Below are 57,446 nucleotides of genomic sequence, written 5' to 3' on the forward strand. Positions count from 1 at the left end.
GGCATGATCGCCACGAGCAGGTTCTTACCCAGCGCCATCTCACCGTTCTCGGTGCACGGACCATCGGCGAGCACATGCCCGGCCTCCACCCGCATCCCCTCGTCCACGATCGGACGCTGGTTGGCGCAGGTGCCCTGGTTCGAACGCTCGAACTTACGCAGCCGGTAGCTGCGGCGAGTGCCATCGTCGTGCATCACGGTGATGAAGTCGGCCGAAACCTCTTCCACCACACCGGGTTTCTCGTTCAGCACGACATCGCCGGAATCGATCGCCGCGCGCATTTCCATACCGGTGCCCACCAGTGGCGCCTCCGAGCGAATCAGCGGCACCGACTGCTTCTGCATGTTCGCGCCCATGAGGGCACGGTTGGCGTCGTCGTGCTCGAGGAACGGAATCATGGCGGTGGCCACCGACACCATCTGGCGAGGTGACACGTCCATGTAGTCGACAGCGGCCGCATGGACCAGCTCGACTTCGGAGTTCTTGCGCCGCACCGCGATTCGATCGGACACGAAGTGCCCCGCCGCATCCAGCGGTTCGTTGGCCTGCGCCACCACGTGCAGGTCTTCCTCGTCGGCGGACAGGTAGTCGATCTCGTCGGTCACCCGGCCGTCGGTCACCCGCCGGTACGGAGTCTCGATGAACCCGAACGGATTGACCCGCGCATACACCGACAGATACCCCATCAGGCCGATATTCGGCCCCTCCGGCGTCTCGATCGGGCACATCCGGCCGTAGTGGCTGTAGTGCACATCGCGCACCTCGAGGCTGGCGCGTTCCCGGTTGAGCCCGCCGGGCCCGAGCGCCGATAACCGCCGCTTGTGGGTGAGGCTCGACAGCGGATTGCGGTGATCCATGAACTGCGAGAACTGCGAGGTGCCGAAGAACTCCCGCAGCGCCGCCACGACCGGCCGGATGTTCAGCAGCGACTGCGGGGTCACGGCCTCGATGTCCTGGGTCGTCATGCGTTCGCGCACCACGCGTTCCATGCGTGACAGGCCCAGCCGTAGCTGGTTCTGGATGAGCTCGCCGACGGTGCGGACCCGGCGATTGCCGAAGTGGTCGATATCGTCGACCTCGACCGGGACCTCGATGCCGCCGGGCGCGGTCATCACCTTCTCGCCCGCGTGCAGCCGCACCAGGTAGTCGATGATGGTGACGAGGTCCTCCTCGGTGAGCACCGGCGAGCCGACCGCCTCGGCCGTGTGGATGCCGAGTTTCTTGTTCACCTTGTAGCGGCCGACGCGGGCCAGGTCGTAGCGCTTCTCCTTGAAGAAGAGGTTCTCCAGCAGCGTTTGCGCGGACTCCTTGGTCGGCGGCTCGCCGGGGCGCAGCTTGCGGTGGATGTCCAGCAGCGCCTCGTCGGTGCCGGGTGTGTTGTCCTTCTCCAGCGAGGTCAGCATGATGCCGGAATGGCCGAAGCGCTCGGCGATCTGCTCGCTGGTCCAGCCGAGCGCCTTGAGCAGGACCGTCACCGGCTGCCTGCGCTTGCGGTCGATCCGGACGCCGACGGTGTCGCGCTTGTCCACGTCGAACTCGAGCCACGCACCGCGGGAGGGGATGACGCGCGCGGAATGCAGTGTCTTCTCGGTGGATTTGTCGATGCTCTCGTCGAAATAGACGCCGGGGGAGCGGATCAGCTGCGAGATGACCACGCGTTCGGTGCCATTGATGACGAAGGTGCCCGTGCCGGTCATCATCGGGAAGTCGCCCAGGAATACCGTCTGGGATTTGATCTCCCCGGTGTTGTGGTTGATGAACTCCGCGGTCACGAAAAGCGGTGCCGCGTAGGTCAGATCCCGGTCCTTGCACTCCTCGATCGAGGTCTTGACGTCCTCGAAGCGGGGTTCGGACAGGGTCAGCGACATGGTTCCCGCGAAGTCCTCGATGGGGCTGATCTCGTCGAGTACCTCCGCCAGCCCGCTGGCGCGCGTGGCGCCGTGCGCGGTCGTCCGGGCGTGCCAATCGGGCGCGCCGATCAGCCAGCCGAACGAATCGGTCTGCACCTGCAGGAGATCCGGAACTGTCAGGGGCTCGGTCACCGTGGCGAACGAAACCCGCTCGGTCTGATTCGAGACTGCCAAAATGCGTCCTTCCAGCACCTCGCGCCGCCCGCGCAGGCGGTCGGTCGCGGTATCTGCTTGTCCTGTGGCCGTAATTCACGCGCACCGGCGCCGGCCGTCCGAAACATGACTCGACAACAACGGGTGGATGAAGCCGCACGCAGACAGCGCGACCTTCCACGGTCATTTCACATTTCGAGAGTCGGACAGCACCCGCCCAAGCGCGAAATCTCAAATTACACCCGAAGTCAACAGATGTCGAGAGGCGCGAAGAAATCGACACCGATATTCCGGCGTCTTCCCATTTCAATAATGACACCGCGGAACGCAATTCGTCAAATCGTTTATCGCCTCCCGTACGCAGCCTCCTGGCCTGCGCGAAAGCGACTGGGCGGCAGCATGTTCGGCTCTGCGCGCCGGGGTGTGGCCGTGCAGGAATTCGTATCCCGCGAGGACCAAGACCGGGTGCGGACCCGAACTCACCGACGTTCTCGTTGCACCGGCCCAGTGGACTGTTCCCGATCGAACTGTGGGTCATGATCCGTGGCCGTGCAGATCCCGGCGACCTTCGATCCTTCGCGGAAGCGATTGTGACAGAGGCCGATTCGGGCCGTGACTTTCGAGAATCCCTTCGACACGCTCCCGTATCGCGGCGACCGGATGTGGGACCACTGCACTGCCTACCGGGGGGACGATGGTCCCCTGCCTCCTCGCCCAGATCCTCGATGGCAGCTGCGGCAGAGTCGAATTGGAAGGCGCCTACCCGGATCCCTGGGCCGGTCGCCGCGCCCGAAACCCCGCCCGACGCCCTCGACCTCGCCGGTCGGTGATTCAGGCCGAACCGGGTAGGTGCATCGCAGCAAGGCGGTGGGGGTCGGCGAGCAGGGTGATGGCGGTGATGCGGTGGCCGGCGACGGCGAGGGACATGACGGATAGCGGGGTGCCGTCCTCGCGCCAGGAGATGTAGCCGGGCAGATTGTCGACGAGGACGGGCTGGTGGCGGGCGACCGCGCCGGAGAAACTGCGTGCGCGCGTGGCTACTTCGGTGGCGCCGAGGGTGACGAACACGCCGCCGGGAGTGTGGACGGTGAGCCGCACCTCGGGGTCGAGGACGCGGAGGAGCGCCTCGAAGTCGCCGCCCACCGCGGCCCGGCGGAACGCTTCGGCCACCGCCCGCTGTTCGCGCCCAGGGGTGGCCGGATGCTCGCCGGCGCCCTGGACCTTCCGGCGAGCGCGGCTGGCGATCATCTTGGTGGCGTCGGCGGATTTGCCGAGGATCCGGCCGATATCGGCGAACGGCACCGCGAACATGTCGTGCAGCACGAACGCCAGGCGCTCGCTGGGGCCGAGCGAGTCCAGGACGACCAGCAGCGCCAGGCCCACCGAATCGGCCAGGGCGACATACTCTTCCGGTTCGGCGGTCCAGTCGTCGGCGGTGACGACGAACTCCGGCACGCCGTCGTAGGACGACTCCTGCCGGGCCTGGCGCGAGCGCAACAGATCCAGGCTGATCCGGCCGACGACCGTGGTGAGCCAGCCCGCGAGGTTGTCGATGGCGGCGGCGTCCTGGCGGGCCAGCCGCATCCAGGCCTCCTGCACCACGTCCTCCGCATCGGCGTGCGAGCCCAGGACGCGGTACGCGACCGCCCGCAGCCGATCGCGCTGTGCCTCGAAGGCCGCGGCCACCGGGTCCGTCGAGCCGGATCCGGCCATGGCTACCGTCCCCGCCGCTGTTGCCGCAGTGAGATCCGGTTCCCGTCCGGGTCCACTGCCTCGATGCGCACCCCGAACGGATACTCCACCGGTTCCGGATCGCTGAACGTCACGCCCCGCTCCCGCATCACCTCGAAGTCCTTCCACAGATTGTCCGATTCGAGAATGAGCGGCCCGGGCGCGACCAGCTCCGGCCCACCGGACGGCTGTCCGGCAGCCTCCGGAAGCTGCCACAGAATGATCTCCACGGGACTCCTGGATGCCTTGACTGTCAGGAACCGCCCATCGGGCCCGGCATAGTCCACCTGCTTCTCCAGACCGAGCGCTTCGGTGTAGAACTGCAGCGCACGGTCCTGATCGGCCACGTAGACGGTCACATACAAGATGTTCGACAGCACCCTGTCCTCCATTCGTCGGCTCGGCGACCCGGTCGTTGTCGGTCGCCAACCCTTATGACGCGGGCCGCCGCGGGAAGGTAACCGCGGTTTGGATAACAAAACGGGCGAATCGCGGCAAAGTTGCAGCAAATGTGCGATCGGGGCGAATAGCGTCGGAGACCTGGTCTGCCGCTTCGCCCGCGGCGCCCACTAGGAGGAGGACCCGGTGACCGAGCCATCCAAACCCTCACTGCTGTCGAAGATCTCGATGAAGCAGTGGATCGCCATCGTCCTCACCGTGCTGGCGGTGATCTTCATCGCGGAGAACCGGCACCGGGTGGACATCGAATTCCTGCTGATGACCATCCGTTCGTCGATGTGGCTGGTGCTGCTGGCGACCTTCGCCATCGGCTGGGTCGTGGGCGTCCTGACCATGCGATCCCGTCGCTGAGACGGCCCATTCTCGTGCTTCTTCTTCGGTCCGTGGCGGAAAATACCTTGCGCGGACCGCGATTCGGTCTGCTAGCCTGCTGCCTACCGTGACATCAGGCGAGGAGGTGAGACCCATGAACACAGTACCGATGTGGGGGCTCCCTCTCGTCGTCACGGATTGGCGAACGCTGTAGTTGTCGCCGGGAGCGCCTGCCCGACAAGGCAATCCCGAAAGGTGACGACGATGAATACTTCGGATATCTCTTCGCGTGCGGGCGATTCCGCCGCGATCACCCGGGTCGCGCTGACCCGATGGCAAGCCGTGGAGAACGACCTGGTGGTCGGGTGCGGCGATATTTCGACACGACCCGATGGACGGCTGTTCGTCAGCATCGACGCCTGGCACGACGCGGTGTTCGAGCAACTCGCGGCCGCGATGCTCCCCACCCTGCGCAGGCCACTGCATACCGTGGTCGACGAGAACGACGCCGACCTGCTGTCCCGGTGGACGCGAGCCGGTTTCACGACTCGGCGCCGGGAATGGGAGTACCTGATCCCCACCGATCCCGCCGGCACCGGGCTGCATGCCGTCCTCCCGCCACCGGACATCACGATCGTGCCGGCCGGGCGCGCGGTGGAGGAACCGTTGCGCGCCGTGGACCGGGTGATCCGCGACGAGGTGGCGGCGGCGGTCGGCTGGCAGGAGATGCCGGCCGAGATCCTGGGTGGGTACGACGGTGACACCATCGTGGACCGGTCGAAATACGTGGCGGCGGCCCAGGCCGACCGCTACGTGGGCCTGCTCCGCGTGGTGCAGGTGACCCGGCTACCGCGGATCGGACTGCTCGCGGTCCGGGCCGGCCAGCAGCGCCGCGGCATCGCCCGCGCAATGCTGGCCCACACCCTGTCCACGCTGCACCACCGCGGCATCGCCACCGCCTCGGCCGAGGTGAACGAATCCAACGTGGCGGCTACCGCACTGTTCGACGGCATCGGCGCCCGGCGCGTGAACAGCAACCTGGAACTGGTGCTGCGATGACCAAGACCGGGAAGGGAATAGAAATCGAGGGCACCGTCGTCGAATGCCTGCGCAATGCCACCTTCACGGTGGAACTGCCCAATGGGCATCAGGTCCTCGCGCACATCAGCGGCAAGATCCGGAAGAACTACATCAAGATCCTCCCGGCCGACCGCGTCCTCGTGGAACTGAGCCCCTACGACCTCACCCGCGGCCGAATTCTGTTCCGGTACAGGACGTAACGGGCACGGGCGGCGGCTCCCGGTAAAGAGCTGTCGAAACCGAAGTCGGAGGGCCCAGCCGCCGGATGGGTGGCTGGGCCCTCCGACCGTGGGTTCAGGCGTCGGGACGCCGAGGGCGCAGCGATATTCGCCGCGGGCCGCCGCTTCGACCTGGTGGCGACCAGCGCCAATGGCCAGCCCGCGTTCGGAGCCTATCTGCGCGGACCCGACGGCATCGCCCACGGCATCGGCCTCTCCGTCCTGACCCTCGCCGGTGACCGGATCAGCGGGCTGACCAGGTTCGACACCGCCGTACTCCCGCGCTTCGGGCCGCCCCGATCACTGCCGAACCGCTAGCGGGGCCGCCTATTTCAGGCGGTAGGTGTCGAGCGCGTTGGCCCGGTAGAAGAACTCCGCCTCCTGATCGGTGGCGTCGGTGGTGACGATGTGGTCGATCGCCGAGACCAGCTCGGTGTAGGTCCCGGCCAGCGAATCCACCGGCATGTTGGACGCGAACATCAGCCGCCGCCACCCCCACAGCGCCACACTCGATTCCAGCCAGTACTCGAGCGACGGCCACGCCAGATCGCGGCAGATGAGCCCGAACCCCGAGAGCTTACACAGCCACTGAGTCTCCTTGGCCGCCAAGGAGATCGCATTGTGCCAGGCGGAGCGGGCCTCGGCGGAATGTCCCTGTGGGAACCCCAGGTGCTCGAGCACCACCCGCAGGTCTGGATACCCGGCCAGGAAGTCGATCCAGTCGAGAATCTCGCCGGGCTCGGTCACCAGGTCGAAGACCGCGTCGTGCTCCTGCAGCCAGCTCGCGAGGGCATCCGCCGCAGGCGTATTCGGCGACAGCCCTTCGAAAACCCGTACCCCGCGGAACCGCTCGGTGCGGGCCTGCTCGTCGAGATGCGCGATCAGCTCGGTCGTCGGCAGGGTGGGATCGACCGCCCCGACGATCGCGAACGGCCGCGAGCCGGCCGCGGCAATGCTGTCCACCCAACGGGTTTCGTCCAGATAGGCCTGCGGCGCGGTGGTGGCCGACACATGCACCAGCCCGGCCACCTCGATCGAGCCCAGCCCCCGATCGAAGTCGGCCGGAAGAAAGTTCTGCGCGATGTCGGGTCGTCCGGCGGCGGCGAATCTCGCCAGGCCCGGATACCAGGCATGCGCACCGGTGTCCCACAGGTGCATATGGGCGTCGACGAGGGGGAGAGAGGGCATGTGGGCAACTCCTACTGCATGGTGATGCCGCCGCTGACGCTGATCAGCTGGCCGGTGACGTAGCTGGCTTCCGGGCTTGCCAGCCATGCGATGAGGGAGGCTACTTCGTCCGGTCGGCCCAGGCGTTTGAGGGGGATGGATTTTTCGAGGGCGGTGAGGGTTTCGGGGTGACCGGCCATGGTGCGGGCGACCATGCGGCCCTCCAGCGGTCCGGGGCAGACCACGTTGACGGTGACGCCGTCGCGGGCCACCTCCCGGGCGAGGGACTTGGCGAAACCGAACAGGCCGGATTTGGATGCGGCGTAGACGGTTTCACCGAAGGCGCCGGCTCGCGCGCCGTCGGAGGCGACGAACACGATCCGGGCGGCCTCGGCGTCGAGCATGCCGGGCAGCAGCAGCTGGGTCAGGCGCATGGGCCCGCGCAGATTCACCTGGAACATGAGGTCCCAGGCGAGGGTTCCGCTGTCCAGGAACTGTTCCACGACGGCGACTCCGGCACAGTGCACCACCGCCGAGACCCGCCCGCCGACCGCCCGGGCGGCCGCTTCGATGCTCTCCGCGCTCGTCAGATCCAGTTCCAGCGCAGTGGCTTCCGCCCCCAGCTCCGCCGCACACGCACGCGCACCCTCGGCATCGACATCCGCGACCCACACGGGCCGTCCGGCGTCCACCAGTCGCCGCGCCACCGCGCGCCCGACATCCCCTGCCCCACCGGTCACCAGCGCGCCGGATGCCGCTCCGACACCACCCACTGCCTCACCCTGTTCCGCTCTTCTCGAATCCGTTCGGATTCAATGAATAGTCGGTCAGCGGGAATTGCGCGACACTATGTCCGCGATTCGGCCGCGGAAGGCCTCGGGGGAGAAGGTGACGGCGTGCTTGCGGATGGTTTCGGGGTGATAGCCGGCCGGGTCGAAATCGCGCATCACCCGTGCGAATCCGGCCACCACCGAATCATCGGAACCGGTCGGAATGTGTTCGCCGGAGATCCCGGGCACGACGGTGTCGAGGGCCCCGCCCGCACCGACGGCGAGCACCGGTGCGCCACAGGCCATGGCCTCCACCGGGACGATGCCGAAATCCTCCACGCCGGGCATGAGCAGCGCCCGGCAGCGGCGGTACATGTCCCGCAGCACCTCGTCGGAGGCCGCGCCCAGGAAGGTGGACTCCGGGCCCGCCAGCGCCTCCAGCTGACGGCGATAGCGGCCGTCGCCGAGGATCACCAGGCGCACCCCGGCCGCGCGGGCGGCACGAATGGCGAGATCGGGGCGCTTGTAGGGCACCAGCCGGCCCGCGAACAGGAAGAAGTCCTCCCGGTCGATGTGCGGATCGGGGGAGAAACGGTCCACGCGCACAGGCGGATTCACCACCGACGCGGGCAATCCCCACCAGTCCCGCACCCGATCGGCCACCGCCTGCGAGTTCGCCACCACGTGCGCGAGCCGCGGCGCGGCCCGCAGTTCGTTGCGCCGGGCCAGCGCGCCCAGCGCCATCAGAATGGCCTGCCCCGCCCGTCCTCCGGCCTCCCGCGCCCGGAACGCGCTGTCCCAGGCCCACCGGGCCGGGCTGTGCACATAGGCGATCACCGGTGCGGTGGTGGCGAAGACCGCCTGGGTCGCGAAGGCGTGATGGCTCACCACCACCGCGTCGTACTCGCCGTCGAGTGGAAGACTGCGCAGCGTCCCCGGCACGAAGGGCAGCAGCGGCGCGTGCGACCGCCGCCCGCTCGCCGAGTAGGCGCGCGACAGCCAGGTGTCGTACACGAGTCCGGCTGCCGCCGAGCCCTTTTCGATCGAGGGCCCTACCGCCGCCAAGAGTGCGCGCGTGCACTCCGCGTCGGCGATGGGCGCGAAAACCGGTGCGCCGGGCCAGGTTTTCATGAACTCGGCGACCACGGCCTCGGAGCCGCCGTATTCGGTGAATCGCTCGTGGACGAGGGCGATCCGGGGTGCGGACATCACAGCTCCTGGGTACTGCACGAGACTGGGTTACGGTGCGAGACTGGGTTACCGCGCGAGACGACGCGGTGCCGCCGTGCGCCGCAGCGCCGGAGCCACCGGCCGTCCGGCGAGCAGGCCGTCCACCGTGCCCTGTTCGAGGGCCTCCTGGTAGGTCTTGGCCGCCGACTGGCAGGCTTCGATGGTCTGGTCGATATCGGCGTCGGTGTGCGCGGCCGAGTTCACGAACGACTGCCCCAGCACACCCCGGTCCAGCAGCTCCTGCAGGAACAGCGTCCGATAGGGCTGGGAGGGAACGCCTTCCGGGTCCCGGGTGAGGAACACCAGGCAGGACGGCCGGCCCGCCACCTCGAGATGATCACCGATACCGAGGTCCGCGGCAATGGCATTGACCCCGGCGGCCAGGCGGCGGCCGGATTCCTCCATATGCGCCACCGGATCGGTGTCGCGGTAGGTCTGCACGACGGCCCGGAAGGCGGCCAGGGACGCGGTTTCCGGTCCGTGGGTGGTCGACAGCAGGAAGACCCGGTCCGTGTCGGTGCGCAGCCCGCCCAGCTCCATGTACTCGCGTTTGCCGGCCAGCGCCGAGAGCGGGAACCCGTTGGCCATGGCCTTGCCCCAGCACGACAGGTCGGGCGTCACACCGTAGATCCGCTGCGCCCCGCCGGCGGACCAGCGGAACCCGGTGATCATCTCGTCGAAGACCAGCAGCGCGCCGTACCGGTCGCACAGCGCGCGTACGCCTTCCAGGAAGCCCGGCGCGGGTTCGGCCAGGGCCGTGGCCTGTTCGAGGATCACGCACGCGATCGCGGTGCGGCGCAGTGCCGTTTCCAGCGATGCCAGGTCGTTGTAACGGAATCGCACCGTCGGGACCGCCGGTATCCCCGCGTTCATCTCGGTGGTGCCGATGAACCAGTCGTCGACCGAGAAGAACGGCTGCTCGCAGATCGCCACCGCCTCCCGCCCGGTCACCGCGCGCGCCAGCCGCACGGCGGCCGTCGTGGTGTCGGAGCCGTTCTTGGCGAACTTCACCATGTCCGCGCCCGGCACCAGGCTCAGGAAATCCTGGGCCGCCAACAGTTCCAGCTCGGTCGGCCGGGAGAAGTTGACTCCGTCGGCGATGGTCCGGGCCACCGCCTCGACCACCGGCGCGAATCCGTGGCCGAGGGTCACCGAGCGCAGCCCCATACCGTACTCGACATACTCGTTGCCGTCCGCGTCCCACACCCGGGCGCCCTTGCCGCGCACCAGGATCGGGGCCATGGCCTCCGGATACTGGTCCGCGCCGCGCGCGTAGGTGTGCGCACCACCCGGGACCAGATCGTGCAGGCGCGCCTGCAGGGCGGCGCTGCGCCGGTAGTCACGCATGATCGGCACCCCCGGCGGTGACGGCCCACAGTTCGTGGTCGCCGCGGTGCCCGTCGAGTCCGGTGTAGCTGCGCATGGTTCCCTCCTTGTGCAGTCCCGCCGAGGCGGCGACCACGGCCGATGCGGTATCCCCGGCCGCGACGGCCGTGTATACGCGGAATAGTCCGAGCCGGTCGAAGGCGTATGCCAGCAGGGCCCGGGTTGCCGCCAGGCGGACTCCGTCGTCGGCGTGGGCGGGATCGGCCCAGATGTGCATCCGGGCATTGCGATCGAACATGTCGAGGTCGAACAGCCGAGCCTCCCCGGCGTAGGCGCCCGCGGCGTCGAGGACGAGCAGCAGACCGGCGGGGGAGCGCACTCCCGCTGTGCTGCGAGCGAATTCGCGCCACCAGCACGGACCGGTGCTATCGGTTCCGTCGGTCGCTTGGGGCGCCCCGTTACGCCGGGCGGTCGCGCGGGCCGGGCCGTCGGAGGGCCGCGGGCTGCGCAGCGCCACCCGGTCGTACCCGGTCAGCCGGAGCGTGACGGGCCGGGTGGGCAGCGCCTGCCGCGCAGCCCGCCACAGCTGGCCCCCGCGATACCGGGCCAGGACCCCGAAAATTGTTGCTGTACCGGGTATTCCGTTCGCCTCCGGTGCTCCGGTGGGTTCGTCCGGGGGCGGGGTTCGATGCTCGAGCGTGCGCTCGGTCCACATCTCGGTGAATCCCTTGGGCGGAATCTCGGCCCGCGTCATCGACCACAGATCGTGATCGGTCCGCGCCCCGCCCACATCGAAGTGCAGCCGCATGCGCCCCTCGCGCACGAACCCGATCTGCACCGCACCACTGGTAGCGGCCGCGTTCCCCGGCGAGATGGGCGCATTGATGCGCTCCAGCCCCAGCACCTCGAAGCTGAAGTCGAGGATCAGTCCCGCCGCGATCCCGCCGAATCCGTGCCGCCCCATCCGGGCGTCGATCCAGATTCCCATCTCGCCCTGCCGGGCCTGCTGATCGATATTGCCGATCTCCACCTGCCCGGCGAAGCGCCCGTCGATCTCGATCACAGTGGCGACCCGACGCCCGGAGCGGGCATTGGTCGCCGCCTCCAGACATTCACGCACCCAGGCCTTCTCGCTGTGCCGGGTGTCCCAGTCCAGCGGCGAGGTGTGCCAGAACGGTTCCAGGAGTTCACGATTGCGCAGCCGCAGCCGCCGCCACTCCTGGTAGTCGGCGAAGCGCGGCAGCCGCAGCAGCAGGGTGCTGCCGTGCAGCCGCGCCGGGCCCAGTCGCGGTCGTGCCCCCGCGCCGCTCACGAGTGCGGTCGCTGCTTGCCCAGCGACGAGGTCTTGATCGCACCGTCCGTGCCCACCGACAGCCGCCAATAGGCGCCCGCCGAATCCTTCAACACGATTCCCCCTTCGCTGTGATCGGAAATATAAGCCCCACTGTTCAATACGGCCGACAGTACGGTTCCGTCCCGGTCCTGGACCTGGAAGATGTCGGCATCGGGCTGACTCGCCTGCGCCACCGTGGTCCCGGCGAAGCGCGCGCCGTGGATGGCCCCGCGCCCGATCACGTGCCAGCCGTCCGGGAACGACCTGGGATCCACGTCCTGGTAGGACCCGGAGATGAGGTTGACGGCCGTGCCCTCCGCTACGCCCTTGGGATCCACCCGCACCTCGATGGGCGGCGCGTCCAGATCCGGATCGAACTGCACATTGGCCAGATACGGCTGGCGGCAGTGGATCAGGTCCAGGCACACCTTGCGCGCGGCCACCTTGCAGTTGACCAGACCGAACTGGGCGGGCCCGCCGGCCGGTCCGCCGATGGACAGCGCGGTATCGGCCCCTTCGAACCACACGTTGGTCAGCCACCAGTCGTTCGCGGGGCCGTCCACCACCAGGTGCTTGTCGGTGGTCCTGGGATCGTTGTCGGACACGAATTCGACATTGGCCAAGGCCAATCCGGCATTGTGGTCGCCGCCGGTGCCGAGCACCCCGATGTGATTGTTGGTGAGTTTCGAGGACGTCAGGTAGTTCTGGATGCACGAGGTGACGATCCCGAACCCGAAATTATTGATATCGGAATTGATGACGGTCGTGCCCCCGGTGTTCTGATCCAGCACCAGCCCCCGCTGGTCCAGGAATCGGGGCGCGTTGTCGCTGAGATGATTGCCGCGCAGCACCACCGAATCGAAGGTGCAGCGGAAGCACTCCGATAGCCGCATCGCGGTGGCCCTGGGCCCGGAGAAGTAGAAACCGAGCCGCGAGAAGCGAACCCGCTGCTTGCGCTGCAGTGCGATGAAGGTGTCATCGCCCTCGTAGTTGATGGTGGTGACATCGGCCCCGTCGCCCAGCACCGTCGCGTAGTCGGCGAGCGCCGGAAACTTCTTCAGCGTGTACTGCCCGGCCGGGATGTAGAGCACCAGCGGCTTGTCGCTGACCGCGGCGGCCTTGGCGAAGGCGTCGGTGTCGTCGGCCTTCCCGTCCCCGACCGCGCCGAAGTCCTTCACATTCCGGGCCGACGGCTGATCGGTCACCTGCGGCGAACGGAATTCCGTTGCGCCGGAATCGGTTTTCGCGCACGCCGCCGCGACCGGCAGGATGGCCGCCGCCCCGAGTCCGGCGGCCAGCAGCCGCCGGCGGCGCACGGCGGCGTCCGATCGGTTGTCCGTTGTCCCCCCGTCCTCCTCGATCACCGTTTCACCAGATCGAGCGGATGTTTGACGAGTTCGCCGACGCTGCGATGCGTCCGCGAGAAGACGACCGTGCCGATCATTCGCTTGTTGTCGTGGCCGAAGGTGGCCAGCGCCCCGCGCACCTGGTTGGAGGTGGTCTGCCCGAGCTCGATCACGCCGATCGTGGCGTCCACGCGCCGTGCCAGCGCGATGGCGTCGGCGGCCGCGGTGACGGGTGCGGCCTCCACCACGATGTGGTCGAATTCGCTGCGCAGCTTGGACATGATGTCGCTGAACCGCTCGGAGTCCAGCAGGTCGGGGGTGCGGAAATCCATGCCGCCCAGCGGCAGCACAGTGATCCCCACCTCCGGCCAGGCCATCACGAACCCTGCGGGAGTCGCGTTGTTGCGCAACAGTTCCGACAGTCCCGCCGCCGCGGCCGCCGGACTGCGCCGGGACGAGCCGTGCCCGGTGGTATCGGCGTCCACCAGCACCACCCGCGCGCCGGTATCGGCGAAGGTGCGGGCCAGCCCGATCGCCACATCCGGTTCGGAATGCGGCGACAGCGAGGTCAGCAGCAGGCTGACCAGCCCGGGATCCTCGGTGAGCCGGGTGCGCAGCCGGCGCAGCTCGCCCGCCGCTCCGGGCCGCCCGTCGTCGACGACGCCCAGAATCGGCACGGGCAGAAAGGCTTCCAGCTCGGTGGAGGTACGGACTCGCCTGTCGAGTTTGTCGCGCAGGACCGCCGCGCCCAGGCCGACCATCAGTCCGGCCAGCACGCCGAGCATGTAGTAGCGCTTCTTCTGCGGTCCGCTGGGCTGGCTGGGCGTCTGGGCCTTGTCGATGACCTCCGCGCGGGCGGCGGGCGCGGCGTCGCTCTGGGTGACCTCGAGCCGGGCGACCAGCGCCCGGAACTGGGAGACCACCTCGTCGGCCAGGGTGCGCGCCCCGGCGGCGGTGGAGTCCTTCACCGTGATGATGATGATCGTGGTGGCCGGCGGCGAGACCGCGGTGATGCGGCCGCGCAGGTCGTTCACCGAACTCTTCAGGCCCAGCTGATCGTGCACGTAGGTGGCGACGGTGACGCTGGTGGCCAGATCCACGTACGAGCGCACGCGCTGCTGCGCGGCCAGTCCGCCCTGATAGGAGTCGTTGACCGAGGTCCCGGTGGCCATGGACACGTACACCGAACTGGACGCGGTGTATTCGGTTGGCAGGGTGCTCGCGTATCCGTACGCCGCCCCCGTACAGATCACCACCGCGACCACGATTATGGGCCAGCGCCGCCGCAGCAGCCGCCAGTAGTCGATCAAACCCATTGCGCTGTCCTCGTTTTCCCGGATGGAATCGGTGCCCCCTGCAGCTGCTCCATCCGTCTTCGGAATTCACCAACAAACAGATACGCCAGCCATGCCAGCACCACGGCCTGCAGATACTTGCCGAGCATCTCGACGGTGCCGAGGATGCCGCGCTCGAACAGGACCGGGACCTCGATCACCGACAGGCCCAGGATCGCCATGGCCAGGTACCTGCTGTAGAGAGCCCGGATCCAGATCAGCAGCAGTACGAACGTGATCGTGACCCCCACCGCGACACCGATGTAGCCGCCCAGCACATAGCCCTCGTTGATATTGCCCTCCGCCAGGGACACTTCCACCGTCGACATGTCCACCGAGCGTCCGCGCACCTGCTCGGCCCAGGCGGCGCCGGACCGGAACTTCTCCGCGCCCAGCAGCTGCGTGGGAATCAGGCTCTGCACGGCGTGCTGCGCCACCTGACTCGGCGTCAGCCAGGAACTCGGCCCGGCGAACCAGGAGTCGGTGGCGGCCTCGAGCAGGTCGAAACGGCGCAGCATGCTCAGGAAGGGGTGCACCACCGTCGGATACTGCGCATCCACCTGCGCCGCTTCGGCTTTGGCGGCGGCATCGGTCTTGAGCGACTGCAGCCGGCCGAAGCCGCCGATGGCCAGGCCGGTGATGCTCAGCACGCCGACCACCTTCACGCGCGTCCAGCCGGTCATGGCGAAGCGCACGGCGATGGCCAGCGCCGCGCCCATGATCGGGGTCTTGGACTGCACGGTGGCGGTCCACACCAGTTCGCCGCAGGTGAGCGCGCCGACGACCAGTGCGGTGGTGCGGCCGGACTCGTTGCGGTAGAACACGATCAGGCCGACCGCGCCCAGCGTGGCGAGAATGGTGACCAGGTTGATGAGCGGGTTCGGGCTCTCCAGTTCGCCCGCCTTGTCGGTGGTGCCGGTGGCGTAGGCCGCCAGCCGGCCCAGGGTGCCGACGCCGTAGAGCAGGAACAGGGTCTGGGTGAAGATGGGCTCGCCCGCGAAAGGAGCTACGCGCGGCATGGTTTCGCGTGGGCGCAGCCGCACGCAGAGCACGTAGCCGATGATCAGCGCGGCGTAGACCCAGAGTCCGAAGATGACCGGTTGCAGCACCGCGGCGATGCCGCCGTCGTAGCCGTATTCGTAGAGCCGCGGATCGGGCACGTTGTCGCCGTAACTGGGGATGGGCTGCACCCACAGCAGCACCACCGGCCGCGCGATATACGACAGCGACCAGTGCGCGGTCTGTGCGATCAGGAACACCCGGGCCACACCGGGCAGGAACATCGCGGCCACGACGATCGTCACCAGCGCGGCGGCGACGAGGAATACAGCGAATTGTGCGGAGGCCATCACTCTCCCATCACCCGTATGTCCGCGCCGCGGGCCGGGGCGTTACCCGTTGGCGCGGCCGTTCTTTTCGCTGTCGGCGCGGCAGATCCGTTGCGCCGTCCGGGCATGGGCGGCGCTGCGCGCGGCTGGACTGTGCGGCCTGGTGCGCGCGGCCGCTCATGCCAGTGCGTCGATGATCTCGCGGGCGCGGTCCACGTACCGGTGGTTGCCGTTCACGATGCGGCGATAACCGGCCTCGGCGACCTTGGCGACCTCATTGGGATACTTGGCGCAGCGGCGCAGGATTTCGCGCAGCTCGGTCGGGCCGGAGAACAGATAGCACTCGGCCTCGTCCTGGAGCAGTTCGGCGTGTTCGTCGGTGCGTTCGCCGACGAAAAGGCCGCCGGCGGCCGGGACTTCGAAGGTGCGGCAGGTGTGGGTGTCGCGATTGTCGGAATTGAGCAGCACCAGGTTCGCGGTGACCGCGGCGACCGCCGTGGAGAAGTTCTCGCCGTAGACCGCGCCGCCGACATCGGCGCCGGTCTGCCACAGCGCGCGCACGCGGCGCCAGCCGGGACCGCGTAACAGCATGTCCCCGTGGTGTTCCCGGGCCAGTGAAATCAAGAGGTCTCGACGGTCGGGGCGCACCGCGCCGATGAAACCGACCAGGTAGTTGCGGACGGTGCGGCGGGCGGTGAGGTGGTGCAGGGCCGGATCGTATGCGCTGCGAACGAACTTCACGTGCCGCGCGCCGCGGGCGGCCAGCTCGGGAACGTTGTGCCACTTGGTGGTGACGATGAGATCCCATTCGGCTTCGTGTGCCAAGTATTCCGGGCTGGTGTTGTACGGATTGGACACGTCATCCGGGCTGTAGTGCACATGCAGACCAGCCGGGGCGCTCAGTAGCCGCTGCTGGTCCAGGTGTACCGATTTGAAGGCGAACAGCACATCGGGCGCGAATGCGGCGGCAGCGCTGTCGATCTCGCGATGCAGTGCCTCGACGTCCCAGGGCGCGCGCCGATGGGCGACCTTCGAATACACCCACGGTGGCGACAGCCGCGCGGGCAGCGTGACCGGGGTCGTGTCGATCACCACCACCTCGTGCCCCGCCTGCTGGAATCCGTCGGCGAGTGAGCGCGCGTTGCTGCCCGCCCAGTCATCCCCGACGAAAAGTACTTTCACGCCAAATCCCCCTTGGTCGGCAGCGCGGTGGCAGGTTCGACCGGCCCGCCGCGGCCGGCCCGTTCCCGGACCATGAGCCACCGCACCCGGATGATGTACCACAGCGCGACGCTGATTTCCGCGGAAACTGTGCCATAGACCAGGGTCCAGACCGATCCGGTCCGGGCGGCGACCACCAGCGCCACCGCGGCGACGCAGGTGCCGATGATCGCGCCGATCAGCACGCCGATGGTGTCCTGCTTGACCGGCAGCACGGCGGTGGTGACGTACGAGGTGATGGTGGTGGCGGGCAGGATGAGGATCTCGACGCGCAGCAGGGGTATCGCGCCGTCGAAATCGTGGGTGTAGATGAGGTGGATGAGGAGGGGGGCCAGCACCCAGACGCTCACCACGGCCAGGCAGGCGAGGGCCACGCAGCCGATCAGCATCTGGATCTGATTGCGCCAGAACTGATCATGGGCGCTGCGGCGGGCCATGCGGGGGAGCAGGGCGAAGCCGATCGGGTCCAGGGTGGACTGGATCGCGCGGACCAGCCGGTCGCCCGCGGAGTAGAGGCCCAGCGAGGCGGCCTCCAGCACCGCGCCGTACACCGCCGCCGAGCCCTGGCCATAGCCGGTCACCAGCAGCCGGGAGGTGAAAATCGGTGCGGCCATGCGCAGGACGGCCCGCACGCCGTAGGGCCGGGCGGGCGGTCCGAACTTGCGGAAGGAGTCCCACCAGGTCAGCGCGACCGTGGCGATGGAGGAGACCAGCAGGCACAGCACGGCCATGGCGGCGCTGGGGAATCGGGGTAGTAGTCCGACGAGCAGGCCGAGATATCCGATGCGGCCCACGCCCTGATACATGGTGGAGCTGCCGAATCTGCCCTGGCCGATGAGCAGCCAATCCTCCGAGATCGACCAGAAGCCGCCGGCGAACAGGCCCAGCAGCACCATGTGCAGTTTGGGGGACACCCCGATCGCGAGGCTGGCCAGCAGCGCCACGCCGATGAGGGTCAGGGTGGTGGCGCGAATGGCGAGGTAGGTGCCGCGCAGGCGGTTCACCTCGAGGTGGCCCGGATCGTCCTCGGGCACTTTGGCGGCCAGGAACGAGGTGACGCCCAGATCCACGACCAGCGAGCCGATGAAGTAGGACGACATGCCGATGGCCAGCAGGCCGGTGCCGTGCGGGCCCAGCATGCGGGCCAGCAGCGGGACGGTGACCAGGGTGATGACGTACTGGCCGTATTTGCCGAAGGTCACCAGTCCGATATCGCGGATGATGCTGCCGATACTGCCCGGGCCGGAGGACGAATCCCTGTGGTGCTTACGGTTGGTGTCGGACTGATCTGTGGCGATGGGGGATTCGCTGTCCGATGCGGCCTGTCGGTAGGCGCCGGTGACATCGCGCACCGGGCGGGTGACCGGAAGCCGGACGGTGGGTGGGTCGATCGGATCGCCGTAGAAGGTGGGGAGCACCGGACCGCGGGAGGGCGCGGCATAGCGGGCGGCCCGGGTCTCGTCGAACGACACCGTGCCACGGCCGGTGCCGTTCTCGTGGCCGTTCGGTCCGGCGCGGCCGTGGTGCGGGCCGGCCGGACCGGAATCACCGCGGGCGTCGTGCTCGAAGGCGGAGGCTTGCTGGTCGACCTCCGGAATCCCGTGCCGCATATGGCGGCGCTGTCGCAACCGGCCCAGCGTGCCGAGGGCCTCCATCCGCACGGTGGGTGGATCGTAGGCCGGCAGTGGTTCGGTCGGATCATCCACGCCGCCACCGCTTTCCGGGCAGACCGGTCAGGAGGTCGGTCACGATCCGGCCCGATTCGGCGACGTCGAAATCGCGGGATCGCACCCGTGCGGCATCGGCGAGCTTGACGCGCAGTTCCTGATCGGCGATGAGAGTATCCAGGGCGCGGGTGAGCTCGGCGCGATCGCCGGCCGTCACCAGCAGGCCGTTCACCCCCGGCTCCACGATCTCCTCCGGTCCGCCGGGGCGGGTCGCGATGACCGCGCAGCCCGCCCGCATGCCCTCCACCACCACCTGGCCGAACGGCTCGGGCAGCACCGAGCAGTGCACGAGGATATCGGCGTGGCGCAGATAGGATTCCGGGTCGTCCACGTGGCCGGTGAAGGTGACCGGGAGGTCGAGAGCGGTGGCGTGCACCTCGAGCTCGGCGCGGTAGGGCTCCTCGTCGAAGAAGGTGCCGCCGACCAGGAAGACCTCGCGCGGGAGGGTTTTCACATCGGCCAGGGCGCGCAGGAACAGGTCCTGGCCCTTCCACGGGGCGAGGCGGCCGACGACGGCGATGATGGTCTCGCCGGCGGGGCGTTGTTCCTGGGGTCGTTGTTCGCGGGGGAGCGCGGATTCGTCTGCCGCGGTGTCGTTGTCGGGTGGGAACTCGACACCCGGATAGGCGACGACGGCCGCTCGGCGCCAGGTGTACAGCGAGGCCAGGGTGCCGCCGCTGTTGGCGATCACGGCGCGGGCCACCACCCAGCCCAGCACTCGGATGACGAGGGCGAGCACCCGGCCGAAGTAGTCGCGCGAAACCCGGTCGTGCACATGCCAGACCAGCGGGACCCGGGCCCGGCGGGCGGCGACCGCGCCCATGAGCACGGCTTTGGTGCTGCCCGCGACCAGGACCGTGGCCTCCAGGTCGCGGACGGTCGCGCCCAGTGTCCAGCCCAGACGTAGCAGGCCCGTCGCGCCCACGAGCAGGCTGCGGATCCCGGCCTTGTCGATGGTCATGGCGCGGGAGTCGAAACTAGTGGTGACGACGCGGGTTTCGATCCCCCGCGCGGCCATCAGACGCAGCATCGGGCCGTCCTCGGTGTAGAGCACGGCGGTTTGCCCGGCGGGCATGGCCGAGACCAGGCGCAGCGTTGCCAGTTCGGCTCCGGAGGGGGCCGCGGTGTGCGCCAGGAATACGGCCTTCAGCGGTGCCATCAGTCGACTAGCTCCGCGTAGAGATCCCGGTGCCGATGCGCCGCGACGGCCCAGGAGAATGACTCCGCGTGGGCGCGGCATTGTTTCGCGGCGGGGCGGGAGCCGTCGAGGGCCGTGGCGATGCGGGCGGCGAGTGCCTCGGCATTGCCCGGCGGGACGAGGAGGGTGGCGTCCAAATCCCGGACAGAATCGGGCAATCCGCCACAATTGGACACGATCGGGGGGCGTCCGGCGGCGAGGGACTCCAGGGCGATGAGTCCGAATCCCTCCAGTGCGAGGGAGGGGACGACGGTCAGATCGGATCTGGTGTACAGGTCGGTGAGTTCCGCGTCGGACACCGATCCGGTGAATCGGATCGACGGCTGGTCAGCGGCGAGCGCCCGCAACTCGGCCTCGGCAGTCCCGGTTCCGACGATGATCAACCGGGCGTCGGGATGCTTGGCCGACACGTCGGACCAGGCGCGAATGAGCACGTCGATACCCATCCGCTTCTCCAATCGCCGTACGCACAACACGATTCCGGTGTCGGCCTCGGGCTCCGAAGTCGTGAAACGCTCCAGATCCACACCCGGCGGAATCACCCGAACCCGATCGGGCCGCACGCCGTAGTCGCCGACCAGCAACCTTTCGAAATATTGCGACAGCACGACGAACCGGTCCGCGCTCGCATACCGCAGCCGCTCGACCACATACTTGGCACGCACCGCCCGCGCGCCCTCTCCGGCCATTCGGCTCTCGGCCGCCCACGGCCCGTGAAAGTGCACTACCAGCGGATTTCGTACCGCCGCAGGCCCGTACAAGCAGAAATGCCGATCGATCACGGTGTCGCGGGTGAGCCCATCCCGGTCCAGAAACGCGGTCCGTGCGCGCTGGAGCGTCGATCCGCCAGTGGGTCCCCATGACCCCGCACCGACCGGCCCGTCTCCGAAAGCCCTTGCGCCGACACTGATTCGAGCATCGCGCGCCAGTGCACCGTATAGATCTGTGAAGTACCGGTTGAGACCCCCATGAGCGGCCGTGAACCACTCCGACCCTGTCATCAACACCCGAATGGGCCGTGTCAAAACCCTCACCCCCGGGTCCGTCACCCACATTCGGACCGAGATAACGATCCGAACGCCCTTGCAGCGCAAGTGTATGCCAATCCGCGCTGCTGGGCGGGCTATCGGCCCGCAATCAAACCACCGACCAGTATTTTCCGAGCCGCCGATTTCCAGACACCGAATCGGCCGCCGGACCATCGAGGCGCGAAACGGACGGAATCCCCGCGCGGAATCGGCCGGATCATCCATGCGCGGAATCGGCCGGACGTTGTGTCAGCGCAGGTGTCAGGCCGGTATCAGCTCGACGTCAGCCGCCCCCGCGAAGGTAATTCCCGTCAACAACACCGCAACTCGAACCGAGGAGCCCACCGTGACCACCACCCTGACCGCCCAGGACAAGCAGACCCTCCGCACCGCCGCCTACGGCGCCGTCTCCCTGATCTCGGCCGCCGACGCCGCCGGCGGCTCGCCCCACAAGGCCGCCACCGCCGGCAGCATCGCCCTCGGCTCCGCAACCGGCCTGGTCGGCCACATCCTCGCCGAAAAGTCCACCGGCGTCCGCCTCGAGTCCAAATCCGTTGCCGCCCTGGCCGACCAGGTCCTCCCCGCCCTCACCGCAGCAATGACCCTGCTGACCAACCACTCCCCGTCCGAGGCCGCCAATTTCCGCACCACCGTCCTCGTCGCCATCGAAGCCGCCACCCACAAAACCGGATCCACCCCCACCGTCGCCGACATGACCCGCAAGATCACCGCAGCCCTCGACGCCGCCTGACCACATGCCCCCGGGGCCACCCGATACCGGCACCGACCCGCAAACCCAGCGAGGGACCCGAAGCCCGGACAGAACGAATGCTCTGTCCGGGCTTCTTCGCTGCGTCCCACCCTGTTCGAAAAGCCCGTCGAAACCTGACAACGCACCACACCCGAAGCCTGTGCTGAATTCCCGTCCCCTGGGGCCACCGGCCTGGACTGCTGGATCCTGCGTAGCCGCACAATATTTCGTACACCCACGTCACGTGCGCGGCAATGCATACACACGTCCCATCGTGGACCGACCGCTACGGTGGGTTCGATAGCGTTCCTTTCGAATTCGCGCATGTAGGGGGTTGTTCATGCATGGTCGAGATAGCGGCGCGTCAGGTATATCGGCGCGGTGGGCGGCGGGTGCTTTGCTCGCCGGTGTTGCAGCGCTGGTCGTCCAGGCGCTGCTGATTCCGCTGCGAGCGGCGCCGCAGTTCGGGCTGCTGGCCAACCAGAGTGATCTGGAGATCTATCGCAGTGGCGCATTGCAGGTGCTGCACCACGCACCGCTCTATGCTGCGCCGGTGCCGCCGGGAGGCTGGTTCACGTATCCGCCCTTTGCCGCGATTGTCTTCGTGCCGTTGGCGCTGATCCCGGTGGACGTGGCGAAGCTTGGAGTGTTCATCGTGTCCGGCGTGGCGTTGTGGGCGACTCTGTGGCGAAGCTGCCGCGCACTGGGTTACCGCGGTGATTTCAACTTGGCGGTTGCGTCCATCGGGTCCGCTTTGGTGGCTGCGGATTTGGAATCGGTACGAGGGACGTTGTGGCAGGACCAGATCAACCTGATCCTCATGGCGATCATCGTCTGGGACCTGACCCGTCCACCCACCGCACGGTTGCGCGGATGGGCGATTGGTTTGGCAGCTGGGGTGAAACTCACCGCCGTCGTCTTCCTTCCCTACCTGGTCCTGACCCGTCAGTGGCGAGCAGCAGGGTCGGCCACGGTCACCACGGCCGCAACGGTGATCGCAGCGTCGGTGATAACCCCTGCCGACTCTCGTGAATACTGGCTGCACGCGGTGCGCGATGTCGATCGGATCGGACCGCTCACTCATCCGTTCAACCAATCCATCAACGGAGTCCTCGCGAATCTGTGGGCCCCGTCGGCACCGCCCACCGCGGTGTGGCTGCTGTTGGTCGCAGCGGCCGCCGCACTCGGATACGCCGCTGCCTGGAAAGCGCATCGCGCCGGCCAAAGCCTGCTCGACATCGTCATCGTGGGCCTGATCGCCTGCGTGGTCCCCCCACTCGCATGGGGGCATCACTGGGTGTGGATCGCCCCGCTACTGATCGTCCTTCTGCACAACACGATTCAGGCACACGAACATCGTGCGTCCTGGGCTGTAGCGACCGCGGCAGTGTTCGTGGCCGGATCGATGTGGTGCATCTCGTGGATCTATGCCGAGATCAAGCACCTGGGACTGACAACCGCGCCGGGTTACATCCCTGCGATGACATCTGCCGTCGACCAGATGCCGAACTGGGTCCGAGCCATCGTGTGCGGGATACCGCCGACGATCTACCTCGCGGTGGTCAGCACAATCCTGCTGCACAAGAAGCGAGATGGACAGAACTCACCGTTATCGCTTCGGACAGCCAATTCCGATGTCAAGAATCCCTTGCCGTAGCAGGAAGGGCATGAAAGGTCTTCACCTCGCCGATGAGCGGATGTGTTCCTGTCGCAGGTCATGCATGACGTCAGCCGAAGAATTCGGACAATGCCGCGGTCACCGCTGCGTGGGTCATCGGGTGGTGTCCCTGTACCCGGGAGTAGGTCTCTTCGGGATGCACGGTGATCACGTCGAGTTGCCGCACCAGTGATCCGGGCAGCTCCTCCCCATCGAAATGAGCCAGCGACGGCACGAATACCGCCTCGGCATCCAGCCGGGTGGCCTGCGCCTTCAGGCGAGCCAAGCCGTACTTGTTCCGGGCCAGGGGGCGCCAGCACACCGCGTTGTATCTGCGGAGGTTGTCTCCGCACGGCATATTCGAGTCGTTTGCAGACCAGTTCGTGGAGTTGGAGGGCCTGCCGGTGCACCTGACTGGGCGTCTGAGGCTTCAGCATTACCGGGAGCAGCGGCAGGCTCCGTGGTTGGGCTAGACGCCGCATCGCGGGTATGAAGATGGGTGTCTCCCCCGGCGACGCTTTTATCAACGAAACCGACTGCACGGAACGAACAGTCGGCGACCTGGCGAGCGCACCGAGCCGCTGGAGTCAGGTGCTGGGTGATGAGTCGAAGTAGTTGCGTAGCCGATCGGCGTAGATCCATCGTTGCTCGCCGGTCGCGTACCCCGGCAGTGGGTGTGACCCATAGAGGTTGTCGGCGTCATATCGGGGGAAGACGTGGACGTGGTAGTGCCATACGTCCTGGCCGCCGCCGGGTTCATTGTGCTGGCGGGTGGATACGCCGTCGCAACCGTAGGTGGCTCGCATCGCGATGGCGATCTCGCGGACAACGTCATGCACGGCGTGCCCGTATGCCGGTGGCAGGTCGTACAGATTTTCGTGATGAGCGTTCGGTATGACCAGGACGTGTCCGCGGTTGTTCGGCCACCATCGGGATGCGGTGAAAGCGGTGGCACGGTCGGTGCGCAGCACGATGTCTCGCGGGCTGTCGAGTGGGGTCTCGCCGCCGGTGAGTAGGAAACAGAATGGGCAGTCGTAGCCGGAAGGTTCGTGATTGTGCACGGTCATTCGACCCTACCGCATGATTCACACCAGATACATTGCCGCCCAATCCATCCGCTTCCGGCATCCGCTTCGACCGGCGGTCGGATGATGCTGTCGTTTTTCCGCCAGCTTGCCGCGATGCGCGGCTATATGGTGCGGTTCATGACAGTCGACAGCAGGAACGTCGTTCAGGCCGCCTGGCGAGCATTCGCCAGCCATGATGCCGAGCAGATCGCGGCATTCTTCACCGCCGACGCGGAGTGGCTGGCGCCGTCCGGCAACGCTACCGCGGTCGCGCTGAACGCCCCCAGTCATATGGTCGGACGCGAGGCCATCACGCAGTTCATCGCGAACGATTTCCCTCGATTGTTCGTCGGCGATGTCGTGGTGGAATTCCATGGCTTCCATTCCGATGGTGACCGCGTGATCGTGGAGGAGACGATGAGTGCCACGCTGGCGAACGGGAATCGATACAGCAACGACTACTGTTTCGTGTTCGAGTTGCGCGACGGTCTGATCCACCGGGTTCGGGAGTACATGGATACCGCACGCGGTCATCGGGATGTCTTCGGTGATTCGGGGGCTGCTGCCAACGGCACAACTCCGTCGGCACTCGCCAGCTGATATCCACTTGAGTTGAGGTGAGTCAGTGGCCCCGGCGTCGGTAGCGCGACAGGCGGTGCCTGGTGCTGGCGGCGCCGTCGCCAGGACTACACGGAACGCGGCATCGGCCGTGGCGCCGGGCCGAGATCGAGACATCGATCTGGTTGTGTGACGCGGTATTCCATGCCCTGCACCAGGAGGAACAGTCCATCTCAGACACCGTGACGTGCGGTGGGTCGCGTTTGACGACTGGGCAAGGTCTGTCGTGGCGGACTCTTTCGCGGATTGTGGGCGGCGAAAGTCGGGTCAGGGGATCGGCGCGCGGCGGTAGGGTCGGGTTCATGGAGTGGAGTTTTCGTGCGGCGGAAGAGCTTTCGGCGGCGATGCGCGCTGGTGAGGTGACCTCGGTGGAGCTGACCGAGGAGGCGATTGCGCGGATCGAGCGAGACGACAAGGCGATCAATGCGATTTGTGTGCCGGACTTCGAGCGGGCGCGGGCTGCGGCGCGCCGGGCGGATGAGGCGCGCGGGCGGGGTGAGGACAAGCCGCTGCTCGGGATTCCGGTGACGGTCAAAGAGTCCTACAACATGGCTGGGCTGCCCACGACCTGGGGCATGCCGGCATTCCGGGATTATGTGCCGGCCGAGGACGCGGTGCAGGTGTCGCGGCTCGAGGCTGCCGGTGCGGTGACGCTGGGTAAGACCAATGTGCCGTTCATGCTGCAGGATCTGCAGAGCTTCAACGAGATCTATGGCACCACCAACAATCCGTGGGATCACGGGCGTTCGCCGGGCGGCTCTTCCGGTGGATCGGCGGCGGCTCTGGCGGCCGGGTTCGGCGCGCTGTCCATCGGGTCCGATATCGGTGGTTCACTGCGCACTCCGGCGCATTTCTGCGGCGTGTACGCGCACAAGCCGACCCTCGGGTTGGCGGCGACGCGCGGTATGGTGCCGCCGCCCGCACCGGCACTGCCGGCCGAGATCGATCTCGCCGTCGTCGGTCCGATGGCGCGTACCGCCCGCGACCTGTCGCTCCTGCTCGACGTCATGGCCGGACCGGACCCGCTGACCCTCGGTGTCGCATACGAAGTGGCTCTGCCGCCCGCCCGCCACGAGCAACTGTCGGATTTCCGCGTCCTGATCATCGACGAGCACCCGCTGATCCCGACCGGCTCGGCCGTGCGGGCCGGGCTGAACCGAGTCGCCGACGCGCTCACCGCCGAGGGTGCACGCGTCGAACGGCACAGTCCGCTGCTGCCCGATCTCACCGAAGCCGCGACCCTCTATACGCAGCTGCTGGTTTCGAACCTCGCGGCACGTATGCCGGCGGAGCAGTACGAGCAGGCGCGGGCGGTCGCCGCCGGACTGCCCGAGGACGCTGAGGGTTCCGAGGTGGCCTGGGTGCGCGGCGCGGTGTTCAGCCACCGCGAGTGGATCGAGGCGAACACCCGACGCGAATTCCACCGCCAGACCTGGCGGCAGCTGTTCGGCGAGTTCGATGTCGTCGTGTGCCCGATCACGCCGACTCCCGCGTTCCCGCACGACCACAAACCCGACATGCGGGACCGGCGGATCGATATCGACGGCGTCGCACACCCATTCGGCGACCAGCTCGTCTGGGCCGGCGTGGCAACCATGCCCGGCCTGCCCGCCACCGCCATCCCGACGGGACTCTCACCCGAGGGGCTGCCGGTGGGCGTTCAGCTCATCGGGCCGATGTTCGAGGACCGCACCCCACTGCGGCTGGCCGAACTGCTCGAAGAGAAGATCGGCGGCTTCCAGCAACCGCGCTAGGAGTGCGTCAGGTGCGGCGCACAACCGAACGTTGTGGGCGGCAGGTGGATTGGTTGTTTGATGTCCGGTGTCTCGCCTGATTGCATGCTCATGACCGATGCGAGGGTGTTCGATTGCGGCGATGCGCCGCTGACGTCCACGCGGTACCGGGCTGTGAACAGGAGAAACGTGGAGATCGGACTCACGCGGCTGATCGATGAGGAACTCGGCATTCATGTCGCGGAATGCCGGCAGCTCAACGCGGCCTCGAAACCTGTTGCCGGCCCGGCCACCTTCGAGGAGCTCCTCGAGGTGCGGGACAGACATGCCACGTCCCTCCCTCGCGCGAGCACCAGGGCCACCGAGCACATCGCCGAGACGGGCGGCCGTCGAGTCCCGGTGCGGATCACGCTCCCCCGGGACACCGAGATCCGAGCCGCCTATCTCGACATCCACGCCGGAGGCTTCTATCTCGGCTCGGCGGCCGGCGAGGATGCCCGCAGTGCTCGCCTTGCCGACGCCCTCGGTGTAGCCGTGGTGAGCGTCGACTACCGCCTGGCGCCGGAGCATCCCTGGCCCGCCGCCCCCGACGACTGTGAAACCGCCGCGCTCTGGCTCCTGGAACAGGCGGAATCATTGTTCGGGACAACGGATCTGGCGATCGGCGGAGCATCCGCGGGATCCACTCTGGTCATGACCACCCTGCTACGACTGCGCGACCGAGACCTGACCGATCGGTTCGCCGGTGCCGTCCTGCAGTTCGGCGCCTACGACCTCAGCGGGCAATCTCCCGGCGGCAAGCTCTACGCCGACGAGTACTTCATCCAGGCCTACGCCGGCCACATCTCCGACCACACCAACCCCGACATATCACCCCTCTACGGCAACCTCGCCGACCTGCCCCCGACGCTACTGATGGTCGGCTCCCTGGATCTCCTCCTCGAAGACAACCTGGCCATGGCAGCCCGCCTTTCCGCAGCGGGAAACGACGTGGACATCCGCGTCTACCCCGAGTCCACCCACGCCTTCACCTCCCGCCCGACCGGCATGGCCGCCGCCGCCCTCCGCGACGCCGAGTCATGGCTTGACCGACGCCTCACGAGGAAATAACAGGTCGTCGCCCTACGCCGGACCCGGTGGCGAGTCGGAGGCGGCGGATGGTCGCGATCGACAGCATGATGGTGGGATGGCTGAGCGGGTGAGTGTATGCGTGCGTTGTTGATGTTGGTGGTTGTGCTGGCGATTGCGCTGGTCGTGGGCGACCGAGTCGGGGTTGTGGTGGCACAGAACGAGATCGGGCGCCAGATTGCTACCGAGTACAACCTTCCGCAGCAGCCGCGCGTAGAGATCGGCGGCTTCCCGTTTCTGACGCAGGCTGTCCGCGGCAATTTCCATGACATCGATATCAAGGTCGGCGACTGGAGTGGACAGCAGCTTTCAGTTCACAATCTCGATGTCAGACTGACCGATGTATCTGCGCCGCTGAGCGATGTGGCGCACGGCCGCACCTCGAATCTGGTTGCCGCGACGGCGACCGCGACGGCTCTGGTTCCGTACGACACTGTGCAGACCTTTGCCCCGGAGGGAGTGCAGTCGATCTCCTATGCTCCGGACGGACTGCGCGTGAAGGGAACGTTTTCGGTGGAGGGTCTGTCGGTGCCCGCGACGGTGGTCGTCACCGTCGCGCCGACCGAGGACGGCATCGTGGTCACCCCGGTCTCGGTCCAGGCCGCGGCCGGCGGCCCGACGATTCCGCTGTCCCTGCTGCAACAAAATCTCACCTTCACCGTGCCTTTGCAGCGGCTGCCGCTGGGCGCGCAGCTCACGTCCATCCAACCGAGCGTCGGTGGCTTGCAGGTAACCGCCATCGCCCACACCGTGCGCTTCTCCGACCTGTCGTAAGAACACTCCCGCCCGGGTGCTGTCACATTTCCCGCGTGCCGATGGTCGAGGAGATGACACCGAAGAGTGCATCCCGACAGGAGAAGACCATGGCCACCATCACGCAGCAGATCCCGACCCGGACCACTCCGGCCGCGCGGGGCCGGATTCGGACGTACGCCTACTGGGCGTGCACGGTGAGTCTGGCGTTCATGATGGTCAGCGGCGCCTACGGCGAGTACACCCAGCAGTACGGGACCCAGGAAACCCACACGATTCTGGGGTATCCCACCTACTTCCTCACGCTCATCGCAACGTGGAAACTGCTGGGCAGCGCCGCGATTCTGGTTCCCGGCTTTCCGCGATTGAAGGAATGGGCCTACGCCGGAATGTTCTTCAACATGACCGGAGCCTTCATCTCGCACCTGGTCGAACGCGATTACGGCGTCGCCGGTATGCATCTGACCGTCACCGCCGGCATCGTGGCGCTGGTCCTCGCGTCCTGGGCGCTGCGGCCCGCTGACCGCATGCTCCCGCGTCGATAGGACCGCCCGCCGCCGATGAGTTTGCGCCTCCCGACCCGTCTCCCCTCGTATGACGCAAGTTCTGTGGCACATCACGATGTCGGTGGACGGGTTCATCGCACCGGAGGACGACTCCACCGGGTGGATGTTCGGGCACGGCGCGGCGGGCCCGCTCGGGGTGGAGGCGATGCGCCGGACCGGGGCCGTCCTGTCCGGGCGACGCGGATACGACCTGGGCAACAAGCCCGGGACCGGCGATCGGAAACTGTACGGCGGCATGTGGTCCGGGCCGATATTCGTGCTCACCCATCGGCCCGGGGACGCGCCGCAGGATCCCGATGTCACCTTCCTGTCCGGCGGTATCGCGGAGGCGGTCGCCACGGCGAAAGCCGCGGCGGGGCAAGGCGACCTCGGAATTTTCGGCGCGAATCTGGCCCGGCAATGCCTCGAGGCCGGGCTCGTGGACGAGATCGTCATGCACATCGTGCCGATCCTGCTCGGTAGCGGAGTGCGACTGTTCGAAGGAACCGCGCCGGTTCGGCTGCGCAAGCTGACCTGCGACGACTCCGGTCAGATCACCGATCTCCGATTCCAGGTCGAGCCCGCCGATTAACGCCGACGCCGCGCTGCCGGATCTGAGTTACGGTGATCGGCGGGCACGACGTGGTCGGAGGTAGGCAGGCTGTGGGGCGGACACTCGCGCAGGGGCAGGTTTTCGCGGGGTACACCGTTGAACGGCAGAGACGCTGCTGCCGACCATCCGTGTGCTGCTGGAGTCGGATTCCGAGCACACCCGCGCCGCCGACGCAGCCTGCACGGTGACCTCGGGTAGAAACACTCATTACGATCTGGCCGTCGACGTCACCCAGATCAACTCCACCCAGGGCAAGGCGGACAACACCACCGATCACCAGAGGATCACCCTGTCCATGGAGTACGTGGACGGCAAGTGGCTGTGCAGCAATCTGGTGAGCCCCCTGTTCCCCAGCTGACCGGTCGGTGCTGCCGCGCCGATGATCCTGGCACTGAAACGATTTCGCATTCCGGGACCCCCGCACCGTATGGCGCGGAGCACTGGACGTGCGATAGATTCGCTGCGGATTCGTGCTCGGACCGGGCGTCGGAAGGAATCGAGCGTGGGGAACTCTGGCGCGGGGGATGGTGCCGGGAAAATAAGGGTGCTCGTCGACAATGGCGAGTACTGGTTACGCAATCGCGGCGACATCGCCATGATGGTGATGACCGTCGAACGCCTACGGGAACACTGGCCGCACGCCCGCATCGGCATGCTCACCGACGAACCCCACATTCTGCGCGGCGTGCTGCCGCAGGCCGAACCCGTGCCGGCCCACACCGGCGGGCACTGGGGCCGGGGCGGTCTCGCGGGCCGGCTGGAGGAGGCCGCCGGGGTCCACCTGCTCGGCCCCGCCGCCATGCGCTGGCGCTCCGCCACCGAGGTGCCCAAACACTATCTGCGCGGCGCCAAGAACTGGGCGCGCAAGGAGGTCCACGTCCTCACCAGGGGCGACCGGGAACCCGAACCGGCCGGCATGCCCGACCTGCCGCCGGTGCCCGCCGCCCTCGCTGACGCCGACCTGGTCATCGCACAGGGCGGCGGCTACATGACCGATGTCGACCTCTACCAGGCCCATCGCACCCTCAACCTGCTGGAAGCCGCACAGCGCCAAGGCATTCCGAATGTCATGATCGGCCAGGGCCTGGGCCCCATGTGCGATGCGCGCCTGCTGCGCCGCGCGGCCGAGGTGCTGCCGGGCGCCGACCTCATCGCTCTGCGCGAGGGGCGCCGCGGCCCCAAGCTGCTGGCCGAACTCGGCGTCGCCGCCGAGAAGATCATGGTCACCGGCGACGACGCGGTGGAGTTCTCCTACCGTCTGCGGCGGCCCTGTATCGGCACCGATCTGGGTCTGTGCCTGCGCATTTCGGATTATTCCAAGGTGAGCGACTCGGCCCGCGACACCCTCGGCGTGGTGGTGCGCCGCGAGGCCGCCGAGCTGAACACCGCGCTGGCCCCGCTCATCATCTCCGAATACGACGACGAGGACCGCCGTCACACACTGCCGCTGCTCACGGGCGCGGTGAGCACCCGGCCCGTCATCGGGCGCGCGGGCACCGCGCAGGACGTGGCGCGTCAGGTCTCGCGCTGCCGGGTGCTGGTGACCAGCGCATACCACCTCGCGGTTTTCGCGCTCTCCCAGGGCATTCCGGCCGTGGCTGTAACGGCGTCGCAGTACTACGACGACAAATTCTATGGGTTGGCCGATATGTTCGGCGCGGGCGCGGGCGCGGGCGGTCTGCGTATCGTGCACCTGGACGTGGACAACCTCGACGCCGAACTGTCACGTGCGATTCGCCAGCTGTGGGAATCCGCGCCGGAACTGCGGGATACGCTGCAGCAGAGGGCAGTCGAACAGATCGACGCCAGCCGCGCGGGTCTGGATCGGGTGTACGGGCTCGTGGCAGGAGGTGAGGGCGCACCCGGCGAACCAGCCGAACCAGTTCAGGGGGATTGATGAAGAACCTCTCGGTATGCGTCCCGGCCTACAATTCCGGCCGCACCCTGGACACGACGCTGCGCTCGATTCTGGACCAGGACACCGATATCGAGGTGCTCGTCCTGGACAATGCCAGTTCCGACGACACCGGCGCCATCGCGAAATCCTTCGACGACCCGCGGCTGCACGTGCACCGCAACGAGGACACCCTGCCCATCGGCGAGAACTGGAACAAGGCTGTCTCGCTGACCTCGGGCCGCTTCGTGAAGGTCGTCTGCGCCGACGACATCCTGCTGCCCGGCTCTCTCGACAAGCAGCTGGAGATTATGGGCGACAACGGCATCGCCATCTGCTCGTCCAAATTCCAGGTCATCGACGAGCACGGCGCGGTCGAGGAGACCGACCTGGGTCTGCCGAACCTGCTGGGCCGCCGCAACGCCCGCGCCCTCATGCGCACCATCGTGCACCGCGGCCCTGCCGATTTTGGCCCCACCGCGGCGGCGCTCTTCCGCCGCCAGGACTTCGACCGGGTGGGCGGCTTCCGCGGCGATCTGGTCTTCCCGATGGACGTGGATCTCTTCGCCCGCGTGTGCGCCTTCGGCGACTTCTACGGCATGCCGGAAATCCTGGCCGCCTGGCGCAATTCGAGCTTCAACCTGTGCAGCCAGACCTCGACGGTCAGCAAGCTGATCGAGATGCTGCGCTTCCATCACCGCCTGGGCGCGGAGTACCCGCAGTACGTCGGTCGCGGTGCGGTCCTCGGCGGCGACTGGCGGCTGGCGCGCGCTGCCGCCGAACGGGTGCGGGTCCGGACGGTCGCGACCGCACTGCGCCGCCCGGACCTGCTGCACTGACCGCTGCTAGATGCTCGACAGCGGCCCGTAGGCGACAACGGTGTCGCCGCTGCTGCTCACCAGCCGCACGAACGGCCGGATGGTGGTGGTGCCCAGCACCCCGGACGCGGTGCCGTGGAAGCCCGACATGCTGATGCAGCCCTCGGTGCCGGACACATCGCCGCCGGCGGCGTCCACCGACTGGATGCCCGGGCCGAAGCCGACGTCGAGGGTCACGCCCAGCGTCGGAATCAGGTTGAAGACATCGGCTTTGGGATCATTGCCGATCTCCAGCTCGAGGCCGGGAGTCTGGTACTGGAATTCCAGCTTGCCCGACAGCGTGGCCGGATAGCCGACCTGGTAGCCGAGGGTGATGTGGCCGGTCCACGGATCGCCGGCCGGGAGGTCGACCTTGAAGCAGGCCTTGCCGCTGTGGAACCACTCCCGGGTGAGCGGGTTGCCGTCCAGCGGCGGCACGAAATCGATCTTGGTATCGGCGGAGATGGCGTGGACCGTCCGACCATGCTGGTCGACGATCGAATTGGCGGCGTCGACAGCGGCCGACGAGGTGCCGCCGCTCAGAACCAGGCCGATGGTGGCCGCGACCGCGACGGTCGCGGTGCGAGAGAGCGCAGTCGTGTTGTTGCGCATGATGTTCCCATTCCCTCATCAGGTATTGCTGCGTATTGCCTACGCGTGTTTGATGATTCCCCAGTGTTATGGGACGCGAGACGCCGTCCCCCGTCCCCTCGGCCGATGATCGACCCCCACGCTGAGATCAACCCACTCGATTACTCTGCGTGTGGCCGCGATCCCATGATTGCCATCACGGCCGACGTGGTGCATGCCCGGCGGATTCATACGCATGCCAGGCGAGATTTGCTGGCTTTCATAGCGATTCGGTCACATCGATCACCCACTTCCCGTGAAGTTCGGGCCACCGGGACGAGACCTCCGGCAACAGATCGGGCAAAGTCAGCAGGACCCGATCCGGCTGCGCGGCAACGAGTTCCGCCGGAGACAGGATCGGGATGTCGGTACCGGGCATGCGGCGGCCCTGCTTGCCCGGGGAGGCATCGGCCACCCCGGCCAGCAGGCCGCGATGCGCGCCCGCCAGATGCAGCAGCGCGACCGCGCGCGACGCCGCCCCGTATGCGTAAACGATTCTGCCGGAGGCGATTTCGGACTCCAGCCAGGCGCGCAGCGACCGCGCCTGCTGGTCGGCGGCGTGCTGGAGCCCGCGCACCGCCACCGGGTCCGCCACCGCCGCCTCCGCGGCGAGGATCCGCGCAATGGCGGGGTCGGGGGCGGCGGGCGCGTGCACCGCCGCCACCAGCACCGTGCCGCCGTAGAGCGGGAACTCCCATGCGGTCACCGCCACCAGCCCGGCCGGGCGCAGCAGGCCCTGTAGCGAAGCCATCGTGTAGTAGGCGAAATGCCCGTGCCGCAACGCATTCCACTGTCCCTGGCGCACGATGGCGTGCAAGGAGTGGAACTGCAGCAGCAGCACCCCGCCCGGCGCGGTGGCCGCCGCGCGCTGCGCGAAGGCGACCCGCTGATCGGGCTCGTGCATGATGCCGAAGCAGTCGATCACCACATCGGCGGGCCGATCGGTGACCCGGTGCCCGCGCTCGGTCAGCAGCGGCAGCCAGCTGCCGCCGTGCGGGCTGCCGAACTCCCGCACCGTCCCGCCGCCGGGCAGCAGGCCCGCCGCGGCCACCCGGGCCACCGCGTCCGCTGCCTGATCCCGCAGCGCCTGCGGCTCCACGCCGCGCGGTTCGGCGGTGACGGTGTCGTCCTCGGCCAGTTGCGCCAGCCTGCACGCGGCGCACAGGTCCATGGCCAGCGGATGCGCCGCCTCGGCCGCCAGGCTACTTGCTTCGCGATGCGGGCTCGCCGAGGTGAGACTCGGAAAGTCGTCTGCCGCAGGCATTTTCCCGAGATCCAACACCCGGGCCAGCGGGCCCAGCCCACAGCCGCGACACCCGTACCGGGGTTCGCCGCTCATGGCACGATGACCTGGTGCGTATCGAATCGACCGACCTCGCCGACGTCCTGATCCTGATCCCGCAGCCGTTCCGCGACGATCGCGGCCTGTTCACCAGAACCTTCGACGCCGAGGAATTCGACGCCCACCTGGGCACGCCCGGGGTGTCGGCGACGTTCGTGCAGGATTCGCAGTCGCGCTCGCACCGGGGTGTGGTGCGCGGTATGCACGGCCGCTCCGGGCGCGGCGAGGCCAAGCTGGTGCGCTGCGCGCACGGCGCGGTGCACGACGTGCTCGTCGACATCCGCCCGGATTCGCCGACCTTCGGCCGCCGGCAGGCATTCCTGCTGGACGACACCGACTTCCGGCATCTCTACGTCCCGCCCGGCTTCCTGCACGGCTTCCAGGCGCTCACCGAGGTGGCCGATGTCTGCTACCGCATCGACCGCCCGCACGACCCGGCCGAGGACCTGGGTGTCGCCTATGACGATCCGGACCTGGCCATCGCCTGGCCGCAGCCGGTGACCGTGGTGTCGGTGCGGGACGCGGGCGCGGGCTCGTGGCGCGAGCTGCTCGCCGCCCTTCATCTCACACCTCGGTCCTGATCCGGCGCAGCTCGTCGTCCAGCATGCCGGTCTCCTTCAGCGACTTCAGCCACGCCAGGCGGGTGAAACGCTGGAAGAAGGCCCCGGCGGTGAGCTCGCGCGCGCGGTACTCCCGGTACAGCTCGGCCGCGCCGTCGGGAATGCTCCACTCCGCTTCGAAGCCCAGTTCCTTTCGGGCATAACCGAAGTCGACCCGGTACGAGCGCGGGTCCGCGCCGCTCTCGCCGGTGATGACCAGCGTGGATTCCGGGACCACGTCGACCACCGCCTGCGCGATCTGCGCGACCGTGAGATTGTTGGCCTCGGTGCCGACGTTGTAGGCGCGGCAGTGCACGGCCTCGTCGGGCGCCGCCAGGCACGCGGCGAAGGCGCGCGCGATGTCCTGCGCGTGCACCAGCGGCCGCCACGGCGTGCCGTCCGAGAGCACTTTCACCTCACCGGTCAGCACCGCGTACCCGACCAGATTGTTGAGCACGATATCGGCGCGCAGCCGCGGCGAGAACCCGAATGCCGTGGCATTGCGCAGGAATACGGGGGAGAAGCCGGAGTCGGCGATGGCGGCCACATCGTCCTCGACCCGGACCTTGGACTCGGCGTAGGGGGTGAGCGGACGCAGCGGCGCGTCCTCGGTCACCAGGCCGTCCCCGGCCGCTCCGTACACCGAACACGTGGACGCGTAGAGGAATCGGCGCACCCCGGCGTCCTTGGCCAGCCGCGCCAGCCGGACCGACGCGTGATGGTTGATGTCGTAGGTGATCCGGGGCGCCAGCGCGCCCAGCGGATCGTTCGACAGTGCCGCCAGATGCACCACGGCGTCGAAACCGGCGAGCTGATCGGCGGTCACATCGCGCAGATCCACGGCGAGGGCGGACGGCGCGGGCGGTGCCTCGCCCAGCACGCACTCCGCGAAAAGCCCGCTGTCCAGCCCTGTCACCTCATGGCCGGCCTGCTGTAGCAACGGCACCATGACGGTACCCAGATACCCCTGATGCCCGGTGACGAGCACGCGCATGACTATGCACCTCCGAAAGTGATGGTGGCCTTCTCGAGCAGAAACGCCTCGGCGTGCTGGGCGCGGCACTGCACCCCGCGCAGCCGGGACAGGGCCAGGAAGGACTGCTCATCGAACCAGTCCCGATTGCGCTGTGAGGGATAGTGTTTCATCAACAGCGCGGCTTTGCGCTCCGCGCAGCCCGCGGGCAGTGGATGGAACACCGCCGGCTGCGGGGTGTCGTTCTCCCACTTGAGGATCTCGTAGCCCAGGATCAGGTGGTCGCGGAACTCGGTGGGCGCCAGCTCGGCCAGCAGCCGGTGGTCCTGATGGGCGTCCCCCCGCTGCGGCGCGAACACCACCGGGGCCGCGCTGTCGCGGCGCAGCGCGCCCACCGCGTCCTTGACCCGCGCCCAGTGCGCGGGTGCGTAACCGTCCGGCACGTCCAGGATTCGCAGCTCCAGATCCGCGCCGGGACAGAAGGATTCGAGCGCGGCCCGCTCCTCCTCGGCGCGCTCGGTGCCGGCACCGGTGAGCACCAGCGCCCGGACCCGCAGGCCCGGCCCGGCCTCGGCCAGTGTCAGCAGCGTCCCGCCCAGCCCGATGGCGAGATCGTCGCAATGCGCCGCCAGCAGCGCGATCTCAGTGATCGCGCCGGCGTCGAGTCGGATCATGCGCTGCGCTGCTCCCACACCATCCACGGGCGGTCACCCCGCAGATAGCCGGTGTCCAGCTCGGCGCGCTCCTTGAAGGTGTCGGCGGGCTTCCAGAACCCGTGATGCTGATAGCCGAACATCCGGCCCTGCGCGGCCAGTGCGCCGCAAGCGTCCTCCACCAGATCCCCGCCGGGCAGCAGATGCTCGAAGATCTCCTGCGTCAGCACGAAATAGCCGCCGTTCTCCCAGATCGGCAGCTGCGAAACCTGGGTGATGTTCTTGACTTCCCCGGCCGAGTTCACGTCCACGCAGTGGAAGGAGGACTGCGGCGGCACGATCATCATGGAGGCCGCGGCCCCGGAATGCTGGAACTGGGTGATCATCTCGTTCAGTGGCGCGTCGGTGAGCACGTCGGCGTAGTTGGCCAGGAAGTAGCGCTCGCCCGCGAGATGATCGCGCACCCGGCGCAGCCGCTCACCGATGGGCGACTCGACCCCGGTGTCGACGAAGGTGATGGTCCAGTCGCTGATATCGGACTGCAGCAGCTCCACTTTGCCGCCGCGGATGACGAAGTCGTTGGACACCGACTCCTGGTAGGTGAGGAAGAAGTTCTTGATGTGCGCGGCGCCGTAGCCCAGGCACAGGATGAAGTCCTTGTGCCCGAAGTGCGCGTAGTAGCGCATGACATGCCAGATCAGCGGGCGCGGGCCCACCATCTGCATCGGTTTGGGGATCATGTCCTCGGTGCCGTTGCGCATCCGCATGCCGTAACCGCCGCAGAACAGTACGACCTTCACTTCGCTTGCCTTTCTGCATGAGTGGATGCGGCGGCGTCGTCGAGCGTCGCATGATGAAGGTGGGGGAGCGGGTAGACGATCTCGCCACCCCAGTCGGTGACGTGCCGCAGCTGCGCGGTGATCTCCCGTTCCAGGTTCCAGGGCAGCACCAGCACTACATCGGGGCGGTCGGCGTCGATCCGCTCCGGTTCGCATATCGGGATGCGGGCGCCGGGTGTGAACCGTCCGTGTTTGTAGGGGTTGCGGTCGACGGTGTACTCGAGCAGGTCGGTGCGGATACCGCAGTAGTTGAGCAGGGTGTTGCCCTTGCCGGGAGCGCCGTAGCCCACCACGCGCTTGCCGGATGCCTTGGCGTCGAGCAGGAATCGCAGGAGATCCTGGCGCACCCGCTCGGTGTCTGGTCGCAGTTCGAGGTAGCCGGCGACCGCGTGCAGACCGGCATCGGCTTCCAGTCGCAGTACCTCGGCAACCCGTGCGGTGGGGGTGTCGACGCCCTCGGGACGGGCCCACACGCGCAGCGAACCGCCATGTGTGCCAATCAGTTCGCAGTCGACCACGGCCAGGCCGGCGGTGGCCAGGGCCCGCTGGGCCGACAGTAGCGTGTAGTACTGGAAGTGCTCGTGATAGATGGTGTCGAACTGGGCCAGCGCCACCAGGTTGAGCGCGTGGTGCACCTCGATGGACAGCCAGCCGTCGTCGGCCATGAGCGCACGCAGTGACCTGGTGAAACCCAGCAGGTCGGGGATGTGGGCGTAGACATTGTTGGCCACCACCAGATTCGCCGGTCCGCGTTCGGCGCGGACCCGGACGGCCATCTCCTCGTCGAGGAAGGCGGTCTCGGTGGGTACGCCCTTGTCGCGGGCTGCCGCACCGACATTCACCGACGGCTCGATTCCCAGGCACGGGATGCCGGCGGCCACGGCGTGCTGCAGGAGATAACCGTCGTTACTCGCCACCTCAATGATGAAACTATTATCAGTCAGATTTAGCTGTGTGATTGCCTGATCGACGAAGATCTTGGCATGCCTGACCCAGCTGTCCGAAAATGACGAATAATAGGCATATTCCGTGAATGTTTCCTCCGGAGTGATGAGCGCCGGAATCTGCAGCAGCAGGCAGTTTTCACACAGCCTCAGGTGCAGCGGATATGTCGGTTCGCACAGGTCCAGTTCGCCGGCGGTGAGGAATTTTTCACACGGCGGTGTGGCGCCCAGATCAAGAACGCTGCGCAGTCGATCGGAATGGCACAGACGGCATTGCACGAAGTTCCCCGCCTTTCACCGAGTTCGGGCTGCCCGCGCAGCGCCGGATGACCTGTGGTCGGCTCGATCCGGCCTTACGTTACAGCAGGATTGCGTGGTGTTCGGGCGCCCGGCGAGTGACCGATGGCGCCGAAGCAACTGGATTTCTGCGACCCGCAGAACCAGGCGTCCGGTCGGCAAACGCTCGAGCCTTGCGGTGCAAGGGTTTCGACCAGCTCGCACGGTAGATCTTGCGTAGTTCAACCTGCGATTCTGCGAATAGGGGAAATAGGGGGAGGCGTGCGGGAAACCGGTCGTCACGAATCCCGTTACTTTTCGGAAACGTTGGGGCACTATGGGTTACATTCTGCGCGCTACCGTGGTTGTGTAACATTCGGCATCTGGCCACCGAAAGACTCGGCGGCCACATCGATTGTCATGGTCCTGAAAGCCCCTGGGAAACCGGCGTCGGCCGGTCGTTGGAACTGATCAGCGGGGATCGGAACCGAGTTCTCCCGTGGGGGAGGTGCGTTCGTTTCATGAGTTACGAAATTTCTGCCGGTCGCGCCGTGCGCGCGCCCCGGCCTCCACGGCCCGAGCCGCGCTCGGATCGTGAACGCTGGCAAGCGGATTACGCGCGTCGGCTGTTTATTAGCGACTTGATCGTTTTAGTGTTATCCATCGGATTTGCCCAATGGATTCGCTTCGGCGGCGTGGGGGCCGAGCCGCCGCTGGCCTCCCAGCTACCGCTGGAAGTTCGCTACACCATGGTGTCGGCCATGCTGGCACTGGCGTGGTCGATCACGCTGACGCTCAGCGGCACCCGGTCGCCGCGCGTAATCGGCAGTGGCACAGAGGAATACCGGCGCGTGGTGGCCGCTTCCCTGAAGCTGTTCGGTGGGATAGCGATTGTATCGCTGCTACTTCGGGTCGACATCGCTCGCGGCTATCTCGCCATCGCCCTGCCGCTCGGCATGATCGGGCTCATGGTGGAGCGCCGGATCTGGCGGCGCTGGGTGGCCGGGCGCCGCGCCCGCGGCCACTACCGCACCGCCATGCTGGTGGTCGGCAGCCCGCAGGCGGCGCGGGCCATGCTCGCGGCCTTCTCCCGCGACCGTGAATCCGGATACCAGGTGATCGGGGTGTGCACCCGGGACGAGGGGGCGCTCGCGGACGCCGTGCTGGAGGTGGGCGGACGGGAGATCCCGGTTGTCGCAAGCGATCACGCCGTGATCGAGGCGGTCCGGCGGACGGGGGCCGACACCGTCGCGGTCACCGCCACCGACAACCTCGGCCCGGCCGACTTCCGCCGGATGGCCTGGGAGCTGGACGAATTGGGCGCCGAACTGATCGTGACACCGGGCCTGGTGGACATCGCCGGCACCCGGCTCACTCACCGGGTGGTCGCCTCCATGCCCATGCTGCACGTGGAGAAGCCGCAGTACGACCGCGCGAAGTCGATTCGCAAGGGCGTCTTCGACTTCTGCTTCGCCTGCGCCGCCCTGCTGGCCATCGCTCCGGCCTTGGCCGTCATCGCGCTCGCGGTGAAGGTCACCAGTCGCGGTCCGGTCTTCTATCTCTCCGAGCGGATCGGCCGGGACGGGCGGCCCTTCCGGATGATCAAGTTCCGCAGCATGTACGCCGACGCCGAGGCGCACATCAACGCGCTCATCGACAGCAGCGGCGGCAACCCGCTGTTCTTCAAGGTTCGCGACGATCCGCGGGTGACCGCGGTCGGCAAGGTCATCCGCAAATACTCGCTCGACGAGCTCCCGCAGTTCTTCAATGTGCTGCGCGGCGAGATGAGCATCGTCGGCCCGCGTCCGCAGGTTCAGCGCGAGGTCGACTCCTACGACGGCGTCATGCGCCGCCGCCTGCTGGTGAAACCCGGCGTCACCGGTCTCTGGCAGGTCAGCGGCCGCTCGGATCTGACCCCGGAGGATGCCATGCGCCTCGATCTGTCCTACGTGGAGAACTGGTCCATGGTCCTGGATCTGCTCCTGATCGCCAAGACCATCGGCGCGGTGACCAGGGGTGAAGGCGCATACTGACCGTCGATTCCGAAACCGTCGCGCCCGCTGCGTTCCTCGCGGCGGGCGCGTCCTGTTTCCAGAGGCGGCGGAATCTAGTGAACGGGTTTTAGTAAAAGGTGTTCACAAACCCTGCTGTGGTGTGGTTCACTCGGTGGCGAACGTGTTCCAAAGGAGGTTCCGTGTCCGCGCCGTCCATCCCCACCGGTTTCGACTTCACCGACCCCGACCTGCTCGCGCAGCGTCTGCCGGTCGAAGAGTTCGCCGCACTCCGCAAGCAGGCCAAGCCCTTCTGGGTGCCGCAGGCCAATGGCCTCACCGGCTTCGACGATGGCGGCTACTGGGCCATCTCCCAGATGGATGACATCAAGGAGATCTCCAAGAGCCCGGAGACCTTCTCCAACGAGGAGAACACCGCGGTCATCCGCTTCTACGGCGACATCGCCCGCGAAGAGATCGAGGTGCAGCGCTACCTGCTGCTGAACATGGACCCGCCGCGCCACACCAAGCTGCGCCGGATCATCTCCAAGGGCTTCACCCCGCGCGCCATCGAGTCGCTGCGCAACGCGCTGCGCGAGCGCGCCGAGCGAATCGTGCACGAGGCCAAGAAGAACGGCTCCGGCAACTTCGTCGAGCAGGTCGCGTGCGAGCTGCCGCTGCAGGCCATCGCCGAGCTCATCGGCATCCCGCAGGAAGACCGCGGCAAGATCTTCGACTGGTCCAACCAGATGATCGGCTACGACGACCCGGAGTTCAACGGTGACCACAAGGTCGCCACCGCCGAGGTCATGGGCTACTCCTGGAACCTGGCCGAGCAGCGCCGCGCCTGCCCGATGGACGACATCGCCTCCACCCTGCTGCAGGCCGACATCGACGGCGAGTCGCTGGCGTCGGACGAGTTCGCCTGGTTCGTGATCCTGCTGTCGGTCGCCGGCAACGAGACCACCCGCAACGCCACCACGCACGGTATGAAGGCGTTCGTGGACAACCCGGACCAGTGGGAGCTCTACAAGGAGCAGCGTCCGCGCACCGCTCCGGACGAGATCGTCCGCTGGGCCACCCCGGTCATCGCCTTCCAGCGCACCGCCATCGAGGACGTCGAGCTCAGCGGCCAGCTGATCCAGAAGGGCCAGCGCGTCGGCATGTTCTACAGCGCGGCCAACTTCGACGAGAACTACTTCGAAGACCCGTACAAGTTCAACGTGCTGCGCAACCCCAACCCGCACGTCGGCTTCGGCGGCACCGGCACCCACTACTGCGTGGGCGCGAATCTGGCTCGCCTGCAGCTGGATCTGATCTTCAACGCGATCGCCGACGTGATGCCGAACCTGCACCAGATCTCCGAGCCGGTGCGCCTGCGCTCGGGCTGGCTCAACGGCATCAAGAGCTGGGAAGTCGCGTACGAATGAGCGTCCGGGCCCCGAGGAGGTAGTGTGCGTAATCCGGTAGGGGCCCCGTTCTTTCGACCTATGGAGTCAGCATGAGTGAACCTCGCCGACGCGGCCGGATGCCGGCGGTCAGCGACGCCGACATCCGGCGCGTCGCGCGGTCACTGCTGGTCGACCAAGGGCCCGACGCGATCACGCTGCGGGCCATCGCGCGGGAGCTGGGCATCACCGCTCCCGCGCTCTACCGGTACTACGAATCCCGCGACGACCTCGTCGCCGCCGTGCGTACCGACGTATGTGCCGATCTGGCAAAGGATCTGGAGGCCGCCATCGAGGGCCTCCCCGACGACGCGGGCGTCCGCTTCTTCGCCATCTGCCGCGGTTTCCGCCGCTGGGGCCTCACCCACTCCCGCGAATTCACCCTGGTCTTCGCCTCCCCGGTCGGTGCCGGAATCACCAGCGCCATGCAGCAATTCGGCGAACCGGTCGGCCGCATCTTCCTCGGCGCCGCCGGCCGCCTCCTCACCGACTACGACGTCGTCACCCCGCCCACGGCCCTCATCCCGCCCGAACTCCGCGACGACCTCATCAAATTCCAGACCGACCTGCTCCGCGTACTCGCCGACTCCGGTCAGAAGTTCCCCGCCGAAAAGCTCGACCTCGGCGTCAGTTACGTCATGATCCAGTTCTGGGCCCGCCTCTACGGCCATGTCACCCTCGAGGTCTTCGGCAACTACCCCATCCCGGTCAGCCACCCCGACGTTCTCTTCGACTCGACCCTCGCCGACATCGGCCGCGGCATCGGTCTCGTCGCCGACTGATCAGCCCACCTTCCGCTGGACGCGGCGCATGAAGCGTTCGGAGTCGTCATCGGGTGATGGTCCGGCGTCGACGAATCCGTGGCGGAGATACAACGCGATCGCACTGTCGTTGCCGGACTTGACCGAGAGCACGACGTCGCGCCGACCCGCCCAGTCCACGACCGCGCGCACGGCCGCGTCGCCCACGCCGCGGCCGCGGGCCGGCTCGGCGACCCACAGCGAGATCAGTTCCGCCGCTTCGTCGTCTCGGATGTAGGCGCCGGCCATCCCCACGGGCATGCCGTCCAAGCGCACGATGACGTTGAGGGGGACATCGGTCAGCCGGGCGCGCCAGCGCTGTTCGGTGTCGCCGGGTCCGCTCCACTCCGCGAGGGTCGAACCGAAGGCCGACGCCGATTCGGTCAGGGCTCGCAGTCGGAGTTCGCGCCACAGGGACCAATCGTCGGGTCGGAGGACCTGGATTTCGATCATGGCGTCGGTTCCTGGGACGAATCAGCTTCGGGCGTCGGCCAATTCGGTGCGGCGCAGGTGGGCGGGTTCGTCGCGCAGGACGGGTTCGCTCAGGCCGATGCGTTGCTGGATGCGCTTCATCCAGGCCGGCGCCCACCAGACGCGGTCGCCCAGCAGCTTCATGGTGGCAGGGACCAGGAGCATGCGCAGGACGGTGGCGTCGATGATCAGGGCGGCGATCATGCCGTAGGCGATGTACTGCATGAGAACCAGGTCGGAGAAGGCGAAGGCGCCGGTGACCACCAGCAGGATCAGGGCGGCGGCGGTGATGATGCGGCCGGTCTGGGCGGTGCCGGAGCGGATGGCCTCCTCGGTGGTCGCGCCGCGCGCCCGGGCTTCGACCATGCGGGACACCAGGAAAACCTCATAGTCGGTGGAGAGGCCGTAGATGATGGCGATGATCAGGAACAGGATGTTCGCCTGAATCGGCTGGGGGGTGAAGTTCAGCAGGGTCGCGCCGTGGCCCTCGGTGAAGATCCAGGTCAGGATGCCGAGCGTGGATCCCAGGCCGAGCACGCTCATGAAGGCGGCCTTCAGCGGCAGGACCAGGGATCCGAAGGTGAGGAACATCAGTAGCGTGGTCATGGCCAGCACCAGCAGGATCATCAGGGGCAGCCGTTTCAGCAGCGCGGCGATGGCGTCGTGCTGAACCGTCGGCACGCCGCCGACCAGCACGGTCATATTGTCGGGGACCGGCAGTGCCCGCAGATAGTCGATGGTCTTGTCGTACTTGGTGGAATCGATCAGATAGGCCTGGGTGCGATAGACATTCGGCTGCGTCTGGGAGCGGGTCGGAATCTCGAAACCGGTCGAGAGCCCGGTGGTGATCAGTCCGGGAGCGTGGCTCGCCTGTTCGATGAAGGGGCCCACCTCGGTGCTGTCACTGGCGGTGATGAGCAACTCGATCGGGTCGGGCTTGCGGAGCGGGAAATAGGTATCGATCTGCTGCTGGGCGACACGAGTCGTATTGTCCGGCGGCAGATATTTCTCACTGAAACCGCCGAAGGCGATATTGCGGACCGGGACGATCAGCACCAGTAATCCGAGGATCAGGACCGCGGTGATCTCGCGGGGATGCCGCATCACCCAGCTGGTGGACCGGCCCCAGAAGCCCTCCTCCACCTCTTGCGCCGAATCGGTACGGCGGAATCGCTTGATGCCCAGGGCATTCACCCATGGCCCGAGGATCGCCAGCATGGCGGGCAGAATTGTGACGGCCGTCAGCGCCGCCAGGGTGACGGTGGCGATCGCGCCGTACGCGATGGACTTGAGGAAACCCTGCGGGAACAACAGCATGCCGCCCAGGCTGGCGACGATCATGGTGGCCGAGAACAACACCGTGCGGCCCGCGGTCATCACGGCGCGCCGGACTGCGGCGGGCGTGTCGTATCCGGCGGCCACCTCCTCGCGGAACCGGCTCACGATGAACAATGCGTAGTCGATGGCCAGGCCCAGGCCGATCATCGAAACGACCGGCGCCACGAAGGAATTCACCTCGGTCACATTGGTGATCGCCCGGACGATGCCGTTCGCGCCCAGAATCGTCAGTACGCCCATCAGGAGCGGCAGCGCCGCGGCGACCACGCCGCCGAAGATGAAGAACAACAGCACCGCGACCGCGGGAATGGCCAGCAGTTCCATGCGATGGGTATCGGCCGAAATGGTGTCGGTCAGGGCGGTCGAGACCGGTTGCAGGCCACCGACGTACACCTTGATACCCGGAATCGAGAACGCGTCCTTCACGGTCGTGGCGGCATTGTCCGTCAGCGCGACGGAGGCGACCGCGCGGGTCCGGTCCTTGGTGGCGAAGGCCGCGGAGGAACCACGGATGGCGGAGACCTCGGGCCAATACGTGGCGTACACGCCGGCGATGTCGTTCGGGAAGCGCTGGGTGAGCCCGTTGAGGCTGTCCACGATCGATTGGCTCACGTCCGGATCGTCGACGGTCTTCCCGTCGGGTGCCTGATAGAGCACGATCACATCGGCGGCGTGGTTCGGTCCGAACGCATTGGCGGCCAGCACCGCCGCCTGCGCGGACTCCGAGTTCGGATCGTCCAGACCGCCCGCGCTGAGCCGGCTCTCGAAGCCCCAGGCGTAGCCGCCGAGACCGAGCAGGGCGGCCGCCACGATGCCCAGAACGAGAAAACGGTGGTTGGCTACGAGTTTTCCCCATAGCGCGAAGACATCGCGGTCACGCGGGCTTCTCGTGGTCATACTGCACGGTAGCAGTCAAGATCACGAGGAGTGAAAATCGTTGTATCAGAATACAATAAGTGAATTCCGGAACGTGATTTAGCGATAGAAAACGAGTATGGATCGTGGTGAAAAGGCGGTGCCGAATCGCCGGGCTGTGATCACCCGGAGCTGAGTCGTGGCCGGCGCAGCGAGCCCATACGCTTCACGATCCGCGGCCGGCGCAGATCGCGGGCGATCCACTCACCCAGGGTCACACCGGCCGCCAGCGCCAGGCCGACGGCGAACGCACTGAACAATTGGTTGAGCCCGACGATCAATTCGTCATTGAGCAGCGCGTAGAGACCGCGATAGACGCGCAGACCGGGAAGCAGGGGAGTGATGCCCGCGACCGCCACCACCAACGGGGGAGTCAGGGCGCGGCGTGCCACCAGACCACCGGCCAGGCCCACCACCGTGGCCGCCACACCCGAGGACACGATCGGGCCGAATCCGAAGTGCTGGACCAGCAGATAGACGATCGTGGCCGCCGCACCGCTGACCGCAGCCGCCGCGACGGCGCGCCGCTCCGCATAACAGGCGAGCGCGAAGGCCGCCGAGGTGAGCGCGCCCGCGACCAGCTTCAGGGGCAGATTGGTCAGATCGCGGGTCGAGGTCATGTCGGCGATCGGCACCGTCGCCCCGAACACCTCCGCCACCCGCAGCGTGAAGGTGATACCGGCGATGATGCCGCCGGTCATCATGATCACTTCCAGCATGCGCGCCGACGCGGTGATCGGCGCGCCGGTAATGGCGTCCTCGACCGCGCCGACCAGCTGTAAACCGGCCAGCAGCACCGTGATTCCGGCGGCGATGATGAGCGAAGGGTCCAGATGCAGGCTCTCGGCGAAGGTGGAGACCAGGACCGCGGGCACGGTGGCGATGATGCCGCCCACCATGTGCTGGAAGAAGAACGGCAGACCGCGCCGATTCAGGATCCGGTTGGTGCGATCGATCATGGTGGTGGCGGCGAAGCTCAGCAGGGCGATGAGCAGGCCGCCATTGAGCAGCAGCGCCACCGCTGCGGCCATGACCGCCCAGCCGACCGTCGCGAGCCACCGCGGGTACGGGTGCGGCGCGGACGTGATCTCGTCCAGCGCCGCCAGCGCCTCCTGCGGCGGCACCAGTTCCCGGCGGATGCGGCGGGTCAGCCGATCGGCCGCCGCGAGGCGGGTGAAGTCGAGCGACCGGTAATGCACGACACGCATGGTGCTGTACGGCGGCAGCCGCGGTCCCCGGTCGGCGGAGATGCGAATCGAGTTGTAGGTGACATCGATATCGCACTTGGACAGCCCGTAGGTGGAGGCGATGAACTCGATCTGCGTCGTGGTGTCCATGACCGCGGTCCCGGACGCCAGCACCACCTCGCCCACCCGCTCGGCCAGATCCATCACCTCGGTGACTGTCGCGTCGTCGGTGACATCGATCGGCTGGACCGGAGCGGGCGCTTCGACCACCGCGTCGACGGTCGCGCGGCGGTCCGCGACCAAGCGGCCCACCGCCCCGGTCAGCATCCGACGCCACCGGGCGCGCAGCCCGGAAGGCGCCTCCGCCTCGATAGCCACATCGGTGCTCACATACAGCAACGTACACGGGTGCGGGAGATCACCAGGTCGAGCAGTTCGATGGCAGTAGTGTTTTCGAGTATGGCGACGAGCGGCGTTTCGATTTCGGAAGAGCTACGCGCGGCACTCGACGGCCCGTGGCGTGACGTGCGCGAACGAGCGCGGGACATCCTCGACGACGATCGCCTCTACGGCGACCCCGCCCTCGACATCAAAGCGGCGCGGGCGCGCGTGCTGGACCAGATGCAGCTGGTCGCCTCCTTCGGCTGGGTCGAGGGCGGCTTCCGGCACCCGGACGGCAGCCCGGGTGACCCGGGCGCGGTGGTCACCGCGCTGGAGATGCTGGCCTACACCGACCTGTCGCTGTGGGTGAAAAGCGGTGTGCAGTGGGGTCTTTTCGGCGGCGCGGTAGAAAACCTGGGCACCGAGCGGCACCGCGAGTACATCGACGAACTGATTCCGCTGCGCCTGCTCGGCTGCTTCGCCATGACCGAGACCGGGCACGGCAGCGATGTCGCCAACCTGGAGACCACCGCCACCTACGACCCGGCGACCCGGGAGTTCGTGGTCCACAGCCCGACCCCCTCGGCCCGCAAGGACTACATCGGCGGCGCAGCCGAACACGCCTGCATGGCAGCGGTTTTCGCGCAGCTGATCACCGGCGGCGAGAGCAAGGGCGTGCACTGCTTCCTGGTGCCCATCCGTGACGAGGCGGGCAGCGACCTGCCCGGGGTGACCACCTCCGACTGCGGTCTCAAGGGCGGCCTGCCGGGCGTCGACAATGGCCGAATCCTGTTCGACCAGGTGCGAATTCCGCGGGAGAACCTGCTCAACCGCTACGCCGACGTCGCACCGGACGGCACCTACAGCTCCGAGATCGAGAACCCCAGCCGCCGCTTCTTCACCACCCTCGGCACCCTCGTGCGCGGCCGGATCAGTGTGGGCGGTGCGGCCTCGGCGGCCACGCGGGTCGCGCTCAGCATCGCCGTCCGCTACGCCGAGCAGCGCCGCCAGTTCGCCGACCCCGACACCGGCGAGGAGACGGCGCTGCTGGACTACCGCAGCCATCAGCGCCGTTTGCTGCCGCTCGTAGCGCGTTCCTACGCACTGGCTTTCGCACAGAATGATCTCGTGCATCGCATGCACCTGGTGCAGACCGGCCGGACCACCGACCCGCGCGCCCAGCGCGCCCTGGAGAACCGCGCCGCCGGACTCAAGGTCGCCCAGACCCGCCACGCCACCCAGGCGATCCAGGAATGCCGCGAAGCCTGCGGCGGCGCAGGCTATCTCACCGAGAACCGCCTGGTCACCCTCAAGGCCGACACCGATGTGTTCACGACCTTCGAAGGTGACAACGTGGTCCTCACCCAGCTGGTAGCCAAGGACTTGCTGACTGCCTACGCCGATGAGGTGCGCGACCTCGACGCCCTCGGCTGGGTGCGCTTCGCGGCCACCATGGCGCGCGATGTGGTGCGCGAGCGATCCGGTGTGCGGCAGATGATCCAGCGCCTGCGCGACCGCGGCGACGAATCCGTCGACGAGGCCGACCTGTCCCGGCGGTCGGTCCAGTTGCAACTGTTCGCCGATCGCGAGGACTACATGGTCCGCACCGCCGCGCACCGGCTCCGGGCCCGCGCCAAGGAGACCGGGCCCTTCGAGGCGTTCAACAATGCCCAGGACCACATCCTCGCCGCCGGCACCGCGCACATCGAGCGGTTGGTGCTGGAGGCCTTCATCGACGGCATCGCGGACATCGAGGACCCGGACGCGCGCGCCCTCGCCGATTCCGTCTGCGACCTGTACGTCTACTGGACCATCGAGCAGAACCAGGCCTGGTACATCATGCACCGCTTCATGTCCGTGGAGCGTGCCAAGGCGGTGCGCCGCGGCGTCAACGAACTCGTCGATCGGCTACGGCCCCAGGCGCTCACCCTGATCGAGGGACTCGGCGTCCCCGAGGGGATGCTGCGCGCCGCCATGCTCGGCTGACCCGGTCGCCGTCACAGCTGAATCCTATTGCCTCCGTGCATCGTTGAGAGATTGCGCACACGACCCGCGTCACCAGGGCCGTCCGCCCCGGACCGAACCCATGCCGAGCCGGGCCCCGCAGCAGCCGCGACGGCACGGTCGGGCTGATTGTCGCCACCGTCCGCGGCGCGCGAGTTCTTACGGAACCGTGAAGTCATGCCGATACCCGCCGTGTCGGGTGGTGTCCGCACCCGCTCGTACGGCATCGTCGCTCGCGTTTCGATGATCGACACGAGGAGATGCGAATGGGCGAGGAGAACGGTCCGCTACCCCTGAATCGGCGCGCGCTGCTGGCCGCGGCGGTGATCACCGGTGCGGGAACCGCCGGCGTCGGCGGATTCCTGTTCGCGGAGAATGCCATCGGCCCGGCGCGGCTGACCGCCCGGCGCATCGTCGACGGCCTGCAGGCCGCCAACGGTTTCGTCCCGGGCTATCGGCGCAACCATGCCAAGGGTGTCGCGGTGGCGGGACGCTTCGAGAGCAACGGGGCCGGAACGGAGCTGTCGACGGCCGCGGTGTTCCGGCTCGGCAGCTACCCGGTGCACGGTCGGTTCTCGCTGGCGGGCGGCAAGCCGTTCGCGCCCGACGTTCTCGACGCGCGCCGGGGGCTCGGACTGCGGGTCACCCTGCCCGCCGGAGAGGAATGGCGGCTGGCGCTGCTCAATATCCCCGTCTTCACCGACACCTCCGCCCAGGACTTCCACGACCGGACCGCGGCCTACGCGCCGGACCCGGCCACCGGGAAACCGGATCCGGAGCGAGTACGCGCCTACCTGGCCACGCATCCGAAAACTGCTGCCGCACTGGAGATCATCAAGCGGAACCCGCCCGCGGCGAGCTTCGCCACCTCGACCTTCCACGGCCTCAACGCCTTCGAATGCGTCGACGCGCAGGGCACCCGGACTCCGGTCCGCTGGCGGCTCGAACCCGAAACCACCGGCGCCACCGGTGCATCCGGTGCATCCGGTGACGATCAGCTCTTCACGGGCCTGGTCCGGGACCTCCGCCGGGAATCGCTGCGTTGGAAACTGATCGCGGTGGTGGGCAATCGTGGCACCGATCCGACCCACGACCCGACCATCCCCTGGCCGGCGGAGCGGCGCGGCATCGATACCGGCACACTGATCTTGACCGGGGTCGCGAGCGAGTCCGCGGCCAATGTACGAGACGTCAACTTCGATCCACTGGTACTGCCGAACGGCATCGCGGCGTCGGACGACCGTGTGCTGCAAGCACGCTCGGCCGCCTACGCCGAGTCGTATCGACGCCGGGCGGGCGAGACGGCGACCCGGCAGCCGCTGCGGGTGGAGGGTCTGGCGTGAGCGGGGCGATGGAACCGGCCGGGACCACGGTCGAGGAACCGGATCCGACGACACCGGACGTGCTGGAGGCCGACGGCCCGGCGCCCGCCGAACCCACCGCGCGAGCGGGCCATTTCGACCTGACCACGCGGGCGCTGCACTGGCTGATGGCCGTGCTCATCGTGGCCATGCTGTTCCTCGGGGCCGCCCTGGTCGGATCGGTCGGGGATTACGGCGTGCTGCTGAGCATCCATCGGTCGGTCGGCATCGCCATCCTGGTGCTCGGTATGGCGCGGCTGGTCAACCGGCTGCTGCGGCGGGCGCCCGCCCCGGCGGCGCTGTCACCGGCCGAGCGCCGGATCGCGATGGCGTCGGAGCTGTCGTTGTACGCGCTGTTCCTGCTCCAGCCTGTCGTCGGCTGGGCGCTGGTGTCGGCTTCCGGGATTCCGGTGCGGATCGGGGGCGGCATCGACCTGCCCGCGATCGCGCCGGAGAACGCGCACCTCTACGCACAGTTGCGCACCCTGCACTCCTGGCTGGCCTATCTGCTGCTGGCCCTGTTCACCGCACACCTGTCCGCGGTGCTGTGGCATGCGATCGGGCTGCGTGACGGGCTGATGCGGCGCATGGTGCCCGAGCGCCGATCCTGAGGCACGGGCGGGCCGTCGGTATCGTGCAGCCGTGACTCGATCGACCGCGCCCGCCCCCACTCCGCCGGATCAACGGATACGCCGTGCCGCCCTGCCCGCCGTCGTGCTGGCGGGGGTCATCGTCACTGTGCTTGTGCCGCTGTCGTTTCCGGCGGGCGGCGGGTCGACTGGCGCGGATCTGGTGCTGGAGCGCGATATCCACTCGGGGCTGGACGCGCACATGTGGGTGTATCGAGTCCTGGTGTTCCCCAGTAACAGTTACGTCGTCCTGCCGCTGCTGTGCGCCTCCGCGGCGTGGTTCGCCTACCGCCGCCAATGGTGGCAGGCCGGATTCGCACTGGTGGCCCCCGAGCTGGTGGTGGCCGTCAATACCTTTGCGCTCAAACCGTTCTGGGACCGCAGGCTCGACCACTATCTCGCCTACCCCAGCGGGCACACCGTCCAGCTGGTCGCGGTCGTCACCGCCTTCGCGCTCGTGGCCGAATCCGCGCGAGTGCGGACCGGCACGGTGATCGTCATGGTGGTGGTGCTGCCTGCCGTCATGATCGGCATGGTCGGCTTCGGATACCACCATCCGACCGACGTCCTGGGCGGAACGGCGGCCGCGGTCGCGCTCGTGACCGCCCTCTACCTACCGTTCCGCTACTTCATGGCTACACCGGTTGCGGCGCTGTCTAATACGACGCCGCCCCCGCGATGATGAACCACACCACCCACAGCACAGCCACCAGGAAGCCGAGCGTCAGCATCACCCGCATGAGCCCGCGGGTCACCTCGATCCGGTCGCTGCGGCGCGGGTAGAGCTTGCGCGGGCTGAACCACGGCTCGGGGATGTTCAGACCGCGTGCAGACGCGTGCTCGCGCTCCAGCCGCGCCTGCTCCTCGGCGAAGGCCTCGGCCTGGGCCTGCTGCGGACCGCCGTGCCACAGCGTGGGATCCACCGGGCCCAGGAAGCCCTCGTTCAGCAGATCCTGTGGCGCGGGCAGATACGGCAGGATGCCCAGACCGCGGAACGCCCAGGCCACGTCATTGGCCGACCACTGCGGCCGCCCCCGCGAGAGCAGGCTGGTGAAGTGGTCGCGCAGCCGCCGCTCGTCGCCCAGCAGCGCCTGGAAGCTGGGATCGTTCCACAGCTGGGTGACCCGCAGGTTCGACCCGGGCGCCGGCACCACCAGCACGATGCCGTGGATGACGCGCTGGCCGAGTCCCCGCTCGGCCAGCCAGCTCTGCAGCGCGAAGGTGTGATCGCGGGACTTGTCCAGCGGACTGCGCTTGTCGCCGCCCTCGAAGCTGATGATCCGGTCGCCGACCCGCCAGGGGCCGTTGACCGGAATCTCGAGCTCGCCGTCCATGCGCTCCGACAGCGCCTCGGCCTCGATCACCACACAGCTGGTCGGCGTCCACACCACCGCGTCGAACGGATGCAGCTTATCGCCGTGGAACAGACTGCAATTGACGGTGGCGACGCCCTTGGGATCGGTGCTGCCCTTCCAGGTTCGCAGCCAATCGATGAGCACCTTCTCGGCGTGACTGCCGGCGGCGTTCTGCACTCGGACGAGCATCGGCTCTCACCTTCCTCGTCGAATCGATACCGGGAAATGGTACGGGCACAACACCCCAAATTACCGCCGGGCACGCCGCCGCGCTCAGTTCGCGGAGAGCTCGTGATCGTTCGGGAACAGGGGCAGTCGCAACGCGCCGGGCGCGAAGTCCGGCACCACCGCGTGCTTGGGCGCGACGGGGCGGATCCGACGATACGCGGCGCCCAGCTCGGGCCGCGGATCGGCCTCGTTTCGGTTGGGCCAGAACGCCATTGCGCGCTCGGCCTGGGCGGTGATGGTCAGCGACGGGTTCACGCCGAGGTTCGCCGTCACCGCCGAGCCGTCGGCGACATGCAGGCCCGGATGGCCGTACACGCGCTGATACGGGTCCACCACACCGCTTTCCGGGCCCTCGCCGATGACGCAGCCGCCGATGTAGTGGGCGGTGGCCGGGATGTTGAACACGTCCATGGCCAGCATCTGCACGTCGCCGTCGACCTTCGCCCCGAAGCGGCGGCCGACATCGTGCGCGAGCGGGATCCAGGTCGGATTCGGCTTGCCCATGCCCTGTTTGGTCCGCAGCTGCCCCCAGCGCCGGAACGAGGTCAGCGAGTTGTCCAGCGACTGCATGACCAGCAGGATGACCGACTTCTCCGACGCCCGCCGGGCATTGAGACTGCGCGCGAAAACCACCGGGTGCAGCAGCATGGCCAGCAGGAAGCGCAGGAACCGGAACGCTCCGCCATCGACCAGCGGCACCGACAGCGGGAACAGGCCGTTCTGGCCCTTGCCGTAGTGGCACACCTCGACATGGGTGTCGGGCTCGGGATGGATCGAGGAGGTGATGGCGATGCCCTCGGCGAAATCGTCGCGCGCCTTGCTCACCACGTTCAGGATGGCCTCGGAATTGGACCGGGTCAGCTCGCCCAGCCGCGGCGACAGGTTCGGCAGCACGCCCTCGTCCCGCATCTTGTGCAGCAGTTTCTGGGTGCCCAGCGCGGCCGCCGCGAACACCACCTGCTCGGCGGTGAACACCTTGCGCCCCTTGCGAATCCAGCGATCCGAGCGCTGTGTCTCGATGGCGTAGCCGCCGCCGGTCATGGGCCGGACCTTGGTGGCCGTGGTCAGCTCGAACACGTGCGCACCGGCCTGCTCGGCCAGGTACAGGTAGTTCTTGGGCGTGGTGTTCTTGGCGTTGTGCGGGCAGCCGGTGAAGCAGCGCGCGCAGTGGATGCAGCCGGCGCGCCTCGGTCCCGCCCCGCCGAAGTACGGGTCGTCCACCTCCTCGCCCGGCGCGGCCTCGTTGAAGAACACGCCCACATTGGTGGCGTGGAAGGTGTCGGCCACGCCCAGATCCTCTGCCACCGAACGGATCACGTCGTCGGCCGGGGTCATGCGCGGATTCGGGGCCACGCCCAGCATGCGCTGCGCCTGGTCGTAGTACGGCGCGAGCTCCGAGCGCCAGTCGGTGATGTGGGCCCACTGCCGGTCGGTGTAAAAGGCCGGCAGCGGCTCGTAGAGGGTGTTGCCGTAGATCAGCGACCCGCCGCCCACGCCCGCCGCCGAGAACACCGCGCACTTGCCCAGAATGCTGATGCGCTGGGTGCCGGTCAGCCCCAGCCGTGGGGCCCAGATCGACTTGCGCACATTCCAGTTCGTCTTGGGGATGTCCTCGGCGTTCCAGCGGCGGCCGGATTCCAGCACGGCGACCCGGTAGCCCTTCTCGCTCAGGCGCAGCGCGCTCACGCTCCCCCCGAACCCGGAGCCGATAACGACGACGTCATAGTCGAAGTCGGGCATGGTCTTTCCTCTCCCTGGGCTGTACCGATCAGCCTTCACCACTCGGGCCCGAACCGCAGCACGCCTGCGAATTCGCACCCTCCAATACGATGAGAAAATACTGATGTCATTCTCTCACCCGGGTGAGTATGACAGCGAACATATCGTTCGGCTCCGGCGGCGGCGCGGCGGCGTGCCCGGATGGAGATGGCGCGGCGATTGGGGTATGACCGGGTTGTGACAACCGAGCGGAACGCCGAACCGGTCTACAGCGACCGCATCCTCACCGTGCCCAACGTGCTCAGCGTGATCCGGTTGATCGGCGTCCCGGTTTTCCTGTGGCTGCTGCTCGCCGAGAAAGCCGACGGCTGGGCCTTCACGCTGCTGGTTCTCAGCGGCATCACCGACTTCCTGGACGGCAAGCTGGCCCGGTTGCTGGATCAGTCGTCCAAACTGGGCGCCATCCTCGACCCGCTGGTGGACCGCCTCTACCTGCTGGCCACCCTGGGCGGCTTCCTGATTCGCGGCATCCTGCCCTGGTGGGTGGTGCTGATCCTGGTCGGCCGCGATGCGATCCTGACCCTCACCCTCGGCATCTACCGGCGTCGCAACCTCCCCCCGCCCGAGGTCATCTACCTGGGCAAGGCCGCCACCTTCGCGCTGATGTCCGCGCTGCCCTGGCTGCTGGCGGGGCAGATGGACTGGGCGGCGGCAGGTTTCGGCCGCGCGTTCGGTGGGGCATTCTTGATCTGGGGCACGGCGGTCTACGTCTGGACCGGAATCCTGTATCTCCGCAAAGCCGTCGCCGTGGCCCGAGCGATACCGCCCGTGCCACACCATGATCACTCCCGATAGGGTGTGCGGCGGACGGATCGACGACGATCCCGAGAGGAACGCCCGTTGAAAGGACACTGCCAGTGACCGCAGTACCCGAGGATTTGCGCTACTCCGAAGAGCACGAGTGGGTGAGCAAAGTGGGTCCGACCCGGGTGCGGGTGGGTATCACCGATTACGCGCAGTCGCAGCTGGGTGACGTCGTGTTCGTACAGCTGCCGGCGGTGGACTCCGACGTGGCGAGCGGTGACAGCATCGCCGAGATCGAATCCACCAAGAGTGTGTCCGACATCTACGCCCCGCTGGCGGGGAAAGTCGTTGCGGTGAACGATCTTCTGGATGCCGAACCCGAGACGGTCAACTCCGACGCCTACGGCGACGGGTGGCTCTTCGAGGTCGAGGCGGAGTCCGCCGAGGCGCTCGAAGCGGCGCTCGGAAAGCTCCTCGATGCCGCAGGTTATCAAGGAGTTATCGGAGGCTGAAGGAGCCTTCACAGTTCTACCTGCACGGGTACGCCCTGGCAGGGTACGGTCAATGCCAACAGAAGTGCGCGCAGCCGGTGTCCGGATTATCCGGACCTACCCGAAGCGGGGAGTGGCCGGAGTGCCGCATCGCTGAGGGCATCAACTGCTTGCATGGATTATTCGGTTCGAGGAGGAGAGCAAGGGTGAGCGAGAACAAGGACCCGGGTTACCAGGAAACGGCAGCAGAGACCACTTCGGTGTTCCGTGCCGACTTCCTGAACGAGGTCGACACGTCGCGCACCGAGCAGACCGGCGAGCAGCCGGTGCAGGGAGTGGAGGGCCTGCCCGCGGGCGCGGCCCTGCTGGTGGTCAAGCGTGGTCCGAACGCCGGCTCGCGCTTCCTGCTCGACCAGCCGACCACCTCGGCGGGACGCCATCCCGACAGCGACATCTTCCTGGACGATGTCACCGTCAGCCGGCGTCACGCGGAATTCCGCCAGGACGACGACACCTTCCAGGTCGTCGATGTGGGCAGCCTCAACGGCACCTACGTCAACCGGGAGCCGGTGGATTCCTCGGAGCTGCAGAACGGCGACGAGGTTCAGATCGGCAAGTTCCGTCTCGTCTTCCTGACGGGACCGCGACCGGCGACGAGCGACTCGGGTCTATAGGACCGAGCGGAATGACTGGCGCAGCGCAGTGGACGCGCGGAGGCATGTCGATCGGCTCCGTGCTGGATCTCCTGCGTCCGGATTTTCCGGACATCACCATCTCCAAGATCCGATTCCTGGAGTCGGAGGGCCTGATCAGCCCGGAGCGCACGCCCTCGGGGTACCGCCGCTTTCATGTGGCGGACGTCGAGCGCCTGCGCTTCGTGCTGACCGCGCAGCGGGATCAGTACCTGCCGTTGAAGGTGATCAAGGAACAGCTCGAAGCGATCGACAGTGGGGCGGCGACGCTCGGGGTCCGGGAGGCCCGGGCCCGGGCGAACGCCGTGGGAGGGGCCGTGCCCGATTCCAGACCTGGGCCCGACACGAGAGATGGTCTGTCGCCCAATGGAGGCGGCCGCCTGCGGCGGCTGACCGCCGTGCCCGGTGAGGTATCGCCCGAGGAGCTCCGGTTCGACCACGAAATCCGGATCACCCGGGCGGATCTGCTCGAGCAGGCGGGCATCGACGAGAAGTTTCTGACCGAGCTGATTCGCGCCAACCTCATTACCCCCGGTGCCGCAGGCTATTTCGACGGCGACGCCGTCACGCTGGCCCGCACCGCCAAGGCTCTGAGCGAATTCGGTTTGGAGGCAAGGCATCTGCGCGCCTTCAAGCTGGCCGCCGATCGCGAGGCCGCCATGGTCGCGCAGATCGCGGCGCCGATCGCCAAGAGCCGTGACGCGGATGCCCGCGCCCGGGCCGAGGAGACGGTCCGCGAGTTGGCGGCATTGTCGCTGACTCTGCACACCTGCCTGGTGAAGACCTCTGTGCGCGCTTCCCTCGGGGGCTGAATTCTTCGCCTAGACTCGGTATTACAGCCGGGTTGGGCGGCCGGTGAGGATCTTGGGAGGCAGTGCGATGAGCGAAA

General features: G+C 67.5%; 56 protein-coding genes (1 of these 56 running past the window's edge). 28 read left to right on the forward strand and 28 right to left on the reverse strand.

Annotation, left to right across the window (positions count from 1 at the left end):
* The 3 genes from AB0L60_RS39075 to AB0L60_RS39085 form a co-directional block, all read right to left on the reverse strand.
* On the reverse strand, positions 1-2,102 hold a 2,102-nt coding region (locus tag AB0L60_RS39075), incomplete at its 3' end, for a DNA-directed RNA polymerase subunit beta (RefSeq protein WP_364624925.1).
* Between the two features lie 792 nt (positions 2,103-2,894).
* Positions 2,895-3,776 carry a sigma-70 family RNA polymerase sigma factor gene (locus AB0L60_RS39080; protein WP_364624927.1) on the reverse strand — a complete coding sequence of 294 codons (882 nt, stop codon included), beginning with the start codon at positions 3,774-3,776 and terminating at the stop codon, positions 2,895-2,897.
* A gap of 2 nt (positions 3,777-3,778) precedes the next feature.
* Positions 3,779-4,174: a VOC family protein gene (locus AB0L60_RS39085; protein ID WP_364624929.1), complete on the reverse strand. Its 396-nt coding sequence runs from the start codon at positions 4,172-4,174 to the stop codon at positions 3,779-3,781.
* Between the two features lie 205 nt (positions 4,175-4,379).
* On the opposite strand from AB0L60_RS39085, the gene AB0L60_RS39090 reads away from it, so the two are divergent.
* The 4 genes from AB0L60_RS39090 to AB0L60_RS39105 all read left to right on the forward strand — a co-directional run bounded on the left by AB0L60_RS39090 (position 4,380) and on the right by AB0L60_RS39105 (position 6,181).
* Entirely contained in the window at positions 4,380-4,604 is a 225-nt protein-coding gene (locus AB0L60_RS39090; RefSeq protein ID WP_364624931.1) for a hypothetical protein, read from the forward strand.
* 225 nt (positions 4,605-4,829) lie between these two features.
* The gene (locus tag AB0L60_RS39095) at positions 4,830-5,624 is read left to right on the forward strand and encodes a GNAT family N-acetyltransferase (protein ID WP_364624933.1); all 795 of its coding nucleotides are present in this window, start codon (positions 4,830-4,832) and stop codon (positions 5,622-5,624) included.
* Positions 5,621-5,845: a translation initiation factor IF-1 gene (gene infA, locus AB0L60_RS39100; RefSeq protein ID WP_356996338.1), complete on the forward strand. Its 225-nt coding sequence runs from the start codon at positions 5,621-5,623 to the stop codon at positions 5,843-5,845. The genes AB0L60_RS39095 and infA overlap by 4 nt, the downstream gene beginning before the upstream one ends.
* Before the next feature lie 69 nt (positions 5,846-5,914).
* Positions 5,915-6,181, forward strand: a complete 267-nt coding sequence (locus AB0L60_RS39105) for a hypothetical protein (RefSeq protein ID WP_364624935.1) — start codon at positions 5,915-5,917, stop codon at positions 6,179-6,181.
* A gap of 9 nt (positions 6,182-6,190) precedes the next feature.
* On the opposite strand, the gene AB0L60_RS39110 is transcribed toward AB0L60_RS39105, so the two are convergent.
* The 12 genes from AB0L60_RS39110 to AB0L60_RS39165 all read right to left on the reverse strand — a co-directional run bounded on the left by AB0L60_RS39110 (position 6,191) and on the right by AB0L60_RS39165 (position 20,844).
* Positions 6,191-7,051, reverse strand: coding sequence for an amidohydrolase family protein (locus tag AB0L60_RS39110; RefSeq protein WP_364624937.1), 861 nt, complete (start codon positions 7,049-7,051; stop codon positions 6,191-6,193).
* An 11-nt stretch (positions 7,052-7,062) separates the two neighbouring features.
* Complete coding sequence (locus AB0L60_RS39115) at positions 7,063-7,803, reverse strand: SDR family NAD(P)-dependent oxidoreductase (RefSeq protein ID WP_364624939.1); 741 nt, start codon at positions 7,801-7,803, stop codon at positions 7,063-7,065.
* A gap of 54 nt (positions 7,804-7,857) precedes the next feature.
* A complete protein-coding gene (locus AB0L60_RS39120) occupies positions 7,858-9,009 on the reverse strand; it encodes a glycosyltransferase (protein ID WP_364624941.1) in 1,152 nt (383 codons plus the stop codon).
* A 48-nt stretch (positions 9,010-9,057) separates the two neighbouring features.
* Positions 9,058-10,377, reverse strand: a complete 1,320-nt coding sequence (locus tag AB0L60_RS39125; RefSeq protein ID WP_364624943.1) for a glutamate-1-semialdehyde 2,1-aminomutase — start codon at positions 10,375-10,377, stop codon at positions 9,058-9,060.
* On the reverse strand, positions 10,370-11,668 hold the full coding sequence (locus AB0L60_RS39130) for a GNAT family protein (protein WP_364624945.1): 1,299 nt from the start codon (positions 11,666-11,668) through the stop codon (positions 10,370-10,372). Before AB0L60_RS39130 ends, AB0L60_RS39125 begins: the two co-directional genes overlap by 8 nt.
* Positions 11,665-13,050 carry a glycosyl hydrolase family 28-related protein gene (locus AB0L60_RS39135; RefSeq protein WP_364625025.1) on the reverse strand — a complete coding sequence of 462 codons (1,386 nt, stop codon included), beginning with the start codon at positions 13,048-13,050 and terminating at the stop codon, positions 11,665-11,667. The genes AB0L60_RS39130 and AB0L60_RS39135 overlap by 4 nt, the downstream gene beginning before the upstream one ends.
* Positions 13,050-14,351, reverse strand: a complete 1,302-nt coding sequence (locus AB0L60_RS39140) for a Wzz/FepE/Etk N-terminal domain-containing protein (protein WP_364624947.1) — start codon at positions 14,349-14,351, stop codon at positions 13,050-13,052. Before AB0L60_RS39140 ends, AB0L60_RS39135 begins: the two co-directional genes overlap by 1 nt.
* Positions 14,342-15,718, reverse strand: a complete 1,377-nt coding sequence (locus tag AB0L60_RS39145; RefSeq protein WP_364624949.1) for a hypothetical protein — start codon at positions 15,716-15,718, stop codon at positions 14,342-14,344. Before AB0L60_RS39145 ends, AB0L60_RS39140 begins: the two co-directional genes overlap by 10 nt.
* A gap of 156 nt (positions 15,719-15,874) precedes the next feature.
* Positions 15,875-16,879, reverse strand: a complete 1,005-nt coding sequence (locus tag AB0L60_RS39150; protein WP_364624951.1) for a glycosyltransferase — start codon at positions 16,877-16,879, stop codon at positions 15,875-15,877.
* On the reverse strand, positions 16,876-18,150 hold the full coding sequence (locus tag AB0L60_RS39155; RefSeq protein ID WP_364625027.1) for an oligosaccharide flippase family protein: 1,275 nt from the start codon (positions 18,148-18,150) through the stop codon (positions 16,876-16,878). Before AB0L60_RS39155 ends, AB0L60_RS39150 begins: the two co-directional genes overlap by 4 nt.
* Positions 18,151-18,616: 466 nt before the next feature.
* On the reverse strand, positions 18,617-19,804 hold the full coding sequence (locus tag AB0L60_RS39160; protein ID WP_364624953.1) for a glycosyltransferase family 4 protein: 1,188 nt from the start codon (positions 19,802-19,804) through the stop codon (positions 18,617-18,619).
* Positions 19,804-20,844, reverse strand: a complete 1,041-nt coding sequence (locus AB0L60_RS39165) for a glycosyltransferase family 4 protein (protein WP_364624955.1) — start codon at positions 20,842-20,844, stop codon at positions 19,804-19,806. The genes AB0L60_RS39160 and AB0L60_RS39165 overlap by 1 nt, the downstream gene beginning before the upstream one ends.
* A gap of 373 nt (positions 20,845-21,217) precedes the next feature.
* Here AB0L60_RS39165 and AB0L60_RS39170 point away from each other — a divergent pair, with 373 nt between their 5' ends.
* Together AB0L60_RS39170 and AB0L60_RS39175 are read left to right on the forward strand one after the other, a co-directional pair.
* Positions 21,218-21,622: a hypothetical protein gene (locus tag AB0L60_RS39170; protein WP_364624957.1), complete on the forward strand. Its 405-nt coding sequence runs from the start codon at positions 21,218-21,220 to the stop codon at positions 21,620-21,622.
* A gap of 340 nt (positions 21,623-21,962) precedes the next feature.
* Positions 21,963-23,279, forward strand: a complete 1,317-nt coding sequence (locus AB0L60_RS39175; RefSeq protein ID WP_364624959.1) for a glycosyltransferase 87 family protein — start codon at positions 21,963-21,965, stop codon at positions 23,277-23,279.
* 70 nt (positions 23,280-23,349) lie between these two features.
* On the opposite strand, the gene AB0L60_RS39180 is transcribed toward AB0L60_RS39175, so the two are convergent.
* Entirely contained in the window at positions 23,350-23,601 is a 252-nt protein-coding gene (locus tag AB0L60_RS39180) for a hypothetical protein (RefSeq protein WP_364624961.1), read from the reverse strand.
* 265 nt (positions 23,602-23,866) lie between these two features.
* Positions 23,867-24,346: an HIT domain-containing protein gene (locus tag AB0L60_RS39185; RefSeq protein ID WP_364624963.1), complete on the reverse strand. Its 480-nt coding sequence runs from the start codon at positions 24,344-24,346 to the stop codon at positions 23,867-23,869.
* Between the two features lie 81 nt (positions 24,347-24,427).
* Between AB0L60_RS39185 and AB0L60_RS39190 the strand changes: the two genes are divergently transcribed.
* The 9 genes from AB0L60_RS39190 to AB0L60_RS39230 all read left to right on the forward strand — a co-directional run bounded on the left by AB0L60_RS39190 (position 24,428) and on the right by AB0L60_RS39230 (position 32,469).
* Positions 24,428-24,946, forward strand: a complete 519-nt coding sequence (locus tag AB0L60_RS39190; protein ID WP_364624965.1) for a nuclear transport factor 2 family protein — start codon at positions 24,428-24,430, stop codon at positions 24,944-24,946.
* Positions 24,947-25,266: 320 nt separating this feature from the next.
* Positions 25,267-26,718, forward strand: coding sequence for an amidase (locus AB0L60_RS39195; protein WP_364624967.1), 1,452 nt, complete (start codon positions 25,267-25,269; stop codon positions 26,716-26,718).
* A 210-nt stretch (positions 26,719-26,928) separates the two neighbouring features.
* On the forward strand, positions 26,929-27,807 hold the full coding sequence (locus tag AB0L60_RS39200; RefSeq protein ID WP_364625029.1) for an alpha/beta hydrolase: 879 nt from the start codon (positions 26,929-26,931) through the stop codon (positions 27,805-27,807).
* A 96-nt stretch (positions 27,808-27,903) separates the two neighbouring features.
* Complete coding sequence (locus tag AB0L60_RS39205; RefSeq protein WP_364624969.1) at positions 27,904-28,599, forward strand: DUF2993 domain-containing protein; 696 nt, start codon at positions 27,904-27,906, stop codon at positions 28,597-28,599.
* An 89-nt stretch (positions 28,600-28,688) separates the two neighbouring features.
* On the forward strand, positions 28,689-29,123 hold the full coding sequence (locus AB0L60_RS39210; protein ID WP_364624971.1) for a DoxX family protein: 435 nt from the start codon (positions 28,689-28,691) through the stop codon (positions 29,121-29,123).
* Positions 29,124-29,172: 49 nt separating this feature from the next.
* Positions 29,173-29,715: a dihydrofolate reductase family protein gene (locus AB0L60_RS39215; RefSeq protein ID WP_364624973.1), complete on the forward strand. Its 543-nt coding sequence runs from the start codon at positions 29,173-29,175 to the stop codon at positions 29,713-29,715.
* A gap of 151 nt (positions 29,716-29,866) precedes the next feature.
* Complete coding sequence (locus AB0L60_RS39220) at positions 29,867-30,094, forward strand: hypothetical protein (RefSeq protein WP_364624975.1); 228 nt, start codon at positions 29,867-29,869, stop codon at positions 30,092-30,094.
* Between the two features lie 144 nt (positions 30,095-30,238).
* Entirely contained in the window at positions 30,239-31,633 is a 1,395-nt protein-coding gene (locus tag AB0L60_RS39225) for a polysaccharide pyruvyl transferase family protein (RefSeq protein WP_364624977.1), read from the forward strand.
* Complete coding sequence (locus tag AB0L60_RS39230; protein ID WP_364624979.1) at positions 31,633-32,469, forward strand: glycosyltransferase; 837 nt, start codon at positions 31,633-31,635, stop codon at positions 32,467-32,469. The genes AB0L60_RS39225 and AB0L60_RS39230 overlap by 1 nt, the downstream gene beginning before the upstream one ends.
* A 6-nt stretch (positions 32,470-32,475) precedes the next feature.
* Here the strand turns inward: AB0L60_RS39230 and AB0L60_RS39235 are convergent, their stop codons facing one another.
* On the reverse strand, positions 32,476-33,099 hold the full coding sequence (locus tag AB0L60_RS39235) for an MspA family porin (RefSeq protein ID WP_364624981.1): 624 nt from the start codon (positions 33,097-33,099) through the stop codon (positions 32,476-32,478).
* 238 nt (positions 33,100-33,337) lie between these two features.
* Entirely contained in the window at positions 33,338-34,456 is a 1,119-nt protein-coding gene (locus AB0L60_RS39240) for a methyltransferase domain-containing protein (protein WP_364624983.1), read from the reverse strand.
* A 14-nt stretch (positions 34,457-34,470) separates the two neighbouring features.
* On the opposite strand from AB0L60_RS39240, the gene rfbC reads away from it, so the two are divergent.
* Positions 34,471-35,040 carry a dTDP-4-dehydrorhamnose 3,5-epimerase gene (rfbC, locus tag AB0L60_RS39245; RefSeq protein WP_364624985.1) on the forward strand — a complete coding sequence of 190 codons (570 nt, stop codon included), beginning with the start codon at positions 34,471-34,473 and terminating at the stop codon, positions 35,038-35,040.
* Here the strand turns inward: rfbC and AB0L60_RS39250 are convergent.
* The 4 genes from AB0L60_RS39250 to AB0L60_RS39265 are packed head-to-tail and all read right to left on the reverse strand — an operon-like array spanning position 35,024 to position 38,746.
* Positions 35,024-36,052, reverse strand: coding sequence for an SDR family oxidoreductase (locus AB0L60_RS39250; RefSeq protein WP_364624987.1), 1,029 nt, complete (start codon positions 36,050-36,052; stop codon positions 35,024-35,026). The genes rfbC and AB0L60_RS39250 overlap by 17 nt on opposite strands.
* Positions 36,053-36,054: 2 nt before the next feature.
* Complete coding sequence (locus AB0L60_RS39255; RefSeq protein WP_364624989.1) at positions 36,055-36,705, reverse strand: PIG-L family deacetylase; 651 nt, start codon at positions 36,703-36,705, stop codon at positions 36,055-36,057.
* Positions 36,702-37,484 carry a sugar phosphate nucleotidyltransferase gene (locus tag AB0L60_RS39260; RefSeq protein ID WP_364624991.1) on the reverse strand — a complete coding sequence of 261 codons (783 nt, stop codon included), beginning with the start codon at positions 37,482-37,484 and terminating at the stop codon, positions 36,702-36,704. The genes AB0L60_RS39255 and AB0L60_RS39260 overlap by 4 nt, the downstream gene beginning before the upstream one ends.
* A complete protein-coding gene (locus AB0L60_RS39265; protein WP_364624993.1) occupies positions 37,481-38,746 on the reverse strand; it encodes a class I SAM-dependent methyltransferase in 1,266 nt (421 codons plus the stop codon). Before AB0L60_RS39265 ends, AB0L60_RS39260 begins: the two co-directional genes overlap by 4 nt.
* Before the next feature lie 518 nt (positions 38,747-39,264).
* Between AB0L60_RS39265 and AB0L60_RS39270 the strand changes: the two genes are divergently transcribed.
* The 3 genes from AB0L60_RS39270 (at position 39,265) to AB0L60_RS39280 (ending at position 42,964) form a co-directional block, all read left to right on the forward strand.
* Positions 39,265-40,776, forward strand: coding sequence for a sugar transferase (locus tag AB0L60_RS39270; protein ID WP_364624995.1), 1,512 nt, complete (start codon positions 39,265-39,267; stop codon positions 40,774-40,776).
* A 161-nt stretch (positions 40,777-40,937) separates the two neighbouring features.
* Positions 40,938-42,164, forward strand: coding sequence for a cytochrome P450 (locus tag AB0L60_RS39275; RefSeq protein WP_354850552.1), 1,227 nt, complete (start codon positions 40,938-40,940; stop codon positions 42,162-42,164).
* Positions 42,165-42,235: 71 nt separating this feature from the next.
* A complete protein-coding gene (locus AB0L60_RS39280; RefSeq protein WP_364624998.1) occupies positions 42,236-42,964 on the forward strand; it encodes a TetR/AcrR family transcriptional regulator in 729 nt (242 codons plus the stop codon).
* On the opposite strand, the gene AB0L60_RS39285 is transcribed toward AB0L60_RS39280, so the two are convergent.
* From AB0L60_RS39285 to AB0L60_RS39295, 3 genes are all read right to left on the reverse strand, one after another.
* Positions 42,965-43,435 carry a GNAT family N-acetyltransferase gene (locus AB0L60_RS39285; protein WP_364625000.1) on the reverse strand — a complete coding sequence of 157 codons (471 nt, stop codon included), beginning with the start codon at positions 43,433-43,435 and terminating at the stop codon, positions 42,965-42,967. It abuts the gene before it with no gap.
* Positions 43,436-43,456: 21 nt separating this feature from the next.
* A complete protein-coding gene (locus AB0L60_RS39290) occupies positions 43,457-45,688 on the reverse strand; it encodes an MMPL family transporter (RefSeq protein WP_364625002.1) in 2,232 nt (743 codons plus the stop codon).
* A gap of 140 nt (positions 45,689-45,828) precedes the next feature.
* Entirely contained in the window at positions 45,829-47,220 is a 1,392-nt protein-coding gene (locus AB0L60_RS39295; protein ID WP_364625031.1) for a threonine/serine exporter family protein, read from the reverse strand.
* Positions 47,221-47,352: 132 nt separating this feature from the next.
* Between AB0L60_RS39295 and AB0L60_RS39300 the strand changes: the two genes are divergently transcribed.
* From AB0L60_RS39300 to AB0L60_RS39315, 4 genes are all read left to right on the forward strand, one after another.
* Positions 47,353-49,260 carry an acyl-CoA dehydrogenase gene (locus tag AB0L60_RS39300; protein ID WP_364625004.1) on the forward strand — a complete coding sequence of 636 codons (1,908 nt, stop codon included), beginning with the start codon at positions 47,353-47,355 and terminating at the stop codon, positions 49,258-49,260.
* 284 nt (positions 49,261-49,544) lie between these two features.
* Positions 49,545-50,621 carry a catalase family peroxidase gene (locus AB0L60_RS39305; protein ID WP_364625006.1) on the forward strand — a complete coding sequence of 359 codons (1,077 nt, stop codon included), beginning with the start codon at positions 49,545-49,547 and terminating at the stop codon, positions 50,619-50,621.
* The gene (locus AB0L60_RS39310; RefSeq protein WP_364625008.1) at positions 50,618-51,250 is read left to right on the forward strand and encodes a cytochrome b; all 633 of its coding nucleotides are present in this window, start codon (positions 50,618-50,620) and stop codon (positions 51,248-51,250) included. The genes AB0L60_RS39305 and AB0L60_RS39310 overlap by 4 nt, the downstream gene beginning before the upstream one ends.
* Positions 51,251-51,281: 31 nt before the next feature.
* Positions 51,282-51,950: a phosphatase PAP2 family protein gene (locus AB0L60_RS39315; RefSeq protein ID WP_364625010.1), complete on the forward strand. Its 669-nt coding sequence runs from the start codon at positions 51,282-51,284 to the stop codon at positions 51,948-51,950.
* Here AB0L60_RS39315 and AB0L60_RS39320 read toward each other — a convergent pair.
* Both AB0L60_RS39320 and AB0L60_RS39325 read right to left on the reverse strand, forming a co-directional pair.
* Positions 51,925-52,812 (reverse strand): nuclease-related domain-containing protein, encoded by an 888-nt coding sequence (locus AB0L60_RS39320; RefSeq protein ID WP_364625012.1) that lies wholly within the window; start codon positions 52,810-52,812, stop codon positions 51,925-51,927. The two genes, AB0L60_RS39315 and AB0L60_RS39320, sit on opposite strands and share 26 nt — an antisense overlap.
* 84 nt (positions 52,813-52,896) lie before the next feature.
* On the reverse strand, positions 52,897-54,591 hold the full coding sequence (locus AB0L60_RS39325; RefSeq protein WP_364625014.1) for a GMC family oxidoreductase: 1,695 nt from the start codon (positions 54,589-54,591) through the stop codon (positions 52,897-52,899).
* 216 nt (positions 54,592-54,807) lie between these two features.
* On the opposite strand from AB0L60_RS39325, the gene AB0L60_RS39330 reads away from it, so the two are divergent.
* The 5 genes from AB0L60_RS39330 to AB0L60_RS39350 all read left to right on the forward strand — a co-directional run.
* A complete protein-coding gene (locus AB0L60_RS39330; protein ID WP_354850575.1) occupies positions 54,808-55,425 on the forward strand; it encodes a CDP-alcohol phosphatidyltransferase family protein in 618 nt (205 codons plus the stop codon).
* 62 nt (positions 55,426-55,487) lie between these two features.
* Positions 55,488-55,886 (forward strand): glycine cleavage system protein GcvH, encoded by a 399-nt coding sequence (gene gcvH, locus AB0L60_RS39335; RefSeq protein WP_364625017.1) that lies wholly within the window; start codon positions 55,488-55,490, stop codon positions 55,884-55,886.
* 185 nt (positions 55,887-56,071) lie between these two features.
* Positions 56,072-56,539, forward strand: coding sequence for a glycogen accumulation regulator GarA (garA, locus tag AB0L60_RS39340; RefSeq protein WP_354850581.1), 468 nt, complete (start codon positions 56,072-56,074; stop codon positions 56,537-56,539).
* A 44-nt stretch (positions 56,540-56,583) separates the two neighbouring features.
* Positions 56,584-57,369 carry a MerR family transcriptional regulator gene (locus tag AB0L60_RS39345; RefSeq protein ID WP_364625020.1) on the forward strand — a complete coding sequence of 262 codons (786 nt, stop codon included), beginning with the start codon at positions 56,584-56,586 and terminating at the stop codon, positions 57,367-57,369.
* Positions 57,370-57,436: 67 nt separating this feature from the next.
* Positions 57,437-57,446, forward strand: partial view of a bifunctional nuclease family protein gene (locus tag AB0L60_RS39350; RefSeq protein WP_040807814.1) — the start only. Its footprint extends 464 nt past the window's final position; only the first 10 of its 474 coding nucleotides appear in the window; the start codon lies at positions 57,437-57,439; the stop codon falls past the right edge of the window.

This window comes from Nocardia sp. NPDC051981 (assembly GCF_040680715.1).
In the GTDB taxonomy this organism is placed as follows: Bacteria; Actinomycetota; Actinomycetes; order Mycobacteriales; family Mycobacteriaceae; genus Nocardia.

Bases quoted from the DNA above. Each gene is read 5' to 3' on its own strand.
- AB0L60_RS39080 (WP_364624927.1), bottom strand. From the start codon at position 3,776: ATGGCCGGATCCGGCTCGACGGACCCGGTGGCCGCGGCCTTCGAGGCA.
- AB0L60_RS39095 (WP_364624933.1), top strand. From the start codon at position 4,830: ATGAATACTTCGGATATCTCTTCGCGTGCGGGCGATTCCGCCGCGATC.
- infA (WP_356996338.1), top strand. From the start codon at position 5,621: ATGACCAAGACCGGGAAGGGAATAGAAATCGAGGGCACCGTCGTCGAA.
- AB0L60_RS39110 (WP_364624937.1), bottom strand. From the start codon at position 7,051: ATGCCCTCTCTCCCCCTCGTCGACGCCCATATGCACCTGTGGGACACC.
- AB0L60_RS39120 (WP_364624941.1), bottom strand. From the start codon at position 9,009: ATGTCCGCACCCCGGATCGCCCTCGTCCACGAGCGATTCACCGAATAC.
- AB0L60_RS39125 (WP_364624943.1), bottom strand. From the start codon at position 10,377: ATGCGTGACTACCGGCGCAGCGCCGCCCTGCAGGCGCGCCTGCACGAT.
- AB0L60_RS39140 (WP_364624947.1), bottom strand. From the start codon at position 14,351: ATGGGTTTGATCGACTACTGGCGGCTGCTGCGGCGGCGCTGGCCCATA.
- AB0L60_RS39145 (WP_364624949.1), bottom strand. From the start codon at position 15,718: ATGGCCTCCGCACAATTCGCTGTATTCCTCGTCGCCGCCGCGCTGGTG.
- AB0L60_RS39160 (WP_364624953.1), bottom strand. From the start codon at position 19,804: ATGGCACCGCTGAAGGCCGTATTCCTGGCGCACACCGCGGCCCCCTCC.
- AB0L60_RS39165 (WP_364624955.1), bottom strand. From the start codon at position 20,844: ATGACAGGGTCGGAGTGGTTCACGGCCGCTCATGGGGGTCTCAACCGG.
- AB0L60_RS39175 (WP_364624959.1), top strand. From the start codon at position 21,963: ATGCATGGTCGAGATAGCGGCGCGTCAGGTATATCGGCGCGGTGGGCG.
- AB0L60_RS39185 (WP_364624963.1), bottom strand. From the start codon at position 24,346: ATGACCGTGCACAATCACGAACCTTCCGGCTACGACTGCCCATTCTGT.
- AB0L60_RS39190 (WP_364624965.1), top strand. From the start codon at position 24,428: ATGATGCTGTCGTTTTTCCGCCAGCTTGCCGCGATGCGCGGCTATATG.
- AB0L60_RS39195 (WP_364624967.1), top strand. From the start codon at position 25,267: ATGGAGTGGAGTTTTCGTGCGGCGGAAGAGCTTTCGGCGGCGATGCGC.
- AB0L60_RS39205 (WP_364624969.1), top strand. From the start codon at position 27,904: ATGCGTGCGTTGTTGATGTTGGTGGTTGTGCTGGCGATTGCGCTGGTC.
- AB0L60_RS39210 (WP_364624971.1), top strand. From the start codon at position 28,689: ATGGCCACCATCACGCAGCAGATCCCGACCCGGACCACTCCGGCCGCG.
- AB0L60_RS39215 (WP_364624973.1), top strand. From the start codon at position 29,173: ATGACGCAAGTTCTGTGGCACATCACGATGTCGGTGGACGGGTTCATC.
- AB0L60_RS39230 (WP_364624979.1), top strand. From the start codon at position 31,633: ATGAAGAACCTCTCGGTATGCGTCCCGGCCTACAATTCCGGCCGCACC.
- AB0L60_RS39235 (WP_364624981.1), bottom strand. From the start codon at position 33,099: ATGCGCAACAACACGACTGCGCTCTCTCGCACCGCGACCGTCGCGGTC.
- AB0L60_RS39240 (WP_364624983.1), bottom strand. From the start codon at position 34,456: ATGAGCGGCGAACCCCGGTACGGGTGTCGCGGCTGTGGGCTGGGCCCG.
- AB0L60_RS39250 (WP_364624987.1), bottom strand. From the start codon at position 36,052: ATGCGCGTGCTCGTCACCGGGCATCAGGGGTATCTGGGTACCGTCATG.
- AB0L60_RS39255 (WP_364624989.1), bottom strand. From the start codon at position 36,705: ATGATCCGACTCGACGCCGGCGCGATCACTGAGATCGCGCTGCTGGCG.
- AB0L60_RS39270 (WP_364624995.1), top strand. From the start codon at position 39,265: ATGAGTTACGAAATTTCTGCCGGTCGCGCCGTGCGCGCGCCCCGGCCT.
- AB0L60_RS39280 (WP_364624998.1), top strand. From the start codon at position 42,236: ATGAGTGAACCTCGCCGACGCGGCCGGATGCCGGCGGTCAGCGACGCC.
- AB0L60_RS39285 (WP_364625000.1), bottom strand. From the start codon at position 43,435: ATGATCGAAATCCAGGTCCTCCGACCCGACGATTGGTCCCTGTGGCGC.
- AB0L60_RS39290 (WP_364625002.1), bottom strand. From the start codon at position 45,688: ATGACCACGAGAAGCCCGCGTGACCGCGATGTCTTCGCGCTATGGGGA.
- AB0L60_RS39295 (WP_364625031.1), bottom strand. From the start codon at position 47,220: ATGCTGACCGGGGCGGTGGGCCGCTTGGTCGCGGACCGCCGCGCGACC.
- AB0L60_RS39300 (WP_364625004.1), top strand. From the start codon at position 47,353: ATGGCGACGAGCGGCGTTTCGATTTCGGAAGAGCTACGCGCGGCACTC.
- AB0L60_RS39305 (WP_364625006.1), top strand. From the start codon at position 49,545: ATGGGCGAGGAGAACGGTCCGCTACCCCTGAATCGGCGCGCGCTGCTG.
- AB0L60_RS39320 (WP_364625012.1), bottom strand. From the start codon at position 52,812: ATGCTCGTCCGAGTGCAGAACGCCGCCGGCAGTCACGCCGAGAAGGTG.
- AB0L60_RS39325 (WP_364625014.1), bottom strand. From the start codon at position 54,591: ATGCCCGACTTCGACTATGACGTCGTCGTTATCGGCTCCGGGTTCGGG.
- AB0L60_RS39345 (WP_364625020.1), top strand. From the start codon at position 56,584: ATGTCGATCGGCTCCGTGCTGGATCTCCTGCGTCCGGATTTTCCGGAC.